Source organism: Flavonifractor sp. An112 (genome assembly GCF_904377885.1).
GTDB lineage: Bacteria > Bacillota > Clostridia > Oscillospirales > Oscillospiraceae > Flavonifractor > Flavonifractor avicola.
The window spans coordinates 1-41,909 of record NZ_CAJFGT010000012.1 but is presented as its reverse complement, the minus strand read 5'-3'; the positions used below and the strand labels follow the sequence as shown (position 1 = coordinate 41,909).

Genomic DNA, 41,909 nt, shown 5'->3' with positions numbered 1-41,909 from the left:
GAAGGGGATGGTAAACAGCTCCGCCACGGGGGCGCCCTTCTCGATGGCGGCCCGGCACAGCTTGTCGTAGTCCAGAATCATCTGAATCATCTTGTCCTGGCGCTCGTAGCTGGAGTACCAGTCCACTTCCATAAAGCCGTTCTGCTGGAGGAAGTCCTCGCGGAGCATCTTGGCGGTCTCCAGGGTCAGCTGGTCGCCGGCGGACAGGGAGTCCTTACCAACCAGCTGCACGATCTCGTTCAGGCTGGCCTCCTCCTGGAGGATGGACATGGACTTGTCGCGGTTGACCATGAACTGGGGACCCAGGTGCTCGTCGTACCAGGGTTTCAGGGAGTCCAGGTACAGGGAGTAGGAGTTCAGCCAGTTGATGGCGGGGAAGTGGCGGCGGTAGGCCAGGGAGGCGTCCAGGGCCCAGAACACCTTGACGATACGCATGGTGGCCTGGGACACGGGCTCGGACAGGTCGCCGCCGGGCGGGGAAACGGCGCCCACGGCGGTCAGGGAGCCTCGGCGGTCCTCGTCGGAGCCGATGCACTCCACCATGCCGGCCCGCTCGTAGAACTGGGCCAGACGGGAGGACAGGTAGGCGGGGTAGCCCTCTTCACCGGGCATCTCTTCCAGACGGCCGGACATCTCACGCAGAGCCTCGGCCCAGCGGGAGGTGGAGTCGGCGATGACGGCCACATGGTAGCCCATGTCCCGGAAGTACTCGGCGATGGTGATGCCGGTATAGATGGAGGCCTCACGGGCGGCCACGGGCATATCGGAGGTGTTGGCGATGAGGACGGTCCGCTTCATCAGGGACTCGCCGGTACGGGGGTCCACCAGCTCGGGGAACTCCCGCAGCACGTCGGTCATCTCGTTGCCGCGCTCGCCGCAGCCGATGTAGACCACGATGTCCACGTCGGACCACTTGGCCAGCTGGTGCTGCATGACGGTCTTGCCCGAGCCGAAGGGACCCGGGATGGCGGCGGTGCCGCCCTTGGCCACGGGGAACATGGCGTCCACGATACGCTGGCCGGACAGCAGCGGGGTCTTGGGGGGATACTTGTGCTTGTAGGGGCGGCCCACACGGACGGGCCACTTCTGCACCATGGTGAGATTATGCTTCTCGCCCTTGTCGTCCACCAGCACGGCCACGGTGTCCAGCACGGTGAACTCGCCGGACTGGATGGACTGGATGGTGCCGCTCATCTTGGGGGGGATCATGATCTTGTGGAGCACCACGCTGGTCTCCTGGACGGTGCCGATGACGTCGCCGCCGATGACCTTGGCGCCAGGCTGGACGGTGGCGTTAAACTGCCACTTCTTCTCCCGGTCCAGGGCGGGGACTTCCACGCCGCGGGGCAGATTGTTGGAGCCCGCCTTCTTCATGATGCCCTCCAGGGGGCGCTGGATGCCGTCGTAGATGTTCTCAATAATGCCGGGGCCCAGCTCCACGGACATGGGGGCGCCGGTGGTCTCCACCACGGCGCCGGGGCCCAGGCCGGAGGTCTCCTCGTAGACCTGGATGGAGGCGGAGTCGCCGTTCATGGTGAGGATCTCACCGATGAGGCGCTGCTCGCCCACACGGACCACGTCGGCCATGTTGGCGTCGGTCAGTCCGGTGGCCACCACCAGCGGGCCGGAGACTTTCACGATTTTTCCGCTCAAATAGCTCAACCTTCTTTCTCGTCGGCGCAAACTGCACATCCTTCGCGTCCCCGTAAACGGGAACGCTCACTCGTTCCGTTGCGCCTCCTCCTCCCCGCCGGACCCACTTCGTTGGGCTCCGGCGGGGGTGCGGGCGGGTGTGGGCACCCGCCCCTACAGAGCAATGAAAGATCTGCGCGCGTAGAGGACGATGCCCACATCGTCCCATTTGACCCGTGCAGTCAGCAGTTAAAGAATATCCGCGCCCACGGCCCGTTCCACGGCGCTCTTGACGTTGGCCATGCCGATGCCCAGAGAGCCGTCCTTGCCGGGGATGAGGATGATGGCCGGGGTGAGCTCATCCTTGTACCGGGCCACCTCCGCCGTCATACCGGCGGCGTACTGCTCGGTGAGGTAGATCACCGCGTAATTTTCCTTGGCCAGCTGGTGGAGGGTCCCCTTGGCCTCCTCCACCGTTTCAGCGGGAAACACATCCAGCCCCAGGGCCTTGAAGCCCAGTACGCTGTCCTTGTCTCCCAGCACTGCGATTTTGTACTTAGACATTTGGCCGCTCCTTTCTCCGCGCCCCGTCACACTGACAGACCGCGGGAGCGGTCAAATGTGTGCGCATATGCCGCGCGCCGCCGCGGCACGCGCTCTTATCAAATGTTTGAACTTGTTCAAACATAGGCTTCACGCAGCCTTTCCCGGATGGTGTCCCCGTCCAGCCCCGCCATGCGGCCGGACAGAATGGTGCGGATGGCGGTGAACTCGTTCTCCCTGGCGTACAGGTAGCCGATCACCGCCTGCTCCCCGAAGGGGATGCGGCGGGCCTGGGCCAGATAGCCCATCACCGCGTTGTCGCACAGCCGCTCAAAAGCGGTGAGCTCCCCGCTGCCGGGGGCGGTGAGGGCGGCGCCTGCGGCGGCCGCCTCGCTGAGGGGGCCCGCCCGGAACAGGGCGGCCAGGTCGCTGCCCTTGCCGGAGGTGAGGGTGTGTACCTCCACGTTGCCGCCGGGGAGGAGCACCTGATTGAGGAAATCGTTGCCCTTGCCCATGCGGGCGGCCCGAACGGCGGAGCGCAGGTTGGTGGAATCAATGAGCAGGCGGACATACCCCTCCAGGAAGGGACTGCCCACGGCCTTGGCGGCCTCGCTCATCTCGGCGAAGTAGGCCCGGTCCAGCACGAAGTCGGCCAGCTGGGGGTCGTTGCCGCCATTGAGCAGCTCCCGGGCCTGGACAATGGCCTGCCGGAAGGGATCGGTGAAGTCCCGCAGGTTGTCCCGCTGGTAGGCCTCCTTGATCTGGGCGGCGGTCCAGCGACCGCCCTCCATCAGCAGCCGGTCGGGCTCAGCCCCTACGGCAGCGGCCTTGATGAGGGTCTTGGCGTTGTGGTAGTCGTATTTCATCTGGAACACGTCCACCAGCCGCTTGTCGGGCACCGCGCCCTTCAGCTCCTTGTACAGAGCGGCCCGGGCGGCGGAGAGCAGTTCGTCCAGCCCGGCATGGGTGAGGGCGGTCAGCTCCCCGTAGCCGCACTCGGTGAGGACCTTGGCCGCCTCGTCGTCGGTGCGGGCGTCCAGCATCCGCTCCATCCGCTCCCGGGTGAGGAGACGGTTCTCCATGGCCCGGATACGGGCGGATATGGTCAGATAGTCGGTATCTTTGATCTTAGCCAAAATGTTGCCTCCTTACTTGCAAGGAGCGCATCAGTCAAAGAGCACCTTGGCCACCTCGCGGTCCATTTCGCCCCGCTGGAGGCGCACCAGCGTCTCAAAGGTGCAGTTGACCTCCACGTCCCCGTCGCTGAGGATGAGGCCCCCCTGAATGGGGCGGGACTGCTCGGACATGGTCAGGTGTCCGTCGCCCAGCTTCTCGTTGGCCTGGGTAACCACGGCCTTGCCGTAGCGGGCGCGGTCCTTCTGGGAGAAGATGACCGCCTCCCGGCCGGTGGAGGAGGCCTTCACGGCCAGGTCGGCCAGCAGGTTCACATACTCCTTGTCGGGCAGGTTCACCAGCTTCTCCAGCGCCAGGTCGTAGGCCTTGGAGAGCATCTCCTGCTTGGCGGCCAGCTCCAGCTTGCGGGCGTCCAGCTGGGCCACGCTGGCCAGCCGCTCCACCCGCTCGTCGGCGTTGCGGCGGCCCCGGGAGATGATCTCCTCACTCTCCCGCTGGGCCTGAGCCTCATACCGGGCCGTGATCTCGTCGGCCTGACGGCGGGCCTCGGCGTTGATGTCGCCGATCTCCCGTCCGGCGTCGGCCGCGATGCGTCCGGTGATTTTTTCAATTCCGTCCATAGTCTACCTCTTGCTTAGAAGCCGAACATGATCATCAGGAAGGAGATGAGCAGAGACAGGATGGCGTAGAACTCCACGATGATACAGAGCACCATGCCCTTGGACCAGTCGTTGGGGTTCTTGGCCACGATGTTGATGGAGGCGGCGGCCACGCGGCCCTGAGCGATACCGGAGAGCAGACCGCCGAGAGCCATGGGGATGCAGGCGGCCAGGACGATGAGGCCCTGGGCGATGGTCAGCTCACCCACGGTGCCGCTGAACAGGCCCATCTTCATCAGGGCCAGGAAGCCGATGACCAGGCCGTACAGGCCCTGGGTGCCGGGGATAACCTGCAGGATCATACATTTGGAGAACTGGGAGGGGTCCTCGGCCAGCAGGCCGGCGCCCGCCTCACCGGCCAGGCCGGTACCCTTGGCGGAACCAACGCAGGCCAGGCCTGCGGCAAGAGCGGCGCCCAGGAAACCAAAGAACGCGCCAGCGTATTGGGTCAGAAATTCACCGAATGTCATGTTACTCTTCCTCCTTAATGTCGACATACTTTGTCGCAATGTTCAGGGGCCGCCAGGGGCGTCCGCCCTCTTCATAGAACTGCTTGAAAAATTCCAGGTATTGCAGACGGGACGTGTGGACGTAGGTGCCGATGACGTTCAGGCCGATGTTGAAGGCGTGGCCGATGATGAAGATGATGAAGAAGATGGGGATGCCGATGGCCGGGGGCATTCCGCCGCCGGGCATGGCGCCCAGGATGTTGAACACCTGGCCGATGACCGAGCCGGCCAGCATCATCACCATCAGACGGGAGTAGGAGAGGATGTCTCCGAAGTAGCCCGTCACGCCGTTGTACACCGCGCCGATGATGGCGGTCACCTTGCCGAAGCCCTTGGCCGTGCGGCCCTGGCCCAGCAGCATCAGGCAGCCGATGATGAGCACCACCGGGTAGCCCGCCACATTGCCGATGCCTGCGGCAAAGAGGCCGATACCCACAAAGATGACCCACCAGGTACCGATGTCCAGGATGGCGTCCACCACCTGGCCCCGGCGGCACAGCATCCAGAATTTCACCGCCATGCCTACCACGATCTGTACGAAGCCCACGGCCAGCGCAAAGACCAGCACGGTCATGGGGTCGCCCATGACGTTGAGCAGGGGACCGGGCACGCCCGTCACCCCGTCGGGCACCGACAGGAAGGGGATCACCGGCTGAGACAGGCCCAGCATACTGGTGAACTGAGCCAGGAAGTCGGAGAAGAAGCCGCCGGTGAAGAAGCCGATGACGGCAGAGGAAATGCCGCACATGATCATCAGCCGGATCAGCTGTCCGAAGCCCCCCTTGGGGTGGACCTTGTGGTTGATGAAGGCGCAGGCCCCCGCCAGGATCAGGCCGTAGCCCAGATCGGCGAACATGAACCCGAAGAAGAACACATAGAAGGGCATCATCAGCCCGTTGGGGTCCACGCCGTCATAGGCGGGCAGGGAGTACATTTCCGTAATGGTGGTCAGCGGCTCGGTGAGCTTGTTGTTCTTCAGCTTCACCGGCACCACCGGGTAGTCCTCCGGCGCCGGGTCCTGGGTCTCCCAGCAGCAGGTGTACTGCCCCAGCTGCTCCAGCAGCTTTTTCTCGTCGGGGACAGGCACCCAGCCCTCCAGGAAGAAGGCGGAGCTGCTGTCCAGCAGGCGGCAGCGGGCCTCCTCCCGGGCGATCTCCTGATCGGCCCGGTCCAGGCACTGCTCCAGCGCGCCCTTTTTGGAGGCGTATTCCCCCACTTGGGCGATGGTGGACTCCAGCTCTCGGGCGGCGTCGGCCAGCTGTTCATCCAGCCGCTTGTCGTTTTCCGCCGCCGTCCCCGTCCAGCCCCGCAGGGCCGCCCGGGAGAAACCGTACTCCTTGAGCACCGCCTGGCAGTCCTCCTCGGCGCTGCGGTGGCAGAGGAACACCAGATATTTCAGTTCGTTGTCCGCCCCCGCCCGCATGAGTTCATACAGGTCGGTGACCGCCCCCAGGGCTCCGTCCATGGCGTCCAGATCGGTAGACGCGGCCACGGTGCCGAAGGACACCGCCACCTCCGGCGTGGAGGCCGTCTCCAGGGGGATATCCAGCGCCAGCCAGGGAGCCAGCGCCAGCTTTTGAGTCCGCAGTTTGTTCTGCTCGGCGTACAGAGCCGAGATCTTCCGCTCCAGGGCTACCAGCTGCCCGGCGTCTGCCAGGCCGGTCCGGTAGGCCGCGTCGTCGAAGAGCTCTCCCTCTGTAATCACCGGTCTGGGGGTGAGGAGCCCGCCCTTCTGTTTGGGGCCGTACTTCTTCAGGGCTTTCAGGGCATTCTCCACGCTGGAACGGGCATCCCTGGCCTCGTTCAGCGCCCCGGTGTCCGGCCGTGTGAGGCTGGCCCAGTCGGGGTCGTCCTTGCGGTCCCCCGGCTCGTCGATCTCCACACAGCCCAAATGCTGAAGCAGCCGCAGCATGGACTCCCGCTCGGATTGCATTCCGATGAGCCGCAGCCGCTTCATTTTCACAATGGACATCAGTTCTTCACTACCCTTCTCACGATGCTCTCAGCGGCGTCGGCCAGACGGCCCTCCGCCTTGGCCCGCAGGGCGTCGCAGGCCTTCTGCGTCTGGGCATTGACCTCGGCCGCGTGCTTGGCCGCCGTTTCCTCCGCCGCCCGCATAAACTCACGGGCCTGGGCCTCGGCCTGAGCCCGGGCTTCCGCCAGCCGGGCCTTGCCAGCCCGCTCGGCCTCCGCCACGGTGCGCTTGGCCTCCGCCTGTGCTTCCGCCTTGCGCTGCTTGTTGGCCTGCTCGGCCTCAGTCACCTGCTTGATCGCTTCCAGAGACATACATTCACCGCCTTTCCCCATCTCTTGTCCCTCTGGACAATTTATCCGATGTTACTAGTCATGATACTTCAATTTGACCAAGATTGCAAGTTTAAAATATCGAGTTTACTTTTTGGTCTTTCTTTTTTTTAGCTGGTTTTGCCTAGTTTTTCTTTCCATATTTTTAGCTTCTTTATCCATTATGCCGCATTTTCCTCCTTTTTTTACCTAATTCATTTTTGTTAATTATTTAACATAAAAATTTTTTGTATATATTTTTTCTTTCAGGCCTTTTTCATACCTTGAGAACTGGGCAAAAAAACGGCGCTGCCGCGATGGTCGCGGCAGCGCCGTTGAGGGATGGATCCTATCAGTCGTCGCTGAGATAATAGGGTTTCATCAGGCTGGGCTGCTCGGTGGAGTCCTTCTGGCCGTTGGAGCGCAGCACGATCTCCGGCGGACGGCCGGCACGGCCTCTGCCGCCGTGCTTCTTCCGTCCGCTCTTGGAGGCGGGGGCGGGGGACTGGGCCGCCGTCTGCTTCCCTCTCTGGGCCTTGGGCTGCTTCTGGGGCGTCTTCTCCTGAGTGGCCTGCTTCTCCTTGGGCCGCTTTTCCTTCCGGTTCTCCGTCTTCTCGGACCGGGGAGCGGGCTTCCGGGAGGCCAGCAGCCGGGCGGTGGCATCCATAATGATATCGCTGGCCAGGGGATCGGGCCGGCGGAAATCCTCAAACGCCGGCTCGGGCGCAGCAGGGCGGGTGGGAGCGGTGGCTACCAGGGCCTCCTCCAGAGTGGCGCTGTTGCGCACCCCCCGCTTGGACTTCTTCTTTTTCTCCGGCTGGGCCGGGGCGGGCTGTTCCACCGCCTCAGCCGCTTTCTGGGCGGCCTTGGCCTTGCGCTCGGCAGCGGCGGCCTTGTTGGCGGCGTCCCGCTGGCGGCGCTTCTCCTTGGCGGCGGCCCGGGCCTCGGCGTCCTCCGGGTTGATAATCCGGCCCTTCTTATCCTTGGGCAGGGGCTCAAAGATCTCCATAGGCCAGGGGTGGTCCTCCACCACCGGGATGGCCTTGCCCAGCAGCTTCTGGATGCCCCTGAGCTCCTCCTTCTCGTTGATGTCGCAGAAGGAGATGGCGGTGCCGCCGTGGCCCGCCCGGCCGGTACGGCCGATGCGGTGGACGTAGGTCTCGGGTACATCGGGCAGGTTGTAGTTAAAGACGTGGCTCAGCTCCTCGATGTCCAGGCCCCGGGCGGCGATATCTGTGGCCACCAGGGCGGTGACCTTGCCGCTCTTGAAGTCGGCCAGAGCCTGCTGCCGGGCGGTCTGGCTCTTGTTGCCGTGGATGGCGGCGGCGGCGATGCCAGCCTTCACCAGATCCCCGGCCACCTTGTTGGCGCCGTGCTTGGTGCGGGTGAACACCAGGGCATTCTTCACGTCAGGCTCCAGGATCAGGGAGGCCAGCAGCTTGGTCTTGTTGCCCCGGTCCACATAGTAGAGCTTCTGGTCGATGACCTCCACCGGGGAGGACACCGGGTTCACCGCCACCTTCACCGGATTCACCAGCAGGGAGTCCACCAGCCCCTGGACCTCCGGGGGCATGGTGGCGGAGAAGAAGAGGGTCTGCTTCTTCTTGGGCAGCCAGCCCAGAATGCGGCGGACATCGTGGATGAAGCCCATGTCCAGCATCCGGTCGGCCTCGTCCAGCACAAAGACCTCCAGCCTGGACAGATCCACAAACTTCTGGTTGTACAGGTCGCCCAGGCGGCCGGGGGTGGCCACCAGGATGTCCACGCCCTTTTTCAGCTGCTCCACCTGGGGGTTCTGGCCCACGCCGCCGAAGATGACGGCGGAGCGGATAGGCAGGTGGCGGCTGTAGGCCACAATGTTCTCCTGGATCTGGAGGGCCAGCTCCCGGGTGGGGGTGAGGATGAGGGCCCGGATGCCCTTGCCCTTGCGGTCGCTGAGCCGCTGGAGGATGGGGGCAGCAAAGGCGCAGGTCTTGCCGGTGCCGGTCTGGGCGCAGCCCAGCACGTCCCGGCCTGCCAGAGCGGGGGGAATGGCTTTTTCCTGAATGGGGGAGGGGCGTTCATACCCCTGTTCGGCCAGCGCCTTCAGGATGGGCGCTTTCAGGCCGAGGTCCTGGAATGTCATGCGGTTCGTTCCTTTCGTTAGAAATGCCCCTTCCGCGCCGGGGGCACAAAAAATAAGACTGCCGCGCGGAGGCAGAAAAAACACGACGAAGCCCGCCGGCCAGCCGGCGGGCATTTCGTACATGATAGTTTACTGGAATATAGTATATCATTATTTCAAAAAAATACAAGGGGCGGTCAGCCCAGCCGGGCCACCACTGCCGCCACCGTCTGCTCCAGGGTGTTTCCCCCCGTCACATCCACCGTCAGGTCGGCGTACTTGCGGTACAGAGGCTCCCGGGCGGCGTACACGTCGGCCAGGGTCTGGCCGGGGGACATGGCAATGCCCCGGGTGGTGATGTTGCGGATGCGCCGCTCCAGCTCCTCCAGAGGCACATGGAGATACACCACCAGCCCCAGCTCCTTGAGGTGGCGGGCGGCCTCCTCCCGGCAGATGGCGCTGCCGCCGGGGGCAATGACGGTGCGGGTACAGTCCAGATCCCGGATGACGGCCTCCTCCACATCCAGGAAGGCCTCCACACCCCGCTGGTCCAGGATGTCCTGGAGCAGGGCGCCCTCCCGCTGCTGGATGAGCAGATCGGCATCCACAAAGCGATAGCCCAGGGTCTTGGCCAGCAGCACCCCCACGGTGCTCTTGCCCGAGCCGGGCATTCCGATCAAGGTAACGTTTTGATACTCCACAGCGGGGTCATCCTTTCCCATGTCATGATCTTTGCCAGTATATCAAATCTTTTCCCCGGTTGCAAGGAAAATCGCCCCTTTTTCTGAACCTGGCGGTTTCCTATTTCCTCTCAAAAAAGTGCTTGCAAAAATCGAACATATGTTGTATACTGAACGCGAACAAAAGTTCTAATCCTGCGTCGGGAACTTTTTGCCGCTCTGCGCCGTCAGAAAAGTACAAGGGTCCTTACAAAGTACGTTTTATAGGACACCTTATCCCGTATACTGGGATCAAACGCCGGAACAACAGGAGGGAAACGGTATGGAGACCATTTATCTGAATCTGGACGCCAGACGGATTACAGGATACGCAAACGAGTCGGACCAAAAGGCCTGCGTAGGTCAGGAGACGGTGTGCTATACCGTGCTGCCCCGGCGGAAGCCCGCCCGGCCTGAGGGAAAGGTGCTGGACTTTGAGGCCTGCCGCCGGGCCCTGGAAGGGGAGCCTGCGGCAGAAGAGATCCCGGAGGAGATTCCCGCGCCGGAGGAGGAGGCCCGGCCCCGCCGCCGGCTGGACCTGGCCCTGGCCGCCGATCTCATCGCGTCGGCGGGGATGCTTACCGCCGTGGCGGCGGTGGCGGTCCGGTTCTTCCTGGGGTAATCAAAAACAGAACGCAGGACACCCAAAGGATGTCCTGCGTTTTTGTTGTGGTTATGGAATCCACAAAACCGGCCCTTCGGGTCGGCGGCGCTTTTGCGCCGTTCGAGCGTTTTGGCCTTTGGGCCAAAACCTCGGCGCAGGCGGAATTTATTTCCGCCGAGCATTTCAAATTCTCACGGAATCCAGAAAAAGAAAGAGACAGGACATATGTCCTGTCTCTTTCTTTTTCTGGAGCAGGTGACGAGGCTCGAACTCGCTACCTCCACCTTGGCAAGGTGGCGCTCTACCAGATGAGCTACACCTGCAAGCGACGGATGTTATTATAGCAATCCGTGCCGCCAATGTCAAGGGAATTTTTCGATTTTTTTATTTTTTCTTTTCAGGCCTCCTGGTCTGTCCACTGATAGCCCATTTCAGCCATTTGGGCCGCCGTCCAGGTCTTGCCGGTGCTGCGGCTTAGATCCACCCACACAGTCTGTCCGTTGCGGTCCACCTGGTTGAAGAAGTGGGGCTGACCCTGCAGGGTACCCTCTATGATCTGACCCTTCAGCCCCAGGCCGTCGCACAGCAGCTGGAAGGCCAGGGCCAATCCCTCTTCGTTGGCTCCCTGCCCCACCAGAGCGTCCCAGGCGGTAGCGCCGCCGGTCTTCAGGTCTACCTGAACCACATTGGGCAGCGTCCCCATCAGCAGATCCAGCCGCCGGCTGGCGATCTGGTGCTGGATGGGGGTGAGGATGGCCGCCGACTGCTCCTGGAGCTGCTGGCGCTTCCGCTGGAGGGCCGTGGGCTCCTCCGGGTAGTCCAGCAGGATCTCCACGATGCGCTGAGTGCCGGTGTCGGTTTTGGGATAGAGCTCCACCGAGCACTCCGGCATCCCCAGCGCGGCGGCAGGGGTGTCGTAGTAGGCCTGCCGTACCTGCTCCTCCACCGCGGCGGCATCCCCGGTGAAGTAGCCCACCCGCAGGGCAAGCTCGGTCTTGAAGGCTGACAGGGCCTGGACCGCCTCCTCCCGGATGGCGCTGGTACCGGTGATGTTCACCAGATTGCTCACCTGCTCGGGGGAACGGCGGTAAGAGATGGTGATGGTGGCCTCATAGGTGGTGATGATGGTGGTATAGTCGTTCTTGATGAAGTCCACCGCGTAGGCCCCCAGGGGGTCGTCCTTGGCCACCTCCAGGCAGGCCCGGTTCAGGTCGGCCTCCACGTCGCCGTTATAGTCGGTGATCTGGATAACGCCCTCCTCCACCCCCTGGGAGACGAAAAACAGTATGCCGTTGACCAGCTCGGAATAGGTGCTGGCCTTGATGGTAGACTCATTTTCCCCCAGAACAGGATGCTCCGCGTGGGGCTCCACCACCGTATAGGCCTGCCCCGACAGGGAGCACCCGCCCAGCAGCAGGGCCAGGCTCAGGGCCAGGGCCGGTATGCACTTTTTCACAGGCCCCGCCCCCTTTCTTTCCTCAAAAGCCCAGGTCCTCGTCAATCAGTACGACCTCGGTACGTCCGATGCCGTTGGATGCCTGCCACAGCACCGTCATGCCCCGGCACAGCCGCTCGGGGCTGTTGCAGTCGTAGCACTTGTCCCCCTTGACGGCGCAAGGGGTCTTACGCTGGAGGCGAATGGCGTTTTTGGGGGAGGCCACATTGCGGGCCCGCCACACCGCCCCGTCATAGTCGGGGGAGAGCTTGTTGCGGCCCACCACCAGATAGAGCTCCTCATGGCCGAACACGGTGGAGGCAATGCGGTTGCCCACCCCGTCGATGTTCACCATCTCGCCGGTCTCCGCCAGGCCGTTCACCGAGCACAGGTAGACCTGGGTAAAGGCGGCATCCTCCTTGCGGCTGCCCTCCCAGTGGGAGACCACGGTGTTGTGGGCCTTGAGCCGGTCCAGAAGGCCCATTTCCCGGACGGTCACCGAGCCGCCGATGCCGATGGTCCTGCCGTCCAGCTTGCCGTCCAGATAGTCCGCGGCCTCCGCCGCTGTGGCGAAGCAGGACACGGCGTAGCCCCGCTTCTCCAGGTTGGCTTTTACCTTGGTGAAATCCGTCATGGAAACCCTTCCTTTCTCTGTGGGAGCCAATTAAATATCATCCTTGCTGTAGGTGCGGAAGCCCTCGCCCAGTACGTCGTGGGCGTCGCACACAATGAGGAACGCCCGGGGATCGATCTCGTTGACCTTCTCCTTCAGGGGGACGATCTCCTTCTGCTTAAAGGCCACCATCAGCACCTTTTTCTCGTCGCCGGAGTAGGCTCCCTCACCGTGGAGGATAGTGGCTCCCCGGTCCATGGCCATCACCGCGTCGGTGATCTCCTTGCAGGAGTCGCTGATGATATAGGCCACCTTGGAGCTGTCCATTCCGTAGAGCACCATATCCATCACCTTGGAGGTGATGAACAGGGACACCAGACCGTACAGGGCGCTCTCCACCTTGCCAAAGGCGATGGCGGCCAGCACGATGACAATGAAGTCGGGGATGAGCACCAGGGTGCCCATAGGCAGCCAGGCAAACTTCAGCTTGAGCAGCCGGGCGATCAGGTCGGTGCCGCCGGTGGTGGCTCCCTTGGCGAACACCAGACCGATGCCCGCCCCCAGCAGGGCCCCACCAAAGATGGCCGCCAGCATGGTATCCATGGGCGGGAACTGATAGATCATATCCATCACGTCGATGGCAAAGGAGCTGAAGGTCATGGCGTACAGAGAGGACACCAGCAGGTGGCCGCCGATGAACTTCCACCCCAGAAAGAAGAGGGGCACATTCATCACAAACACCGTGGTGCCCACCGGCAGGACGGGGATCAGGGCGTTGAGCACCTGGCCCAGGCCGGTCAGGCCGCCCATGGCCACCAGATTGGGGGCGTAGAAAATGTTGTACGCCAGGGCGTAGAGCAGGGAGCCCAGGGTAATGACCGCATAGCTTTTCACATAATAGCTGAGGGTGTGTTTCAACGGGTATTCCTCATTTCTCTTCCAGAATCACAGCAGGCTGATCTGTTCCTCGCCCCGGTCCTCCTCCTTGAGCAGGGCCCCCGCCACCGGCAGGGACCGGGCCCGGTACCGGGCGGCGTTGACAATGGTGGTATCCGCCAGCGGGACAGCCTTTTCCACCTTCCACTTGGGCTTGAGGGTCATGACGTTGACCCCCTGGGTGGAGCGGGTGGTCTTGGGGGTGAGGGCGGCGGTGTGGAACACCAGGCACCGGCCCTCGGTGGAGGTAACTGCCACCTCCAGATCCTCCTTGATGTGGAGGGCGGCGGCCAGGGGGGACTTGTCGGAGTAGGCGCCGGTGAGCTTTCTCCGCTTGGTCTGAGTCTGGTAGGCGGCCACCTCCACCCGGGCTACCTTGCCGTTTTCAAAGAAGAAGAGGATATGGCCGGAGTAGTCGCTGGTCAGGCAGGCCCACACAAAGCTCTCGCCGGGGTCCATGCCCAGCTTGGTGGGCAAAAAGTCGCCCAGCACGCTGGCCTTGGCGTCGTCAAACTCGCTGAGGGGGGCCTTGTAGCACTGCTGCTTGTCGGTAAACACCAATAGCATATCCCGGTTGTTCCCCTCCCAGTACAGGTAGGGGCCGTCCCCCTCCTTGTACTTCTGCTCGCTGCTCATGCGGAGAGACTGGGGGGTGATCTTCTTGAAGTAGCCCTCCCTGGAGCAGAACACATGGACGGGATAGTCGGGGGTCTCGTCCTCCTCCGCCTCGGCGCCGGCGGCCTGATAGTCGTAGACGATCTCGGTGCGCCGGGGAGAGGCGTACTTCTTCTTCACCGCCGAGAGTTCCTGGGAAATAATCTTCTTGATGCGGCCCGGGTTGTTGACGATGTCCTGGAGGTCGGCGATCTCCTCCTCCAGCCCGGCCACCTCTTCAATACGCTTGAGGATATACTCCTTGTTGATGTTGCGCAGCTTAATGTCGGCCACATATTCCGCCTGGATGTTGTCGATGCCGAAGCCGATCATCAGGTTGGGCACCACCTCGGCGTCCTCCTCGGTCTCCCGGATGATCTTGATGGCCCGGTCAATGTCCAGCAGGATCTTTTTCAGGCCTTTGAGCAGGTGGAGCTTCTCCTGCTTTTTCTTCATCACATAGTAGGTCCGGCGGCGCACGCCGTCCATCCGCCAGCCGGTCCACTCCTCCAAAATCTCTCCCACGCCCATGACCCGGGGCATCCCGGCAATGAGGATATTGAAGTTGCAGGAGCAGGCGTCCTGGAGGGTGGTGGACTTGAACAGCTTGGCCATCAGCTTATCCGGGTCGGTGCCCCGCTTCAGGTCAATGGTGATCTTCAGGCCGTTCAGGTCGGTCTCATCCCGCATATCGGCAATCTCTTTGATCTTGCCCGCCTTGATGAGCTCGGCCACCTTGTCCATGATGGCCTCCACCGTGGTGGTGTAGGGGATCTCGTACACCTCGATGAGGTTCTCGCTCTTCAGGTAGCGCCACCGGGCCCGCACCTGGAAGGAGCCCCGGCCGGTGTCGTAGATCTGCCGCAGGGCGGCCTCGTCATATAACAGCTCGCCGCCGGTGGGGAAGTCGGGGGCCTTCAGATACTCCATCAGGTTGACCCTGGGGTTTTTCAGATAGGCCGCCGTGGCGTCGCACACCTCAGCCAGGTTGAAGCCGCACAGGTTGGAGGCCATACCCACGGCGATGCCCTGGTTGGCGCTCACCAGCACGTTGGGGAAGGTGGTGGGCAGCAGGGTGGGCTCTTTCATGGAGCCGTCGTAGTTGTCCACAAAGTCCACCGTGTCCTGGTCGATGTCCCGGAAGAGCTCGGCGCAGATGGGGTCTAAGCGCACCTCGGTGTAACGGCTGGCCGCCCAGGCCATGTCCCGGGAGTACACCTTACCGAAGTTACCCTTGGAGTCCACCAGGGGGTGGAGCAGGGCGCCGTAGCCCCGGGAGAGGCGCACCATGGTGTCGTAGATGGCGGCGTCGCCGTGGGGGTTTAATTTCATGGTCTGGCCCACCACGTTGGCGCTCTTGGTCCGGTTGCCGCCCAGCAGGTGCATCTGGTACATGGTGTACAGCAGCTTGCGGTGGGAGGGCTTGAACCCGTCGATCTCCGGGATGGCCCGGGAGACGATAACGCTCATGGCGTAGGGCATATAGTTGAGCTCCAACGTCTCGGTAATGGGCTGCTCCAGCACCTCGGGCCGCAGGCCCATGACGTTGGGGTTGTTGACCTTCTTCGCCCCCTCCTGGGGGTCCTTTTTCTTTGCCAAATCAAATCATTCCTTTGTCAGTACAGACTGGCCGCTTTCAGTGGTTAGAATTATATCATTCCTTTGAAAAAAACGCAATTCATCGCCGTAAAGCGCCAAAACAAAGACCGGCGGCCCGCGCAACGCGCAGACCGCCGGAAGGGTTTACTCCATAACAGGAATGGTGACGTAGGTGCCGGTGCAGTCCACCGTAAAGTTGGTGACGGTCTCGGGCCAGTAGGTAACCTCCGGGTCCACGGAGTAGAGCACCAGGGCCAGCTGGTGGCCGGCCTCCACGGTGTAGTCCATGGGCTGGAGCTCCAGCTGGAAGGTGTAGAACTCGCCGGGGGTCACGGTGTCCACATTGTAGATGGAGGTGCGGTTCTGGATGTCCATCCAGCCACGGGTGATAATCTTGTGATCGGTCTGGGTCAGGGCAAACTGCTGCAGGTCCTTGGCCGTCAGGCCGCCGCCCTGCCACACCGCGCCGCTCTCCAGGGTCTCGGTGGCCACAGCCTCGCTGTACTGCTCCAGCATGACGGCCTTCATGCCGCCCTCGGGGGCCAGATCCACCAGCATAGCGCTGAGGATACCGGTGGGCTGGTCGGCGCTGGCCTTGATGGTGACAGTGGGAGTGCCGTTGATGTGCAGGTCCTCCTCCACATCGAAGGTGAACACCTTGCTGGCGCTGGTGCTGCCGGAGATCACATCGTTCTCCCAGGCGTAGGCCATGTCGGTGCAGTACTCGATCCAGCCGTCGCCGGTGTCAGCCAGAGAGGTGTCGAAGCTGGTGGCGGACAGGTCGCTGGAAAAGGCCGCCTGGCCCTCCCCGGCGTCAAAGCGCACGGTGGTGTCGCTGCCCCAGCTGTCATAGCTGGCCCAGCTCAGGTCGGTGTTGCTCTGGATGCGGACGTTGGCCTCGTCCTCGGCGCCGTTGTCCACCCCGTACAGGTAGTGGGCATACCAGCGGCCCAGGATGCCGTTCAGGTCCAGGCCGTCGATCTGGTCGGGGGTCATGTGGGCGCCCTGGTGGAGGACCAGCTTGGCCTCCTGACCGGCGGATTGGAAGGCGTCATACATCAGGTTAAACTGCTTGGGCCGCACGTTGAAGTCGTTGAGGCCGTGGGTGATGAGGGCGGAGCAGTTCAGGTTCTCCGCGCCGTTGGTGTAGTTGCGCTCGTCCCAGAAGAAGTTGTAGTCGCCGGAAAGGGCGTCCTGCTCCTCCACCATGCCGCTGAGGTAGCGCTCATAGTCCAGCTGAATGGTGGAGTAATCCGCCCCGTCCAGCTGGCGGGACATACAGTAGTCGGCCAGGATGTTGCAGTCGTCGCCGGGGTAGTACAGGCCGCCCGCCGCGGTGCCCTGGGAGCGGTAGTAGTCGTACCAGCTGGCGATGCCCGCCCGGGGCACGATGGTCTTGAGGCCCTCCACGCCGGTGGAGGCCACGGCAAAGGCGGTGGAACCGGCATAGGACTGGCCGGTCATAGCCACATTGCCGTTGGACCAGTCGGCCTTTACCTCAATGCCGGAGGTCTTGTCGGTGTAAGCCTTCACGCTCTCGTCCCCGGCCAGCCACTGCACCACCGCGGCAAAGGCGGCGGTCTCATCGGCGCTGGCGCAGGTCTCAAAGCCGTCGGAGCCCAGGGTGCCCGGTCCGGCGCAGGACACATAGGCGTAGCCCCGCACCAGCCAGTAGTCATAGGAATCCACGTTTTCGGTGGTCTCCCACACATCGCCGCCGTCTCCGGCCTTGCCGGTGCCGGTCACGGTCTGCCGGGTCAATTTGGCATCCTCGGTGTCGGCGGCAGTCCAGTCCCAGTCCTCCTTGGTCGTGGTGGTGGACTGCTGGGCCTGGGTGAGCTGGGCGTCCACAATGTGGGCATTCCAGGTGTCCAGGTCATAGGCGTCGGTGCAGCCGGCGGAGTAGGGCCGGGCCTCAAAAATGGTGGCGGCCTTCATCCCCTCGTCGGTGGCGGCGGGGCGCTGGATCAGCACCTTGACCAGGTCGGCCTTGCCGTCGCTGTCGGTGTCCACGGGGGTCTCCACATACACCACTTCCCGGATGATGGTATCATAGGGGAAGATGGGCTGGGCCTCGCCGTTGACGAACAGGGGCGCGGGGGTCTCGGCCTGGATGGTCTCCCGGTACTGAGCGGCAAGCTCCGCCATCTCCTTCAGGGAGCTTTCGGTCAGTACGTCCCCTCCGGCCAGAGTCAGGCTGTCGGCCAGGGCGCTGTAATCGTTGGGCCAGGCGCCGATCTGTTTGTCGCTCAGACCCGCCCAGCGCATCAGGGCGGTGGCCGCCTCCAGCGGGGTGGCGGTACGCTGGGGCTGGAAGGCTCCGCCGCCGCTGCCCTGCATCAGGCCCTTGTCCTGGAGCAGATTGGCGGCGCCCTGACAGGCCGCGTCATCCGCCACGTCGGTGTAGACGCTGGGCTGGGCCTCGTAGGTCTCCAGCTCCTGGGTGTAGCCGCACAGCTCCACCAGCTGCTGGGCCAGCTCCCCCCGGGTCAGCCCCTGGTCAGCGGCAAAAGCGGGGGTGAGCAGGCTCCCGCAGAGCGCCAGGGTAAGACCACAAGAAAGCAATTTCCTCAAAATGATCCCTCCTGATCCATATTTTGTATTCTCCTGAATACGATGCGGATAAATTATAGCAAACAGCGGTTATTTTTGCAAGAATATACAGGCCGGGATCTTTTCAGATCCCGGCCTGTATCCGTTACGAAATATCCGCCAGTTCCAGATATTTATATCCATTTTCTGCAATGTGGTCTTTCCGCCCCTGGAGGTTGTCCCCCAGCAGCAGGTCAAAGACCCGGGCGGTGTTTTCCACATCCTCGGGCATGACCTTGATGAGCCGCCTGGTCTCGGGGTTCATGGTGGTGAGCCACATCATATCGGGCTCGTTCTCGCCCAGACCTTTGGAGCGGTTGATGGAGCACTTCTTGCCCGCCAGCTCGCCGTTTACAATGTCGTTCTTCTCGGCGTCGGAGTAGGCGAACCAGGTCTTTTCCTTATAATTGATCTCATACAGGGGGGATTCCGCGATATACACATAGCCCCGCTGGATGAGGGTGGGGGTGAGGCGGTAGAGCATGGTCAGAATCAGGGTGCGGATCTGGAAGCCGTCCACGTCGGCATCGGTACAGATGACGATCTTGTTCCACCGCAGGTTCATGAGGTCGAAGGCGGCCAGATCCTTGGCGTGCTTGTCGTGGACCTCCACGCCGCAGCCCAGCACCTTCAAAAGATCGGTGATGATCTCGCTCTTGAAGATCTTGGCATAGTCGGCCTTGAGGCAATTCAAAATCTTGCCCCGGACGGGCATGATGCCCTGGAACTCCGCGTCCCGGCTCAGCTTGACGCTGCCCAGAGCCGAGTCGCCCTCCACGATATACAGCTCCCGGCGGGTGGTGTCCTTGGTGCGGCAGTCCACAAACTTCTGCACCCGGTTGGAGATATCCACATTGCCGGACAGCTTCTTCTTGATGTTCAGCCGGGTGCGCTCGGCGTTCTCCCGGGAGCGCTTGTTGATGAGCACCTGCTCGCCGATCTTGGCGGCGTCGAAGGGGTTCTCGATGAAGTAGACCTCCAGCTGGGAGCGGAGGAACTCGGTCATGGCCTCCTGGACGAACTTGTTGGTGATGGCCTTCTTGGTCTGGTTCTCGTAGGAGGTCTGGGTGGAGAAGTTGTTGCTCACCAGCACCAGACAGTCCTCCACGTCGGCCCAGGTCAGCTTGCTCTCGTTCTTCTGGTACTTGCCCTGGGATTTCAGCCAGGCGTCAATTCCGTTGACAAAGGCCGACTTCACCGCCTTCTCAGGGGAGCCGCCGTGCTCCAGCCAGGAGGAGTTGTGGTAGTGCTCGATGACCTGCACCGTGTTGGAGAAGCAGAAGGAGACCGACAGCTTCACCTTGTACTCGTCCTTGTCCGCCCGGTCCCGGCCCCGGCGCTCGGTCTGCCAGAACACCGGCTGGGTCAGGGGGTTGTCCCCCGCCAGCTCCTTCACATAGTCCTCGATGCCGTTTTCATACTTGAAGTCGGTGGTCTCGAACTTGCCCCCCACCTGATTGCGAAACCGGAAGGTAATACCGGCGTTGACCACCGCCTGCCGCTTGAGCACATCCAGGTAGTACTCCACCGGAATGTCGATGTCGGTGAACACGTCCAGGTCGGGCAGCCAGCGGAACCTGGAGCCGGTCTTTTTGCCGCTGTAGGGCTCCTTCTTCAGGCCGCCCACGTTCTCGCCCTTCTCAAAGTGGAGGGTGTACTCAAAGCCGTCCCGGTGGATCACCGCGTCGAAGTAGCGGCTGGCGTACTGGGTGGCGCAGGAGCCCAGGCCGTTGAGGCCCAGGGAGTACTCGTAGTTGTCGCCGGAGTTGTTGTTGTACTTGCCGCCGGCGTACAGTTCGCAGAACACCAGCTCCCAGTTGTACTTCTGCTCTTTCTCGTTCCAGTCCACCGGGCAGCCCCGGCCGAAGTCCTCCACCTCGATGGACTTGTCCTCATACCGGGTGACGGTGATGAGATTGCCGTGGCCCTCTCTGGCCTCGTCGATGGCGTTGGACAGGATCTCAAACACCGCGTGTTCGCAGCCCTCCAGCCCGTCGGAGCCGAAGATGACGGCCGGGCGCTTGCGGACTCGATCCGCCCCCTTCAGGGAGGAAATGGAGTCGTTGCCGTAACTTTTTGGGGAAGAACTTCTTGCCATGGGCCTCTCCTCATATCGTAAAACTGCCGGCCCTCAGAGCCGGTGCAAAAGATGCGCATACGTTATTATATTACCCTATTCCCGCCCAAAGTGTCAAGAAAGGCCGGACCACGGCAATCCGTGGTCCGGCCCTGTTGCTTATGCGGCCATGTCCTCCAGTTCGGCCAGCGCCTCCCCCTGGGAGTCGGCGGAAAACCGGAAGCGTCCGGCGGCGTCGTATACCTCAATGTGTCCGTTTACATAGCGAAGTTCAAATTCCATGGTTCAGCGCTCCTTTCCTGTATCGTTGGGTACAGGATACCAGAGCAGCTGTCCAATAAAACGGACTATTCTTGCAAGTCAGCCTTAAATTGTTCCCACGCCTCCGGGTTTCGAACATAATAAAGGGGACATTCCTTGCCGGTGACATCGTAGTGCCGGATGACTTGGTCGGTGTCCAGGCGGTACTCGTCCATAAGCCAGCGGACCAGCTTGATAAGGGAGTCGTAGGTGGCCTGAGTGAAGGCCCCGGTGTCGTCGGGGTGGCAGCACTCAATGGAGATGGTGTCCACATTCCGGGGGCCGGTACAGTAGGCGATCTCGTCCAGGGGCACGTTGCAGATGATCTCCCCGTCCAGGCCGATGAGGAAATGGCTGGAGGCGTAGGTCTCTCCGGTGGTGGCCAGGTTTCGGAAGTAGCTGTTGTTCTGCTCCGCCGTGGTGCCCGGGTTGCCCACATAGTGGACCACCACGCCGTTGACCTCCTCCAGGGGCTCGCCGGGCCGGGAATAGGGATTGATGGGGAGCAGCTCCTCGGTGATCCAGTCGGGCAGATCGCCGGAGGGCTGGGGGGCGGAGAAGGCCAGCCGCCAGATCAGGAAGGCCGCTCCAATCAGCACAAGAATGATAAGGGCGGGCAGCAGAGGGGAACGGCGGCGTTTTTTCACACGGGTGGGCATGGGCTTGTCCCTCCTTTTGGGGCTAAAACGCAGAAACACAGGCCCGCCGCCTGTTGCGGGCCTGTGTTCCCAAGATCTGAAAAAGAGAGGAAAGAGAGGAGTGGCCTTTCTGACCACGCTGTTATCCTATCCTCTCCCTGTGAACCCGTTTTGAACCGAATATGAACGTTTTGTAAAGCCTGATCCTGGTTATTCTGCCAGGGTCTTGGCCACGTCGGCCAGGTAATTCTGCTCCAGGTCCTCGATCTTGCCGGCGTCGCAGGCGGCGGCCACAGCGGGATCCATGGGCAGGCGGGCCAGCACCTTCAGGCCCAGACCGGCGGCCACCTGGTCAATGTGGCTCTCGCCGAAGATGGCGTGGCGCTTGCCGCAGTCGGGGCACTGGAAGTAGGAGTAGTTCTCCACCAGGCCCAGCACGGGGATGTGCATCATCTCAGCCATCTTGACGGCCTTGGTGACGATCATGCTCACCAGGTCCTGGGGAGAGGTGACCACCACGATGCCGTCGATGGGCAGGGACTGGAACACGGTCAGGGGCACGTCGCCGGTTCCGGGAGGCATATCCACGAACATATAGTCCACGTCCCCCCAGATCACGTCGGTCCAGAACTGCTTGACGGTGCCGGCAATGACGGGCCCCCGCCAGATCACGGGGTCGGTCTCATGCTCGGTGAGCAGGTTGAGGCTCATGATGCCGATGCCGGTCTTGGTCTCGGCGGGGTAGATGCCCAGCTCGCTGCCCTCGGCCCGGGTGTGGATGCCGAAGGCGGCGGGGATGGAGGGGCCGGTGATGTCGGCGTCCAGCACGGCCACCTTCTTGCCCATGCGGCGCATGGCCACCGCCAGGGAGGAGGTCACCAGGCTCTTGCCCACGCCGCCCTTGCCGCTGACCACGGCAATGACCTTGCCGATGTGGGACAGGCCGTTGGCGGGAACGTGGAGATCCTGGGGGGCGGTGCGCTCGCCGCAGCTCTCGCCGCAGGAGGAACAGTTGTGGGTGCATTCTGACATGGTATTTTTCCTTCTTTCCTATGTTGTTACCAGGGATTGATATGGGAGAAGCGGGGGGACAAAGTCCCCCCTGGACATGATTAGTAGCTGTAGGTCCCGCCGCCGATAAACTCCCGGATGAGGGACTCGGGGGGTACCAGAGCCGGGTCCACCGGCTCAAAGTACCGGAAGGCGTCCACCAGATCGTGGAACTCATGATAGCGGGGGTTGTCGGCGGGGATCTGGTCCACCGCCTCTTTCAGGGCGTGGGCGTAGTTGGCAAACACCGACACCTCATAGGGCAGGGAGGAGTCGATGATGATATTGGCCCGGTTCTTGAAGGGGGAGATATACTTCTTCTCGCCCCGGCGCACATTATACCACATCAAAAGGGTTTCCAAAAGGTCTGTGCCCCGGAAATTATAGTCACGGACCGCCCGGCGGGAAATCCGCATCCAGGTGCCCTTAAACCGCAGTTCCTCCCCCTCCAGCACGTTGGAGCGGGCGGAGATGTACAGGCCGGTGGCCTCGGGGTGGCGGCCGAAGATGTCGTCGTTGAGGGCGTGGATGCCCTCAAAGATGGCGATCTCGTTTTTGTCCAGTTTCAGGAAGGTGCCCCGGCTGTCGTTGCGCATCTGCCGGGCAAACTCATACTTGGGTACCACCACCCACTCGCCCTGGGACAGCCGGGAGAAGGTCTCGTCCAGCAGGTCCAGGTCCAGCAGCACCGGGGACTCGTAGTCGATGTCCCCCTCAGGGGTGCGGGGGGCGGTCTTGCGGTTGAGGGTTTTATAGTAGTTGTCCATGGAGATGGCGTGGGTATTCACACCCCGGCGCTCCAGCTCCTGCTCCAGCTTGAGGGCGGTGGTGGTCTTGCCCGAGCCGGAGGGGCCGGACAGCAGCACGATGGGGCTCTCCTTCATCCGCTCCAGGATGCGGTCCACCGCCGACGCAATGCGGCTTTGATAGGCGGCGTCGCAGGCCTCCAGAAATCCCTTGGGGTCGGTGCGGATGCTCTGGTTGATCTCTTGCAGCTGATAGGGCATAACGGACCTCCTTACAGGGCGCCGTGGAAGCGGGCCACCCGCTCCTTTCCGGCGCAGACGGCGTCAATTTTCTCGATATACTCCTTGGGATACTTGGGGTTGGCCACCCGTTCGATGTGGCCGGTGGCCGGGTTGACCAGCTTGGTCACCCCGCCGCCTCCCAGGGAGACGATGGTGTGCAGCTCCTCCATCATGCAGATGTTATAGAGGCTCTCGGTGCCCGGCAGGCACCAGCCCACGTTCTCAAAGGAGCCGGACATATACTTCTGACGGTAGAGGTAATAGGGGATCTGCCCCGCCCCCCGCAGGGCGGCCCAGGCATACTCCAGCATGGCGGCCACCTCTTCATCGGCGGGCACGCCGCTCCCCTCCTCCATCAGCCGGGAACCCTTCTTCATGGCCAGGGTGTGGACGGTGATATTCTCCGGCGCCATGGCCAGCACCTGATCCAGGGAGGACCGGAAGCCGTCCACGCTGTCGGCGGGCAGACCGGCGATGAGATCCATGTTGACGCAGGGGATGCCGCTGTCCCGGGCCATGGCGTAGGCCCTGCGGATGTCCTCGGCCCGATGGGCCCGGCCCATGGCGGTGAGCACATGGTCCTGCATGGTCTGGGGATTCACCGACACCCGGCCGCAGCCCCGGCGGAAGAGAACCTCCAGCTTTTCCCGGGTAATGGTGTCGGGCCGCCCGGCCTCCACCGTGTACTCGGTGCAGGCGGACAGGTCAATGGAGTCGGCCAGCTCCCCCATGAGCCGGTCCAGCTGGGGGGCGGACAGGGTGGTGGGAGTGCCGCCGCCAAAGTAGACGGAGCGCACCTTCAGCCCCGCCCCCGCCAGCATCTCACCGGTAGCCTTGATTTCCCGGGAAAGGCAGTCCAGGAAGGGCTCGATAAGCTTGAGGGCACGGCCCACGTCGGCGGACACGAAGGAGCAGTAGGCGCACCGGGTGGGGCAGAAGGGGATGCCCACATAGAGGGACACCTCTTCCGGCCCCAGGCTCCGCTGGGCGTCCAGGCTGGCCTGGGCGCAGTCCATGGCCAGCTGCCGCCGCAGGGGGGACACCCGGTAGGTGTCCTTCAGCACCCGCTCGGCCTGAGCGGGGGTGGCGCCGGCCAGCATGGCCTTGGTGGGGATCTTCACCGGCCGCACGCCGGTCAACGCCCCCCAGGGGGGCTCGTTCCCACGGGCGGCCACCCCGGCGTCGTAGAAGGCCAGCTTCAGGATCCGCTGGAGGGCCCGGCTGGTGGAGAGGTCATCGGTGAGCTCTTCCAGTTTACACCGGCGGCTTGCCCCATATGACTGACCGTGGTAAGTCAGCCTGGCGGTGGCGGTGGCCCACAGCTTGCCCCGGCTCAGGGAGAGCACCAGATGGTCCTCCCCGGCAGCGGGGAGCTGGTCGTCGTATTCCGGCCGCTGGTCAGGAAAAAGCGTCAATAACATTTGCTCGGCGGCATATTTGTAGTCGTGGCCGCGGAGGTAGAGTTTCATAGCGGAATGATCCTTTCCGGGGAAATCAGATTACCCCATGGCCTGCTGCATATAGTAGTTGCTCTTCCGCTCGGCCTCCAGGGTGGACAGATCCATGTGGCCGGGGAGGACGTGGAAGTCCCCGGGCAGCCGGGCCAGCCGGGCCAGGGAGGCCATGATCTCCTCATAGCTGCCTCCGGGCAGGTCGGTGCGGCCCATGGAGCCCTGGAACAGGGTGTCGCCGGTGAAGAGGGCATCCCCCGCCATCAGGCACACCCCGCCGGGGGTGTGGCCGGGGGTGTGGATCACCTGCACGTCGATGCCTCCCACCTTCACCAGGTCGCCGTCGTCATAGGGCTTGGGGTCGGTGCCCAGCGGGGGAAACAACGGGCTGCCCAGCCGGGCGGCGTCGTCGGGATGGAGGTACACGGGGATGCCCGGCAACGCCTTGAGCAGCCCCGCCACGCCGGTGGTGTGGTCATAGTGGGCGTGGGTCAGCAGGATGGACTGGATCTCCACCCCGTCCTCCCTGGCCTGGGCCAGGATGCGGCCGGCCTCGTCGCCGGGGTCCACCACGGCGGCGGTGTGGGTGTCCTCGTCCTCCAGCAGATAGCAGTTGGTGCCGATGGGCCCCACCTGTAAAACACGAATTTTCATGGGATGTCTGCCCCCTTCTTTACATGGTATCGGTGTCCAGCAGAATGGTCACAGGACCGTCATTTTGAGAATAAACCTGCATATCGGCGCCGAATCCCCCACAGGGCCACGGCCCTGCGGGGACCCCGCATCTTTTGATCTGCTCGGGCGGAGTGAATCCGCCCGGCATCGAGGTTTTGCCTCTGGCAAAACGCTCGGACGCGCAAAGCGCGGGGGCGAATTCGGCGTTACATCTGGTCGGTGTCCAGCAGAATGGTCACAGGACCGTCGTTCTGACTATAAACCTGCATATCGGCGCCGAATTCGCCGTGCTGGACCTCAAAGCCCCGGCTGGCGCACTCGGCCATAAATTTCTCATACAGAGGGATGGCGATATCCGGCTTGGCGGCCCCGGAGAAGCCGGGACGGCGGGACTTGGTGTCGGCGTAGAGGGTGAACTGGCTCACCACCAGCAGGGACCCCCCCACCGCCTCCAGATTCAGGTTCATCTTTTCGTTCTCATCCTCAAAGATACGCAGGCCGCACACCTTGTCGGCCATCTTGACGGCCTGGGCCTCGGTATCGCCGGGGGCCACCCCCAGCAGCACCAGGAAGCCCTGGCCGATCTCGCCGTTCACCTTGCCGTCGATGGTGACGGAGGCATTCTTCACGCGGGTCACAACTGCACGCATAGTATAAATTCCTTTCTCATTTACCGATATTCACGGACAAACCCCTTGGCAAAAATGGGGTCAATATCGAACACCGCCTTGTCTCCGGCGGTACATTTCAGGTCGGTCACATCCACAATGGTCTCGATGGCGCCGATGCCCCCGATAACTCTGGCCTTCTGGCCGTTGACCCGGACGGTGATCTGCCGCTGGGTGAGCCAGCGGCGGATGGCGTCCAGCAGGCCTCCCGCCCAGGGGCGGCCCATGCCGAAGCCGTTCTGATACCCCACGGGGAGCACCGCCACCCGGGTGTTTTTCTTCAGGGGCGCGGGGGTGTTGCCCCCCACAATGTGGCCCTTGGGCACCCAGCGGGTCTCCTCCACCTTGACCTCGCCGTAGCCCACCCGGCGCAGGCCGTCTCCTCTGGCCCGGCGGCACCGGCCCATGAGGACGGTACCCGCCCGGACGCCCCCCAGCCGGGCGGCAGGATGGTGCATCAGCACATAGGACCCGGCGGCGTGGACGGTGCCCGTCTCAAATCCGGCGGCATGGATGGCCTCCACCGTTTTGGTGAACTCCTCCACCTGGGCCGCCAGGGCCTTGCCCTTGCGGCTCTTGGTGTATAGCTGGGTATACACCCCGGACACAGCGATGCTGGACAGGTCCCGGAAGGTGGACAGGATCTTCTCCGGCTCGCTGGAGAGAAAGCCCCCGAAGCCCATGCCGGTGTCAATCTGGATGTGGGCCTCGGCAATGGTGGACCGGGCCTCCGCCACCCCGTTGAGGGCCATGCCGCTGTCGTGGGAGCCCACGGTGCAGATCACGTTGAGATCCAGCAGCTGTTCCAGCTCCTCCCGGTCGGTGGTACAGCGGAGCATGAGGATCTCCTCCTCCACAAAGCCCGCCTTCCGCAGGGCGGCGGCCTCCGCCACCTCGGACACGGCGAAGCGGCCGATGCCCTCGGCCCGCAGGGCCTTTGCCAGCTCCACCAGACCGGCTCCCTGGCCGTCTCCGGTGACCACGCCGTAGATCACGGCGCCCCCCGCCCGCTCCTTGACCACGGAGATATTATTCTTCAGTGCATCCCGCTCGATGACCAGGGTTTTCATGGCTCCGCCGCCTTTCCGTGGATAGTCCTTTCCATTATATACTCCCTGCCGATTTGAGTCAATGAAAAGGGGACGGGCCTTGTGTTTGAGCGCAAAAAGTGCTATGATTAAACATTGATACAGACTTTTCGGGAGGAACCGTTTTGAACCGACAGACCACCAAAATTTCCCCCGCCGACGTGGCGCGTCAGCGGGACTTCTGCCAGAAACTGCACGAGCGCAACGCCGCCCGTCCCACCGCCCCCCTGGCCTTCGTGGACACCTACGGCTGCCAGCAGAACGAGGCCGACTCCGAGCGGCTGCGGGGCTACCTGCGGGAGATGGGCTACGACTTCACCGACAGCGAGGCGGAAGCCGATCTGATCCTCATCAACACCTGCGCCATCCGGGAGCACGCCGAGATGCGGGTGCTGGGCAACGTGGGCGCCCTGGTGCACACCAAGCGGGCCAAGCCCAACCAGCTCATCTGCGTGTGCGGCTGCATGGCTCAGGAGCCCCACCGTGCCCAGAAGATCAAGGAGAGCTACCGGCAGGTGGACCTGGTGTTCGGGCCCCACGCCCTGTGGCGGTTCCCGGAACTCCTGTACCGGCTGGTGACCCGCCGGGGCCGCATCTTCGACATCGCCGACGAGCCCGGCTCCATCGCCGAGGGCATCCCGGTGGTGCGTCAGGACAAGGTGAAGGCCTGGGTGTCCATCATGTACGGCTGCAACAACTTCTGCACCTACTGCATTGTGCCCTACGTCCGGGGCCGGGAGCGGTCCCGTCAGCCGGAGGTCATTCTGGAGGAGATCCGGGGCCTGGTGGCCGAGGGGTACAAGGACATCACCCTGCTGGGCCAGAACGTCAACTCCTACGGCAAGGATCTGGACGACCCCATGGACTTCGCAGACCTCTTGAAGGCGGCCTCCCAGATTCCGGGGGATTTCCTGCTGCGCTTTATGACCAGCCACCCCAAGGACGCCTCCCAGAAGCTCTTTGATACCATGGCGTCCTCCCCCAAGATCGCCCCCTGCTTCCACCTGCCCTTCCAGGCGGGCAGCGACCGGGTGCTGAAGGCCATGAACCGGGTATACGACCGGGCGGGCTACCTGGACAAGGTGCGCCGCCTGCGTGAGGCCATCCCCGACGTGGTCATCACCTCCGACGTCATTGTGGGATTTCCCGGGGAAACCGCCCAGGAGTTCGAGCAGACCATGACCCTGCTGGACGAGGTGCGGTTTGACGCCCTCTTTACCTTTATTTATTCCCCCCGTGTGGGCACCCCCGCCGCCAAGATGGACGACCCCGTCTCCAAGGAGGAGAAGGCGGCCTGGTTCCAGCGGCTGGTGGAGCGGCAGGACCAGATTTCCGAGGAAAAGCACAAGGCCTATATCGGCAAGACGGTGCGCTGCCTGGTGGACGGCACCGACGACAAGGGCCTCACTGCCCGCACCCCCGGCAACCGGCTGGTGCGCCTCACCGGGGACGAGTCCCTCATCGGCCAGTTTGTGGACGTGAAGATCACCGGGGCCAATAAGTGGTCTTTGATGGGGGAGAAGGCGGAGTAAAATACGGATTGCCACGCCAGTGCGCGCACTGGCTCGCAATGACAGGCAGGAGGACGGAGCCATGTATTACGCCTATATCCTGGCAAACGCCACCAATGTAGCCATTTACACCGGGGTAACCCGGGACCTGGTCTGCCGGGTCGCCCAGCACCGCGCCCATGCCGATCCCGCCAGCTATACCGCCCGTTATGATATTACAAAATTGGTCTATTTTGAGGCCACCCCATCCATCAAATCAGCCATTGCCCGAGAAAAGCAGATCAAATCCTGGTCCAGGAAACGAAAAAACGCCCTGGTCAACCGCCGGAATCCCGGATGGACTGATCTGTACCCCACACTATAGGGCCGTCATTGCGAGCCAGTGCGCACACTGGCGCGGCAATCCGTCCCTTTCCATTTCAATTATCATTTAGAAAAGGAGCGCCCGCCATGCCGTCCGAGCTGACCCCCATGATGCGCCAATATCTGAAAATGAAAGAGCTTCACCCGGACTGCATCCTCTTTTTCCGGCTGGGTGACTTCTATGAGATGTTCCAGGAGGACGCCAAGCTGGCCTCCAAGGAGCTGGATCTCACCCTCACCACCCGGGACCGGGGCAAGCCGGAGGATCAGCGCACCCCCATGTGCGGCGTGCCCTACCACAGTGCCGACGCCTACATCGCCCGGCTCATCGCCAAGGGCTACAAGGTGGCCATCTGCGAGCAGATGGAGGACCCCGCCACCGCCAAGGGGCTGGTGGACCGGGACATCATCCGCATCGTCACCCCCGGCACCGTCATCGCCTCCTCCATGCTGGAGGAGGGCCGCAACAACTTCATCTGCGCCATTTACCAGGACTCCGCCGGGGCGGGGCTGTGCTTCTGCGACATCTCCACCGGCGAGATCTCCGTCACCTCCTTCACCGGCCCCGACGCCAACCAGCACCTGTGCAACGAGCTGGGCCGCTTCTCCCCCCGGGAGGCCATGCTGTCCGACGGGGCCTACAGCGACGCCGCCCTGCTGGACTTTCTCACCAACAAGCTGGACTGCCGGTGCGAGAACGGCGGGGAGGCCCGCTTCCGGCCCGACGCCGCCCGCACTCTGGTGGGGGAGCAGTTCACCAGCGGCCTGGACCAGCTGCCCCAGGGGGACGACCACGCCCTCCAGGCGGTGGGGGGCCTTTTGAGTTACCTGTACGAGACCCAGAAGACCGACCTCTCCCACATCACCAGCCTCACCTGGTACACCTCCGGTCAGTTCATGGAGCTGGACCTTACCGCCCGGCGCAATCTGGAGCTCACCGAGACCCTCCGCTCCAAGGAAAAGAAGGGGAGCCTGCTGTGGGTGCTGGACAAGACCCGCACTGCCATGGGCCACCGGCTCATCCGCGCCTGGATGGAGCGGCCCCTGCTCTCCCCCGGCGCCATCAGCCGCCGGCTGGGTGCGGTGGAGGAGCTGGTGGGGGACCCCATCGGCCGGGACGAGCTGAAAAACACCCTGCGGGAGGTCACCGACCTGGAGCGGCTCATCGGCCGCATCGTGTACGGCACCGCGGGGGGGCGGGACCTGATGGCTCTGGCCACCGGCCTGGGCAAGCTGCCCCGTCTGCGGGAGCTGCTCTCCCCCTACTCCGGGGCCCTGCTCACCTCCCTGTCCGCCGCCCTGGACGACCTGCCCGACCTGCGGGAGCTGATCTGCTCCGCCATTGTGGACGAGCCCCCCTTCTCCGTCCGGGAGGGCGGCTTTATCCGGGCGGGCTACAACCCTGAGGTGGACCGGCTGCGGGACATCCTCACCAACGGCAAGGACCTGGTGGCCGCCGTGGAGGCCCGGGAGAAGGAAAAGACCGGCATCAAGAGTCTGAAGGTGGGCTTCAACAAAGTATTCGGTTACTACATCGAGGTATCCAAGTCCTACTACGACCAGGTGCCCGACCACTACATCCGCAAGCAGACCCTGGTGAACTGCGAGCGGTTCATCACCCAGGAGCTGAAGGACCTGGAGCACGAGATCCTGTCCGCCCAGGACCGGGTCACCGCCCTGGAGTATCAGCTCTTCTGCGACCTGCGGCAGCAGGCCGCCGCCCGGGTGGGGGACATCCAGCGCTCCGCCGCCGCCGTGGCCCAGGTGGACGTGCTGGCCTCCTTTGCCGCCGTGGCCGCCGAGAACGGCTACTGCCGCCCGGAGGTGGACCTGTCCGACACCATCGACATCTCCGAGGGCCGCCATCCCGTGGTGGAAAAAATGCTGAAAAACGCTCTCTTTGTCCCCAACGACACCTGGATGGACGGAAAAGACAACACGGTGGCCATCATCACCGGCCCCAACATGGCAGGTAAGTCCACCTATATGCGGCAGGTGGCCCTCATCGTCCTGATGGCTCAGATGGGCTCCTTTGTCCCCGCCCGCTCGGCCCGCATCGGCATCGTGGACCGGGTGTTCACCCGCATCGGAGCCAGCGACGACCTGTCCGCCGGTCAGTCCACCTTCATGGTGGAGATGACTGAGGTGGCGGAACTCTTAAAAAACGCCACCAGCAAAAGCCTGCTCATCCTGGACGAGATCGGCCGGGGCACCTCTACCTACGACGGTATGTCCATCGCCCGTGCGGTGCTGGAGTACTGCGCCGACAAGAAAAAGCTGGGGGCCAAGACCCTCTTTGCCACCCACTACCATGAGATCACCGCCCTGGAGGGCGTCATCCCCGGGGTAAAGAACTACAACATCGCCGCCAAGAAGAAGGGGGACGACATTCTCTTCCTGCGGAAGATCGTCCCCGGCGGGGCCGACCAGAGCTACGGCATTGAAGTGGCCAAGCTGGCCGGGGTGCCCGACAAGGTCATCACCCGGGCCCGCCACATTCTGAAGGAGCTGGAGGCAGGTGGGGTCCAGACTCCCCAGGCCCCGGCGGCTCCCTCCACCGACCAGATGTCCCTGCTGGACATGGGGGGCGGAGAGGTGGTCCGGCGGCTCCAGGGGGTGGATCTCAACACCCTCACCCCCATCGAGGCCATGAACCTGCTCTTTGAATTGAAGCAGCTGGTATAAAACCAACCACAAAAAAGGAGGAACACACCATGCTCACCGGACGGCGCCGCCCCTGGCGGCCCCAGATCACCCGGGCCGAATGTTACCGGGGCTGGGTCTTTTTCGCCCTGTATGTGTTTCTCTTCCCCTGGCTCATGGGCTGGGTCCAGCGCTCCTATCAGGGGGAGTTTCCGGTGGCCGAGGCCAACGTGGTGTACTACCTCATCATTGCTTCTCTCACCTTTCTGGTGTTCTGGTCCTTCCTGAGAACCGGCTTCCGGCTGCTGCTGGACTGGCTGCCGGAGAACCTGTTCGCCTTTGTCACCGGCCTGGTGGGAGCCGAGGTGCTCTCCTTCCTGGTGGGCCTCATCCCCCTGCCGGTGCAGAACCCCAACCTGATCAGCTACCCCGAGCAATACTACTTCGCCCCCACCGCCACCGTCTTTATTCTGGTGGTACTCATGCCCCTGGTGGAGGAGCCCCTGTTCCGTGGTCTGCTCTTCGGCTCGGTCCGCAATTACAGCCGGCCCCTGGGCTATGTGCTGTCGGTGATCCTCTACTCCTTCTACTGCGCCGTCCAGTTTGTGTATGCCTTTGGGACCCTGGACCTGCGGTACCTGCTGCTGATGATCCAGTATGCCCCCATGGCCCTGGCGCTGGCCTGGTGCTACGACCGGGGCGGCTCCATCTGGAGCGCCGTCGCCCTGCATATGGCCATCAACGGGTTTACGTTGCTGGGGGCGCTCAGATAAGTGCGGGCGGGTGTGGGCACCCGCCCCTACAAGGCCCTTTTTAACGGTAGAGGCCGATGCCCACATCGGCCCGTTTCCATTTTCTTTCCTGGAAAGTTGGTACTTTTATGCCTCACATCCAACAACTTGACTCCCATGTGGCCGACCTGATCGCCGCCGGCGAGGTGGTGGAGCGGCCCGCCTCCGTGGTGAAGGAGCTGATGGAAAACGCCATCGACGCCGGAGCGGACAAGCTGACGGTGGAGATCCAGCACGGGGGCATGACCCTGATCCGGGTCACCGACAACGGCTGCGGCATTGCCGCCGATGAGGCCCCCACCGCCTTTCTCCGTCACGCCACCAGCAAGCTGCGTACCGAGTACGACCTGGAGGCCATCGGCACCCTGGGCTTCCGGGGCGAAGCTCTGGCCGCCATCTCCGCCGTGTCCCGGATGGAGCTGCTCACCCGCACCGCCGACGCCCCCCTGGGCACCGCCCTCTCTCTGGAGGCGGGGGTGGTGGTAAGTCAGGAGGAGGCGGGCTGTCCCCAGGGCACCACCATGGTGGTGAAGGATCTGTTCTACAACACCCCCGCCCGGCTCAAGTTTATGAAGAAGGACTCCGCCGAGAGCGCCGCCTGCTTCGCCATGATCCAGCGGCTGGCCCTGTCCCACCCGGAGGTGAGCATCAAGTTCCTCCGGGACGGCAAGCAGGACCTGCTCACCCCCGGCGACGGCAAGCTCCAGTCTGCCCTGTACGCGGTGCTGGGGAGGGACCTGGCCCTTGGCTTCACCCCGGTGAAGGGCTCCGGGGAGGATATGAGCGTCACCGGCTTTGTGTCCCTGCCCACCTGTTGCCGGGGCACCCGGGGCTATCAGCACTTCTTCGTCAACGGCCGGTATGTAAAGAGCCGCACCATGATGGCCGCCCTGGAGGAGGCCTACGCCAACCAGAAGATGGTGGGCAAGTTCCCCGGCTGCGTGCTCCACCTGACCACCAGGCTCAACGCCGTGGACGTGAACGTCCACCCCACCAAGCAGGAGGTCAAGTTCGGCAGCGATAAAAAGGTATTTGACGCGGTGTATTACGCCGTAAAGTCCACCCTGGAGGCCGACCGGTCCCGGCCCTCCGCCCTGGCGGACAGCCCCCGGCTGGCCCCCAAGGCAACTCAGGACACGGTGACCCCTCACCAGACCACCTTCCGCACCATGACGGCGGAGCAGTTCCGCAAGACGGCGGACAAACCCGCCCCGTCTCTGCCTCTCCACGATATTGCCGCCCGGCCTGCCCAAACCGCTCAACCTGTGCGGGCGGCCACAAGGGTGGCCCCTACCGTTCCGGAACGGCCGGTTCCAACCGCCTCCACCATACAGCCCGAGCCCAAACCGGCCCCGGCTCCCACCCCATCGTCTGTAAGGACTGCTGTCCCAGACATCCCGGCCAAAACCACCCCGCCTGTGGAGGCGGCTCCCGAGACCCCGCGGGCGACCACAAGGGTCGCCCCTACGGTGGTCGAAAAGGAACCCGTTCCCACCATCCCCCCTGTGGAACCCCAGACTCCCATCCAGCCCGAGCCGGAAGAAACACCCTGGCGCATGGTGGGTGAGGTCTTAAACACCTACATCATCGTGGAGCAGGGGGACAAGGTGCTCCTCATCGACAAGCACGCCGCCCACGAGCGGATGAACTTTGACCGCCTGAAGGCGGCGGGGTACACCCCCATGGTCCAGACCCTGCTCACCCCGGTGGTCTTTACCCCTCCGGCGGAGGAGGGGGCCGCCCTGCTGGCCCAGCTGCCCCTGCTGGAGCGCTTCGGCTTTGAGGCGGAGGACTTCGGCGGCGGGGCTATCATCGTCCGCACCGCCCCCGACGACGTGGACGCCGCCGCCATTCCCGACGTGCTGCTGGAGCTGGCGGGCAGGCTCATCACCTGCGGCACCGCCGACCCGGACAGCGCCCGGGACGCCCTCCTCCACACCATGGCCTGCAAGGCGGCCATCAAGGGGGGCCAGAAAAACGGGGAGGCCGAGCTGCTCAAGGTGGCTAAAGCTGTCATGGCGGGGGAAGTGAAATATTGTCCCCATGGCCGCCCGGTGGCCATTGAGCTGACCCGCAGCCAGATCGAAAAGCGGTTCGGACGGGCATAACTCCCCGGGAAATGTGGTCCCTTCCCCAGCATTCGACAAAACCTTTCCAGTAATTGGTATATATTGGATGCATCTCAGAGAAAAAGGAGTGCATCCAAATGCAAAAGACACCCAACCTGCAAGACCTGTTCCTGCTCCGCGCCCGGCGGACCCGGGCCAACGTCACCACCTTTTTGATGAACGGCTATCAGCTGAAAGGCCAGATCGTGGGCTATGACGCCTTTGTGGTGGTACTTATGACGGGGGACAAGCAGCAGGTGATCTACAAGCACGCCATCTCCACCATCGTGCCCGAACGGGCCATCTCTCTGGAGCGGGAGGAGCGCGGCGACTGACCAAAGGAGCGCCTATGAAGCAAGGTTCTTTGAATTCCCGCATCGTGATGCTGCTCGTACTGGCGGGGGTACTCATTTCCATCGGAGTCTCCGCCTTCAGCAGCCTGCGGGAGCTCTATCCCACGGTGCTGGCCTATACCTACACCGTCAGCGACAGCGTGGAGGCCACCGGCTTTCTGGTCCGGGAGGAGAGTGTCCTCACCGGCCAGGGCGGCACGGTGGAGGTCCTCCCCGAGGAGGGGGAGAAGGTAAGCCGGGGTGAGACCGTGGCCCTGCTCTACCAGAGCGACGCCGGACTCACCCAGCGGGAGACCCTCCAGCAGCTGCTGCTGGAGCAGGAGCAGCTGGAATACGCCCTGGCCCAGACCGGCGGCAGCGGCGACTCCGCCCAGCTCAGCGACCGGGTGGCCGACGCCATTGCCAATCTTCGGGGGGCTTCCGCCTCCGGCGACCTCACCGGTCTGGAGAGCCAGACCATGGAGCTGAAGAGCCTGATTTATAAGCGCAGCTATACCTTTGATGCGGAGGGGGAGGACTCCACCGCCGCTCTCCAGGCCTCGTTGGACGACGTGAAGGCCCAGATCCAGTCTTTGACCGCCCAGGCCTCCCAGAGCACCAGCCGGGTCACCGCCGCCCAGTCGGGCATTTTCTCCGGTCTGGTGGACGGATACGAGAGCCTTATCACCCCCGCTATGATGGAGACCCTTACCCCGGCCCAGCTGAAGGACCTGTCCAACCAGAAGCCGGCGGAGGATACCTCCGCCATTGGCAAGCTCATCACCAATTCCACCTGGTACTTTGCCTGCACCCTGCCGGAGGCGGACGCCGAGCGGCTGGTGGAGGGCCGCAGCATCACCGTCCGCTTTTCCCGGGACTGGTCCGGCGAGGTGGACATGAAGGTGGAGCGGCTGGGGGACCCGGTGGACGGGCAGGTGGTGGTGGTACTGTCCACCGACAAGTTCCTGTCCGACACCACCCTGCTGCGGCGGCAGACGGTGGAGCTGGTCTTTGAGACCACCTCCGGCATCCGCCTGCCCAAGGAGGCCCTGCGGGTGGAGCAGCAGACCGTCACCGACAGCGAGACCGGCGAGGAGTCCCAGGTATCGGTCACCGGCGTGTATGCCCTGGTGGGCCAGTGTGCCGAGTTCAAGCCGGTATCCATCCTGGCCGAGGAGGACAACTACATCCTGGTCACCGCTGCCGATACCTCCACCACCACGGCAGCCAAAAAGGCCCTGCGGGCGGGAGACCAGATCATCATCTCCTCCGGCGAGCTCTATGACGGCAAGGTCATCGATTAGTTTGGACGATCCCTCTGCGCACCAGACGCGCAGGCGGTTTTGCCTTATTTATGTGTGTATTTTTTGGAGGTGCCTATTATGTCCCTGGAAGAGAAAGTAGCGCAGGTCAAGGCCAACATCGCCGCCGCGGCCCGGGAAGTGGGCCGTGACCCGTCCGAGATCACCCTGGTGGCCGCCACCAAGGTCCAGACCTCGGATACCATCCGGCAGGCCATTGCCGCCGGTATCACCATCTGCGGAGAGAACCGGGTGCAGGAGATGACCGCCCACCTGGATGACGACGCCTATGCCGGGGCCGCCCTCCATTTCATCGGCCATCTGCAGACCAACAAGGTCAAGCAGGTGGTGGGCCGGGTGGATCTCATCGAGTCGGTAGGCTCGGAGCACCTGCTGGACGCCATCGAGGCCCAGGCCGCCAAGCTGGACCTGGTCCAGGACATTCTGCTGGAGATCAACATCGGCGGGGAGGAGTCCAAAAGCGGCATTTCTCCCGACGAGCTGCCCGCCCTGGCCCAAAAAGCCGCCGCCTGTCCCCATGTGAATCTGCGGGGGCTGATGGCCATCCCTCCGGTGGCCGAGGGACCCGACGGAAACCGGCCCTTTTTTGCGAAAATGCGTCAGCTTTTTGTTGACATAAGAGGCAAGATGTCGGATAATGGAACCACAATCGACTGTCTTTCTATGGGAATGAGCGGCGATTATGAGGACGCCGTCCGCGAGGGCGCCACCCTGGTGCGCGTAGGCACCGCCCTGTTCGGCCCCCGCCCTCCCATGCATAAAGCTTGATATGATTCAGGAGGTAACCGAATATGGGATTGTTTGATGAACTGCGGCGGCTGGCCCGCCCCTACGAGGACGAGCCCGAGGACGACTACGAGGACGACTTCGAGCCTGTCTCCCGCAGTGAGCGGATGGACCGCACCGGCGGCGACCGGCTGGAGCGCAAGAGCGCCAAGAGCCAGGCCGCTCAGGAGTCCACCGGCAGCCTCTATTCTCTGGATAACGAGCGCCGCAGCAACAAGGTGGTCAACATCCACACCACCACCCAGCTGCAGGTGGTGCTGGTGAAGCCCGAGCGCTTCGAGAACGCCAGCGAGATCGCTGACCACCTGCGTGAAAAGCGCACCGTGGTCCTCAACCTGGAGTCCACCAACAAGGACATTGCCCGCCGCCTGCTGGACTTCCTGTCCGGCGTGGCCTACGCCAACGAGGGCAAGATCAAGAAGGTGGCCATCTCCACCTACATCATTACGCCCTACAACGTGGACATTCTCGGTGATCTCATCGATGAACTGGAGAACAACGGGCTGTATTTCTAAGCAGTAAAATCCATTTGCCATAGGGCGCGACGGATCGTCACGCCCTATGTGCTGTGTTGTCCCGTCCGTGGGACCCACAAGATACAAACAGATTCAGGGGGAATTGACTATGCTTACGCCGCAGGAAGTTTCGGAACACGCCTTTACCAAGGCGTTTAACGGATATAATATGTCGATGGTGGACGAATTTCTGGATATCCTGACGGCGGATTACACCACCCTCTACAAGGAAAACGCCACCCTGAAGGCCAAGATGAAGGTGCTGGTGGAGAAGGTGGAGGAGTACCGCTCCACCGAGGACGCCATGCGCAAGGCCCTGATGACCGCTCAGAAGATGGCGGACGACCTGGTGGCTGAGGCTGAGAGCAAGCGCAACCAGCTGATGCAGAACGCCGAGGCCGACGCCAAGGCCCGAATGGCCGAGCTGCAGCAGGCCATTCGGGACGAGCAGATGCGCCTGGCCGCCGCCCAGCAGTCCACCGCCGCCTATGTGGGCAAGCTGAAGGAGCTTCATCAGCACGAGATGGATTTCCTCAGCGGCCTGTCCAAGCTGACCGCCGCCGCCCCTGTGTCCGTGGACCCGGTGGGGGATACCGCCCGGGACATCGAGGAGAACGTGGAGCGGATCATCCAGCAGGAGCAGGAGGACACCACCGACCTGTCCGCCCCCGAGGGCGCCAAGGAGAGCAGCCTGTACGATGAGCTGATGGAGCTCAGCGGCCGGAAGGCCCCCGCCGCCGCTCCTGCGGAGGAGGACGAGGACGACGTGGTGGAGGAGCCCACCCGCCGCATCGACTTTGACAACCTGCAGTTCGGCAAGGACTACGAGATCCGCTGAACCGCTGACAAACCATGACGGAAGGCGCCGCGGTTTTCCACGGCGCCTCCTTTTTATCTGGAGGTATAACCATGCACTATCTGCACACCACCCTTTACGTCACCGATCTGGAGGCTTCCGTCTCCTTTCTGGAGAATTGGACCGGGCTGAAGGTCCTCCGCCGGTTCTCCATGGGCGACGCCCACTTTGCCTTCCTCTCCGGCGGGGAGGGGGAGACCGCTGTGGAGCTGATCCAGGGCGCCGGCCACTCTGACGTCCGCTATGCCGGTCTGTCCCTGGGCTTCGCCGTGGCCGACCTAGACGGGGAGCGGGCCCGTGCGGAGGCCGCCGGGCTGAACCCCAGCCCCATCCGTGAGCCCCATCCGGGGGTCCGCTTCTGTTTCCTCACCGGTCCGGACGGACTTACCGTTCAGCTGATGCAAAAGGGGTAAAACCCCTTGACAGAAGCCTTGCAAACAGGTAAGATACTGGGAGACGCCAAAAAAGGGCGTCTCCCAGTGATTTTCATCTGTAAAATGCTGTGACGAGGACGAGTACCGCCCCCAACCCTGCGCAGAGAGCCGCCGTTTTGGTGCAAGGCGGACAGGACGGGCCGGGAAAATCACCTCTGAGCATGGCCGCCGAACGGAGTAAGCGGCCCCGGCTGGCCCCGTTACAGGCTGTCGAGCGGTCCCGGCCCGTCCGGGACAACGAGAGTGGTACCGCAGAGGTGTGCGCCTTTGTCTCTTGAGAGACGAAGGCGCTTTTTGTTTGCCTCCAACCCCGTTTTTTATTTATTTTCAATATAAAAAGGAGAAACACCCATGGACTACAACCAGACTGTCCACCTGCCCCAGACCGACTTCCCCATGCGGGCAGGCCTGCCCAAGCGCGAGCCCGATATGCTCCAGGAGATGTACGACCACGACCTCTATAACAAGATGGTCAAGCGCAACGAGGGCAAGCCCAGCTTCGTCCTCCACGACGGCCCGCCCTACGCCAACGGCAACATCCACATCGGCACCGCCCTGAATAAGATCCTGAAGGACATGATCGTCAAGCACAAGAACATGACCGGCTTCTGCGCCCCCTACGTGCCCGGCTGGGACACCCACGGCCTGCCCATCGAGTCCGCCGTTCTCAAGGACAAGAAGGTCAAGCGGGACGAGATGACCACCGCCCAGTTCCGCACCAAGTGCCGGGAGTACGCCGAGGGCTACATCGCCAAGATGACCGAGCAGTTTAAGCGTCTGGGCGTGCTGGGCGAGTGGGACAACCCCTATATCACCCTGCTGCCCGAGTTTGAGGCCAGGCAGATCGAGGTCTTTGGTAAGATGGCCGAGAAGGGCCTCATCTACAAGGGCATGAAGCCGGTGTACTGGTGCCCCGCCGACCAGACCGCTCTGGCCGAGGCCGAGATCGAGTACGCCGACGACCCCTGTACCACCATCTTCGTCAAGTTCCCCGTCCGGGACGACAAGGGCAAGCTGGGTCAGTACACCGACCTCAGCAAGACCTACTTCGTGATCTGGACCACCACCCCCTGGACCATCCCCGGCAACTTCGCCATCTGCCTGAACGCCGAGTTCGACTACGTGCTGCTCCAGGTGCCCTCCGGCGACGTGTACGTGCTGGCCAAGGACCTGGCCGAGAGCGTGTGCAAGGCCGCCCACATCGACTATGAGGCCTGCAAGGTGCTGGCCGAGCTGAAGGGCTCTGAGTTCGAGCTGATGACCGCCACTCACCCCCTCTTTGACCGTGAGTCCGTCATCCTCAACGGCGAGCACGTCACCCTGGACGCCGGTTCCGGCTGCGTCCACACCGCCCCCGGCTTCGGCGCCGAGGACTTCCAGATCTGCCAGCAGTACGACAAGGCCGGCCTCACCCACATCGGCGTGCCCGTGCCGGTGAACGCCAAGGGCGTCATGACCGACAGCCGCTACAACGGCCAGTTCTACGCCAAGGGCAACGACATGGTGGTGGAGGACCTGGAGCGCGAGGGCTTCCTGGTGGCCAAGGAGTCCATCACCCACTCCTACCCCCACTGCTGGCGCTGCAAGAACCCCATCATCTACCGGGCCACCGAGCAGTGGTTCTGCTCCGTGGACGCCATCAAGGACACCGCCGTCAAGGCCTGCGATGACATCCAGTGGCACCCCGGCTGGGGCAAGGAGCGCATGATCTCCATGATCTCCGAGCGCAACGACTGGTGCATCTCCCGCCAGCGCGTGTGGGGCGTGCCCATTCCCATCTTCTACTGCGACGACTGCGGCGCCGACATCGTCACCCCCGAGACCATCGCCCATGTGGCCGCCCTCTTCCGGGAGCACGGCTCCAACGTGTGGTTTGACCGTGAGCCCCGCGACCTGCTGCCCGAGGGCTTCGTGTGCCCCAAGTGCGGCAAGGCCCACTTCTCCAAGGAGACCGACATCATGGACGTGTGGTTCGACTCCGGCTCCACCTGGGCTGCCGTGGCTGCCGAGCGTCCCTACCTGAAGTACCCCGCCGACCTGTACCTGGAGGGCGGCGACCAGTACCGCGGCTGGTTCCAGTCCTCCATGCTCACCTCCATCGCCGTCAACGGCGTGGCCCCCTACCACCAGATCGCCACCCACGGCTGGACCGTGGACGGCGAGGGCAAGGCCATGCACAAGTCCCTGGGCAACGCCGTGGCCCCCGATGAGGTCATCAAGGAGTACGGCGCCGATATGCTCCGCCTGTGGGTGGCCTCCGCCGACTACACCCAGGATATGCGCATCTCCAAGGAGATCATGAAGCAGCTCTCCCAGGCCTACCTGAAGATCCGCAACACCGCCCGCTATATGCTGGGCAACCTGTGCGACTTCGACCCAGACGCCAACCTGGTGCCGGTTGAGCAGCTGATGGATCTGGACCGCTACGCCCTCCACTGCCTCAACGAGCTGGTGAAGAACGTCCGTGCCGCCTACGACCGCTACGAGTTCCACGGCGTGTACCGTGCCATCTACAACTTCTGCGTGGTGGATATGTCCAACTTCTATCTGGACATCATCAAGGACCGGCTGTACTGCGGCAGCGAGGCCGAGCGCCGCTCCGCCCAGACCGCCCTCTACTATATCCTGGACGGCATGACCCGTCTGGTGGCTCCCATCCTGGCCTTCACCTCCGACGAGATCTGGCACGCCATGAAGCACGCCAAGGGCGTGGACGCCGAGAGCGTGCTGCTCAACGATATGCCTGAGGACAACGCCGCCTTCGCTCTGGACGAGGCCTCCAAGGACCGCTGGGCCAAGCTGGTGGCTCTCCGTGACGCCGTCAACAAGGCCCTGGAGAACGCCCGCAACGCCGGCGTGTTCAAGAAGGCCCAGGACACCGAGGTGACTGTCTCCGTGTCCGAGGAGGACGCCGACTTCCTGAAGGACGTGGACCTGGCCTCCCTGTGCATCGTGTCCAAGGTGGCCGTCACCACCGACAGCGTGGAGGGGGAGAAGAACGAGGAGTGCCTCATCCCCTGCACCATCGCCGTCAAGCTGTCCGAGTCCCCCAAGTGCCCCCGCTGCTGGAACCACAACGACGCCATCGGCACCGACGGCCATCACGCCGAGCTGTGCCCCCGCTGCGCTGCTGTTGTGGGCGAGTAAGCCATATTGTGAAAAAGGGCCTGTTGCAAAATAGCTGTTTTGCACAAACCTGTCATTGCGAGCCAGTGCGCACACTGGCGTGGCAATCCGTTTCCCCGGCAAAAGGGACG

Annotated in this window: 37 protein-coding genes, 1 tRNA gene and 1 other annotated feature; of the genes, 13 read left to right on the top strand and 25 right to left on the bottom strand. The window is 63.1% G+C overall.

Annotated features, from left to right (window positions below; all coding sequences use genetic code 11):
• The 9 genes from IHN22_RS03190 to IHN22_RS03150 all read right to left on the bottom strand — a co-directional run.
• Positions 1-1,653: V-type ATP synthase subunit A (locus IHN22_RS03190; RefSeq protein ID WP_191433399.1), on the bottom strand; the 1,653-nt coding region annotated here is incomplete at its 3' end.
• 228 nt (positions 1,654-1,881) lie between these two features.
• Positions 1,882-2,196 (bottom strand): V-type ATP synthase subunit F, encoded by a 315-nt coding sequence (locus IHN22_RS03185; protein WP_191433397.1) that lies wholly within the window; start codon positions 2,194-2,196, stop codon positions 1,882-1,884.
• A gap of 116 nt (positions 2,197-2,312) precedes the next feature.
• A complete protein-coding gene (locus IHN22_RS03180) occupies positions 2,313-3,311 on the bottom strand; it encodes a V-type ATPase subunit (protein WP_087399848.1) in 999 nt (332 codons plus the stop codon).
• Positions 3,312-3,341: 30 nt separating this feature from the next.
• A complete protein-coding gene (locus IHN22_RS03175) occupies positions 3,342-3,929 on the bottom strand; it encodes a V-type ATP synthase subunit E (protein WP_087189194.1) in 588 nt (195 codons plus the stop codon).
• Positions 3,930-3,943: 14 nt separating this feature from the next.
• Complete coding sequence (locus IHN22_RS03170; RefSeq protein WP_087189193.1) at positions 3,944-4,438, bottom strand: V-type ATP synthase subunit K; 495 nt, start codon at positions 4,436-4,438, stop codon at positions 3,944-3,946.
• A gap of 1 nt (position 4,439) precedes the next feature.
• A complete protein-coding gene (locus tag IHN22_RS03165; RefSeq protein WP_191433395.1) occupies positions 4,440-6,449 on the bottom strand; it encodes a V-type ATP synthase subunit I in 2,010 nt (669 codons plus the stop codon).
• A complete protein-coding gene (locus IHN22_RS03160; protein WP_087189191.1) occupies positions 6,449-6,763 on the bottom strand; it encodes a V-type ATPase subunit subunit G family protein in 315 nt (104 codons plus the stop codon). The genes IHN22_RS03165 and IHN22_RS03160 overlap by 1 nt, the downstream gene beginning before the upstream one ends.
• A 349-nt stretch (positions 6,764-7,112) precedes the next feature.
• Positions 7,113-8,885: a DEAD/DEAH box helicase gene (locus IHN22_RS03155; protein WP_191433394.1), complete on the bottom strand. Its 1,773-nt coding sequence runs from the start codon at positions 8,883-8,885 to the stop codon at positions 7,113-7,115.
• A gap of 176 nt (positions 8,886-9,061) precedes the next feature.
• Positions 9,062-9,586 (bottom strand): shikimate kinase, encoded by a 525-nt coding sequence (locus IHN22_RS03150; RefSeq protein WP_087399845.1) that lies wholly within the window; start codon positions 9,584-9,586, stop codon positions 9,062-9,064.
• 280 nt (positions 9,587-9,866) lie between these two features.
• Between IHN22_RS03150 and IHN22_RS03145 the strand changes: the two genes are divergently transcribed.
• Entirely contained in the window at positions 9,867-10,205 is a 339-nt protein-coding gene (locus tag IHN22_RS03145) for a hypothetical protein (RefSeq protein WP_191433392.1), read from the top strand.
• Between the two features lie 229 nt (positions 10,206-10,434).
• Here the strand turns inward: IHN22_RS03145 and IHN22_RS03140 are convergent.
• The 16 genes from IHN22_RS03140 to IHN22_RS03070 all read right to left on the bottom strand — a co-directional run bounded on the left by IHN22_RS03140 (position 10,435) and on the right by IHN22_RS03070 (position 26,973).
• Positions 10,435-10,510, bottom strand: a tRNA-Gly gene (locus IHN22_RS03140).
• A 74-nt stretch (positions 10,511-10,584) separates the two neighbouring features.
• Positions 10,585-11,643, bottom strand: coding sequence for a hypothetical protein (locus tag IHN22_RS03135; RefSeq protein ID WP_300985338.1), 1,059 nt, complete (start codon positions 11,641-11,643; stop codon positions 10,585-10,587).
• A gap of 22 nt (positions 11,644-11,665) precedes the next feature.
• Positions 11,666-12,256: a lactate utilization protein gene (locus IHN22_RS03130; protein WP_191433390.1), complete on the bottom strand. Its 591-nt coding sequence runs from the start codon at positions 12,254-12,256 to the stop codon at positions 11,666-11,668.
• A 30-nt stretch (positions 12,257-12,286) separates the two neighbouring features.
• Positions 12,287-13,153: a YitT family protein gene (locus IHN22_RS03125; protein WP_191433389.1), complete on the bottom strand. Its 867-nt coding sequence runs from the start codon at positions 13,151-13,153 to the stop codon at positions 12,287-12,289.
• Between the two features lie 27 nt (positions 13,154-13,180).
• Positions 13,181-15,424: a DNA gyrase/topoisomerase IV subunit A gene (locus IHN22_RS03120; RefSeq protein WP_191433387.1), complete on the bottom strand. Its 2,244-nt coding sequence runs from the start codon at positions 15,422-15,424 to the stop codon at positions 13,181-13,183.
• Between the two features lie 144 nt (positions 15,425-15,568).
• On the bottom strand, positions 15,569-17,998 hold the full coding sequence (locus IHN22_RS03115; RefSeq protein WP_191433385.1) for a Xaa-Pro dipeptidyl-peptidase: 2,430 nt from the start codon (positions 17,996-17,998) through the stop codon (positions 15,569-15,571).
• Positions 17,999-18,122: 124 nt separating this feature from the next.
• Positions 18,123-20,114, bottom strand: a complete 1,992-nt coding sequence (locus tag IHN22_RS03110) for a DNA gyrase/topoisomerase IV subunit B (RefSeq protein WP_191433383.1) — start codon at positions 20,112-20,114, stop codon at positions 18,123-18,125.
• 138 nt (positions 20,115-20,252) lie between these two features.
• Complete coding sequence (locus IHN22_RS12755; protein WP_275533400.1) at positions 20,253-20,375, bottom strand: hypothetical protein; 123 nt, start codon at positions 20,373-20,375, stop codon at positions 20,253-20,255.
• Positions 20,376-20,440: 65 nt separating this feature from the next.
• Entirely contained in the window at positions 20,441-21,052 is a 612-nt protein-coding gene (locus tag IHN22_RS03105) for a peptidoglycan recognition protein family protein (protein WP_191433382.1), read from the bottom strand.
• 189 nt (positions 21,053-21,241) lie between these two features.
• Positions 21,242-22,063: an Mrp/NBP35 family ATP-binding protein gene (locus IHN22_RS03100; protein ID WP_191433381.1), complete on the bottom strand. Its 822-nt coding sequence runs from the start codon at positions 22,061-22,063 to the stop codon at positions 21,242-21,244.
• Between the two features lie 80 nt (positions 22,064-22,143).
• Positions 22,144-23,088, bottom strand: coding sequence for a uridine kinase family protein (locus IHN22_RS03095; protein WP_191433380.1), 945 nt, complete (start codon positions 23,086-23,088; stop codon positions 22,144-22,146).
• A gap of 11 nt (positions 23,089-23,099) precedes the next feature.
• Positions 23,100-24,578 carry a coproporphyrinogen dehydrogenase HemZ gene (gene hemZ, locus IHN22_RS03090; protein ID WP_191433379.1) on the bottom strand — a complete coding sequence of 493 codons (1,479 nt, stop codon included), beginning with the start codon at positions 24,576-24,578 and terminating at the stop codon, positions 23,100-23,102.
• A 30-nt stretch (positions 24,579-24,608) separates the two neighbouring features.
• Positions 24,609-25,214 (bottom strand): MBL fold metallo-hydrolase, encoded by a 606-nt coding sequence (locus IHN22_RS03085; RefSeq protein ID WP_191433378.1) that lies wholly within the window; start codon positions 25,212-25,214, stop codon positions 24,609-24,611.
• Positions 25,215-25,233: 19 nt separating this feature from the next.
• Positions 25,234-25,383: a D-aminoacyl-tRNA deacylase gene (locus IHN22_RS12750; protein WP_275532727.1), complete on the bottom strand. Its 150-nt coding sequence runs from the start codon at positions 25,381-25,383 to the stop codon at positions 25,234-25,236.
• A 58-nt stretch (positions 25,384-25,441) separates the two neighbouring features.
• On the bottom strand, positions 25,442-25,885 hold the full coding sequence (gene dtd, locus IHN22_RS03075; protein ID WP_191433377.1) for a D-aminoacyl-tRNA deacylase: 444 nt from the start codon (positions 25,883-25,885) through the stop codon (positions 25,442-25,444).
• 20 nt (positions 25,886-25,905) lie between these two features.
• Complete coding sequence (locus tag IHN22_RS03070) at positions 25,906-26,973, bottom strand: alanine racemase (protein ID WP_191433376.1); 1,068 nt, start codon at positions 26,971-26,973, stop codon at positions 25,906-25,908.
• Between the two features lie 143 nt (positions 26,974-27,116).
• Here IHN22_RS03070 and miaB point away from each other — a divergent pair, with 143 nt between their 5' ends.
• The 12 genes from miaB (at position 27,117) to ileS (ending at position 41,799) form a co-directional block, all read left to right on the top strand.
• Entirely contained in the window at positions 27,117-28,523 is a 1,407-nt protein-coding gene (miaB, locus tag IHN22_RS03065; RefSeq protein ID WP_191433375.1) for a tRNA (N6-isopentenyl adenosine(37)-C2)-methylthiotransferase MiaB, read from the top strand.
• Between the two features lie 61 nt (positions 28,524-28,584).
• Positions 28,585-28,866, top strand: coding sequence for a GIY-YIG nuclease family protein (locus IHN22_RS03060; protein ID WP_191433374.1), 282 nt, complete (start codon positions 28,585-28,587; stop codon positions 28,864-28,866).
• A gap of 86 nt (positions 28,867-28,952) precedes the next feature.
• Entirely contained in the window at positions 28,953-31,550 is a 2,598-nt protein-coding gene (gene mutS, locus IHN22_RS03055) for a DNA mismatch repair protein MutS (protein WP_191433373.1), read from the top strand.
• A gap of 29 nt (positions 31,551-31,579) precedes the next feature.
• Positions 31,580-32,281, top strand: coding sequence for a CPBP family intramembrane glutamic endopeptidase (locus IHN22_RS03050; RefSeq protein WP_191433372.1), 702 nt, complete (start codon positions 31,580-31,582; stop codon positions 32,279-32,281).
• A gap of 107 nt (positions 32,282-32,388) precedes the next feature.
• Complete coding sequence (gene mutL / locus IHN22_RS03045; protein WP_191433371.1) at positions 32,389-34,407, top strand: DNA mismatch repair endonuclease MutL; 2,019 nt, start codon at positions 32,389-32,391, stop codon at positions 34,405-34,407.
• Positions 34,408-34,505: 98 nt separating this feature from the next.
• Positions 34,506-34,742 carry an RNA chaperone Hfq gene (gene hfq / locus IHN22_RS03040; RefSeq protein WP_087188916.1) on the top strand — a complete coding sequence of 79 codons (237 nt, stop codon included), beginning with the start codon at positions 34,506-34,508 and terminating at the stop codon, positions 34,740-34,742.
• A gap of 14 nt (positions 34,743-34,756) precedes the next feature.
• Positions 34,757-36,043 (top strand): HlyD family efflux transporter periplasmic adaptor subunit, encoded by a 1,287-nt coding sequence (locus IHN22_RS03035; protein WP_087330550.1) that lies wholly within the window; start codon positions 34,757-34,759, stop codon positions 36,041-36,043.
• A 78-nt stretch (positions 36,044-36,121) separates the two neighbouring features.
• A complete protein-coding gene (locus IHN22_RS03030; RefSeq protein ID WP_191433370.1) occupies positions 36,122-36,829 on the top strand; it encodes a YggS family pyridoxal phosphate-dependent enzyme in 708 nt (235 codons plus the stop codon).
• 23 nt (positions 36,830-36,852) lie between these two features.
• Positions 36,853-37,362 carry a cell division protein SepF gene (locus IHN22_RS03025; RefSeq protein WP_087188919.1) on the top strand — a complete coding sequence of 170 codons (510 nt, stop codon included), beginning with the start codon at positions 36,853-36,855 and terminating at the stop codon, positions 37,360-37,362.
• Positions 37,363-37,471: 109 nt separating this feature from the next.
• A complete protein-coding gene (locus IHN22_RS03020; RefSeq protein WP_191433369.1) occupies positions 37,472-38,200 on the top strand; it encodes a DivIVA domain-containing protein in 729 nt (242 codons plus the stop codon).
• Positions 38,201-38,271: 71 nt separating this feature from the next.
• Positions 38,272-38,631, top strand: a complete 360-nt coding sequence (locus IHN22_RS03015; protein WP_158094691.1) for a VOC family protein — start codon at positions 38,272-38,274, stop codon at positions 38,629-38,631.
• A gap of 80 nt (positions 38,632-38,711) precedes the next feature.
• Positions 38,712-38,930: a binding site (T-box leader), on the top strand.
• A gap of 73 nt (positions 38,931-39,003) precedes the next feature.
• A complete protein-coding gene (ileS, locus tag IHN22_RS03010) occupies positions 39,004-41,799 on the top strand; it encodes an isoleucine--tRNA ligase (RefSeq protein ID WP_191433368.1) in 2,796 nt (931 codons plus the stop codon).
• The last annotated feature ends 110 nt before the right edge of the window (positions 41,800-41,909 follow it).

What these genes read in the sequence shown, in the direction of transcription:
- IHN22_RS03020 (WP_191433369.1), top strand. Translation starts at nt 37,472, where the DNA reads ATGCTTACGCCGCAGGAAGTTTCGGAACACGCCTTTACCAAGGCGTTT.
- hemZ (WP_191433379.1), bottom strand. Translation starts at nt 24,578, where the DNA reads ATGAAACTCTACCTCCGCGGCCACGACTACAAATATGCCGCCGAGCAA.
- mutL (WP_191433371.1), top strand. Translation starts at nt 32,389, where the DNA reads ATGCCTCACATCCAACAACTTGACTCCCATGTGGCCGACCTGATCGCC.
- IHN22_RS03110 (WP_191433383.1), bottom strand. Translation starts at nt 20,114, where the DNA reads ATGGCAAGAAGTTCTTCCCCAAAAAGTTACGGCAACGACTCCATTTCC.
- IHN22_RS03060 (WP_191433374.1), top strand. Translation starts at nt 28,585, where the DNA reads ATGTATTACGCCTATATCCTGGCAAACGCCACCAATGTAGCCATTTAC.
- IHN22_RS03165 (WP_191433395.1), bottom strand. Translation starts at nt 6,449, where the DNA reads ATGTCCATTGTGAAAATGAAGCGGCTGCGGCTCATCGGAATGCAATCC.
- IHN22_RS12750 (WP_275532727.1), bottom strand. Translation starts at nt 25,383, where the DNA reads ATGCCGGGCGGATTCACTCCGCCCGAGCAGATCAAAAGATGCGGGGTC.
- mutS (WP_191433373.1), top strand. Translation starts at nt 28,953, where the DNA reads ATGCCGTCCGAGCTGACCCCCATGATGCGCCAATATCTGAAAATGAAA.
- dtd (WP_191433377.1), bottom strand. Translation starts at nt 25,885, where the DNA reads ATGCGTGCAGTTGTGACCCGCGTGAAGAATGCCTCCGTCACCATCGAC.
- IHN22_RS03035 (WP_087330550.1), top strand. Translation starts at nt 34,757, where the DNA reads ATGAAGCAAGGTTCTTTGAATTCCCGCATCGTGATGCTGCTCGTACTG.
- IHN22_RS03025 (WP_087188919.1), top strand. Translation starts at nt 36,853, where the DNA reads ATGGGATTGTTTGATGAACTGCGGCGGCTGGCCCGCCCCTACGAGGAC.
- IHN22_RS03175 (WP_087189194.1), bottom strand. Translation starts at nt 3,929, where the DNA reads ATGGACGGAATTGAAAAAATCACCGGACGCATCGCGGCCGACGCCGGA.
- IHN22_RS03095 (WP_191433380.1), bottom strand. Translation starts at nt 23,088, where the DNA reads ATGCCCTATCAGCTGCAAGAGATCAACCAGAGCATCCGCACCGACCCC.
- IHN22_RS03150 (WP_087399845.1), bottom strand. Translation starts at nt 9,586, where the DNA reads ATGGGAAAGGATGACCCCGCTGTGGAGTATCAAAACGTTACCTTGATC.
- IHN22_RS03100 (WP_191433381.1), bottom strand. Translation starts at nt 22,063, where the DNA reads ATGTCAGAATGCACCCACAACTGTTCCTCCTGCGGCGAGAGCTGCGGC.
- IHN22_RS03085 (WP_191433378.1), bottom strand. Translation starts at nt 25,214, where the DNA reads ATGAAAATTCGTGTTTTACAGGTGGGGCCCATCGGCACCAACTGCTAT.
- hfq (WP_087188916.1), top strand. Translation starts at nt 34,506, where the DNA reads ATGCAAAAGACACCCAACCTGCAAGACCTGTTCCTGCTCCGCGCCCGG.
- IHN22_RS03070 (WP_191433376.1), bottom strand. Translation starts at nt 26,973, where the DNA reads ATGAAAACCCTGGTCATCGAGCGGGATGCACTGAAGAATAATATCTCC.
- IHN22_RS03185 (WP_191433397.1), bottom strand. Translation starts at nt 2,196, where the DNA reads ATGTCTAAGTACAAAATCGCAGTGCTGGGAGACAAGGACAGCGTACTG.
- IHN22_RS03015 (WP_158094691.1), top strand. Translation starts at nt 38,272, where the DNA reads ATGCACTATCTGCACACCACCCTTTACGTCACCGATCTGGAGGCTTCC.
- IHN22_RS03105 (WP_191433382.1), bottom strand. Translation starts at nt 21,052, where the DNA reads ATGCCCACCCGTGTGAAAAAACGCCGCCGTTCCCCTCTGCTGCCCGCC.
- ileS (WP_191433368.1), top strand. Translation starts at nt 39,004, where the DNA reads ATGGACTACAACCAGACTGTCCACCTGCCCCAGACCGACTTCCCCATG.
- IHN22_RS03030 (WP_191433370.1), top strand. Translation starts at nt 36,122, where the DNA reads ATGTCCCTGGAAGAGAAAGTAGCGCAGGTCAAGGCCAACATCGCCGCC.
- IHN22_RS03145 (WP_191433392.1), top strand. Translation starts at nt 9,867, where the DNA reads ATGGAGACCATTTATCTGAATCTGGACGCCAGACGGATTACAGGATAC.
- IHN22_RS03155 (WP_191433394.1), bottom strand. Translation starts at nt 8,885, where the DNA reads ATGACATTCCAGGACCTCGGCCTGAAAGCGCCCATCCTGAAGGCGCTG.
- IHN22_RS03050 (WP_191433372.1), top strand. Translation starts at nt 31,580, where the DNA reads ATGCTCACCGGACGGCGCCGCCCCTGGCGGCCCCAGATCACCCGGGCC.
- IHN22_RS03170 (WP_087189193.1), bottom strand. Translation starts at nt 4,438, where the DNA reads ATGACATTCGGTGAATTTCTGACCCAATACGCTGGCGCGTTCTTTGGT.
- IHN22_RS03130 (WP_191433390.1), bottom strand. Translation starts at nt 12,256, where the DNA reads ATGACGGATTTCACCAAGGTAAAAGCCAACCTGGAGAAGCGGGGCTAC.
- IHN22_RS03160 (WP_087189191.1), bottom strand. Translation starts at nt 6,763, where the DNA reads ATGTCTCTGGAAGCGATCAAGCAGGTGACTGAGGCCGAGCAGGCCAAC.
- IHN22_RS12755 (WP_275533400.1), bottom strand. Translation starts at nt 20,375, where the DNA reads ATGGAATTTGAACTTCGCTATGTAAACGGACACATTGAGGTATACGAC.